Below are 54,812 nucleotides of genomic sequence, written 5' to 3'. Positions count from 1 at the left end.
CGTACCGGAGAGCGTACCGGTAAGCCGGGCGATTTCCCGCTGGTGGTATTGCCGGTCCGCATGCAAGAGCAGAAGCGTCAGCACCTTTCGCCGATATTCGCTGAATAGCAGTGTGGCTAGCGACACAAGAACACCAATACGCTGCTTTAAAGGCAGCAATTGAAGCCTAAAAAGCAGCAAGACGCCAGTCCAACCGCAATCGATGATCGGAACAGTAGGGGCGCACTAGATTTCCCCTCAGAACTACAAGCTGGACGGTAAATAGCCTGAAAACCGCCCAGCGGAATACGCTTCGCGCGTTTTGATCGCCATTTTGTGGAGGGGCAAAACGAAAGGTAAAAGCATCGCGGCCATGGGCCGCTACTACGATAACCGACTAATTCCAGAAACTCGGCCGCCTCCGCTGCCGGGTGAAAAGAATAATTCATCGAATCAGGGCTCTAGCCTTCTTCATCACCTCATCACCGGGCACAGCCTGAACCGAGCCACTATCAAGCTCTTCTGCTCGCCGTCGTGCTTCAAGCAACCAGTCTGATCGAAGCTCTTCTTCTGAGGGGGCTTCCAGACTCAAGACCAAACGCTGGATCAGCTGTGCCCGCTCTTTCTTGGGAAGGTGCAGGGCTTCATCCTCAATTTTCTGCAGATCCATGGCATAACCTCTCGCTTATCTACCGGCAAATCTTGGCACGGATGGCTAGCGGGTGCCATGGCTAGATACTGCGCTTTACAAAGGGCAACCCAACTGGATATCCACATCGCACGGGCAGCACGAAGCCTGCCCAAGCCCCGCAGAGGGGCAGTTATATCAGCCGGCCAACAGCGTACACCGCCCTCCCGGCACCGCCATAACCCAATCCCGCACCGCCTGAATGGTCGGGTCGTTCTTACGGTTTTCCGGATACACCAGAAAGAACGGTTTGCCTTCCAGCTCCGGACCGAAAGGCTGTACCAGCCGCCCTTCCCTCAGCTCATCCTCGATCAGTTGGCGGCTCATCAGCGCCACGCCCTGCACACCGAGGGCAGCCGAGACGGCATGGGTCTCGTCGGAGAAGACCAGCCCAGCGCCGACATCCAGCCCCGGCACCTGGGCCTTCTTCTGCCACACGGCCCAATCGATGGGCGAAGAAACAGCGGCCTGATTGCGGAAGTGGATCAGTGAATGTTTTGCCAGCTCGGCCGCATCGTGCAAACCGAGCAGCGGGCTGCAGACCGGGATAAAGGTGTTGTCGAACAGCTTCTCAGCCACCAGCCCCGGCCAGCGGCCGTCACCATAGCGAATGGCGATATCCGCGGTGACGCCATCCAGCGCGACCGGCTCATGCGAGGCGTGGATGCGCAGGTCAATATCCGGATGGGCATCGCGCAGCAGGCATACCCAGGACAGCAGCCAGCGCACCGCCACGGCAGGCGTGGTGCTAAGCGTAATGGCCTGGCGACAGGGCACCGCGCTGAGACGTACCGCCGTTGCGCTGATGCTGTCGAACGCGGTTTCCAGCACCTGCTGCAGCTCGCGCCCCTGGGCGGTCAATTCGAGCTGGCGCGGCTTGCGCAGAAACAGCGCGACGCCGAGGGACTCTTCCAGTGCACGAATCTGGTGACTGATCGCCGTAGCGGTAACCGAGAGTTCTTCTGCGGCCTGCTTGGCGCTCTCGTGGCGAGCGGCCGCCTCAAAGGCCCGCAGGGCAGAAAGCGAAGGTAACCAGCGCTGCGCCATACATGAGCTTCTCTCATTCGTATCGGAAAATAATCGTCGGTTGTCGCCCTTGAGGGCTGAATCTAGCCTGAGTCTGCTGCGAATAACAGATGAATTCAACTTCGAAAAGGAGACTCGACATGCCACACATCCTGCACCTGGATACCAGCGCCCGCCCCGGCCTCGCTGGCAAGGACCAACACGGCTCGCACAGTCGCAACCTCAGTCACCGGTTTGTCAGCCAATGGCTGGCCCGCCGTGCGCAGGACAGCCTCACCTACCGCGACATCGGCCAGAACCCGCCGTCCTTCATCAGCCATGACTGGATCGCGTCCTCCTTTACCCCGGAGGAACAGCGTGAGCCATGGATGCAGGAAACGCTGGCAGAGAGCGACCAACTGGTCGATGAATTGATTGCGGCGGACGTGCTGGTGCTTGGCACGCCGCTCTACAACTTCGGCATGCCGGCCGCGCTCAAGGCGTGGATCGACCAGATTGTGCGCCCTGGCAGAACCGTGGACATCGATGAAAGCAACCCGCTCGACCCTTACGTGGCGAAGCTGGCCGACCGGCCACGGCATGCCGTCATCCTCACGGCCAGAGGCGGTATCGGCTTTGGCGTCGGTGGCGAGATGGCCCATATGAACCATCTGGAACCGAACCTGATCACCGCCCTCGGCTTTATCGGCATTACCCAGGTGCACCAGATTGCGATCGAGGGTCAGGAAATGGGGGGTGAGCTGCTTGCCGAGTCGGTGGCTCAGGGCCTGAACAAGGTCGATGCATTGGTGGCGGAGCTGCAGCGGGCGCTGCAGGTAAATCGGACGCCAGAGCCGGCCTGAAAACCGGCGGCCTGCGCCGTGCGGTTTCCACCCTGCAAGGCGCAGCAAGCGAATAGCCCGAACATCCCCGGTGGAAAACGCTTCGCGGTTTTCCACCCTACCCTTACGCGCTAAATCTTTACACAGGCGAATAGAGCATTCCCGGAAGCACCGTTCCACGGGATGATCTTTTCGTAATCATGCTCAAGTATATGAACCTCGAAGTACGGCTGCAGCAGCGCCTGTAACTCGGCGAAGCTCACCGCCACCATGGGATGTTCGTCGTGCCACAGCTGGCGGTCACCTGCTGTCGTTCTTTCAATACGAAGCTTCAGCGATTGCTGCTCACCACTACCGCAGTAGCTCCAGCCTGAGCTGAAGCTGAACAGGCCGTCATCGTGCCTGGCGGTGTGCGACACGAATAAATCGTTGTCGATCTTGTTCTTATCGACGGAGTTAAAGCAGAACACCCCATTGGCAGCCAGCGCAGCATGCACACTGGCGATGCACGCTTTCAGCCGCTCAATTGCGCCGCTGTAATGAATGGAATAGAGGAAGCAGGTAATCAGGTCCTGCGGCTCACTCACCGTGAAATTGCACATATCCTGCAACGAGAAGCGCGCTTGCGGACAGCGAATAGCGGCCTTGTCCAACATGGGCTGATTAATATCGAGCCCACTGCTTGTGTAGCCAAAATCGATGAAATAGCGCACATGTGGCCCAGTCCCACAGGCCAAATCGAGGTGCCGGGTGCCAGCGTTACCAAAAAGCTTCTGCAGCCTGTGGATACAGTGGCTTTGTGCCTGATAGTCGATATCAGCACACATCAGATCGTAATAATCGGACAGGTCGGTATAGAGGGCATTAACGGACATAGTGACCTGATGATTTTCAATCGGTTTTTGGGGGTGGCGCATCATATCCGAACCCATCCTACGCAACTGCCCTGCTCGATGCGGCCGCTGATTAATCCCACCCGAGGCACTTCACCCAACCAAAAGCCCACGCGATCAACGGCGGCAGCCTGCATCATCCCCAGAGTGGTCGACTGCTAGACTGTTGCGGGCAATGCGGATCATCCAGAGTCTTTACGGAGTTCTTGCCATGCCTAAATATGTGATCGAACGCAACATCCCCGGCGCAGGAAAACTCAGTGCCGCCGAACTGCACGCCATCTCCCAGAAGTCCTGCTCGGTGTTGAGCACTATGGCTCCGAAGGTGCAGTGGCAACACAGCTATGTCACGGACGACAAGGTGTACTGCGTCTACATCGCCGACAATGAACAGCTGGTGCGCGAGCACGCTGAGCGCGGCGGTTTCCCGGTAGACCGGGTATCGGCGGTCAAAGCCATCATTGACCCGACGACCGCCGAGTAACGCGACAGCTGCATCGCCCCGGTGGAACGCAACGACTATTGCCGCCGGGGGCGATGCACACACCCTTCGACCAGCCTGCCCCGCCGACGCAGCTCGTAGCCTTGTAGCGCGCGCCGTAAAGGCGCAACCCATAGATCAGGCAAGCCAATTGCCAGGCTGGAAATCGCACTCAAGCACAAGCCTTGCGGCCCGCCTCAGTGCGGCCGCGGGTTGATCAGGTACGTCAGCAACTCCGGCTCGTCGGCATCCGCCAACTGCTGCACCGAGCGAAACGGCAACTCGCTCAACATCGCCTGCCAGAACGGCGCGGCCAGCGGGTCCTGCGGGTACAGGCTAACCACCCAGGGCTGCTGGCTGGCGAGGATCACCTGCTCGACCAGCGCCCGACCGATACCCTGCCGGCGGTACTTCTTGAGAATAAACAGATCGGCGAACTCCAGCGCATCCACCCCTGGGATTTCGCTGCGCTCGATCAACAGGAAACCCGCGATAAAGCCCTCCACCAGAATCAGCTGCGCACTCCAGTCCGGGCGCTGCCAGTACAACGCCAGATACGGCTCGTGCACATAGAAACGCCCGTCGAGCTCGACATCTTCCTGCTCCCAGTCCGACGACTCGTAGGCATAGAACTGATAAAGGTTGCGAATCAGCGGCAACTGCTCGGGGGTGGCGGAAACTAACTGGATTGGCATGGCGCGCTCAGCAGCATAGAGACAGGCTTGCAGTTTAAAGCCCGAGGGCAACCTCGTCGCCCTGCACAAACCACTGGGCTGGATAACGGCGCAAGCCCGCCGTGGCAAACGCCGCATCAGGAGGCCGAATGGAATCCTTGACCAATAGGCCAGAAAGCCGTTTTTTCAGTTAACGTCCGCTAGCAAGCGGCGTATCGTAGAAATTACATCCCCCTGTGGAGGAGTCGTTATGTTCCAAGTAATGCGAAACGGCGAGAACCGCGTCGACGTAGAATTTGCCGGAAAACTCGACAGCAATGGCATGAAAATCGCGATTGATGAGCTGCGCCTAAAATCCGAAGGCATCGAGCATGGCCGAATGCTTTATCGAGTCGGCGATTTCTCGCTCCCTACGCTGGGCGCAATAGCCGTCGAGTTGTCGCACATCCCGCAACTGTTCAGGGTTGCTCGCCACTTCGACCGCATGGCAGTCGTTGCCGGCAAAGGATGGGTGAGAAAAACCAGCGAGGTCGAGGGCGCGCTGATTCCGGGTCTGCAGATCAAGTCATTCGATCTGAGCCAGGAAGCGGAAGCCGAAGCCTGGTTGCAACATTAGTCACTTGCAAAAATGGTGAGGGATTTATCTTCAGCCACCCATAAGATCTGCTCATTTATCACTGGGCTGTCGCGCTTGATTGGTTCCACCTACGCGGCAGAGGGGCTTTTTGTGTCCAGCCCGCATAAAGCCGCTTAAGGCGCGCCGAACACGGCCGTCCAGTAAATCCCCGCATCGCTCTTGGGGTCCGTCGCATAGGCCGCGCCCAGCTCACTGAACTGCGGGTTCATCAGGTTGGCGCAATGGCCAGGGCTGGCCAGCCAGCCGTCGAGCACCTTACTTGCCGTATCCAGCCCGGCGGCGATGTTTTCGCCGATCCGCTGGCCGCTGTAGCCGGCCAGTTCCGCCCGGTCGCCGGGGGTGCGGCCGTCACGGTCCTGGTGGGCAAAGAAGTTGCCGTTGGCCATGGCCCGGCTGTGGGTTTCGGCGGTCGTGCCCAGCGTGACATTCCACGCCAGTGGCGCTGCCGCGGCGAAAGATTGAGTGCCGCACTGGCGCGCTTGCCCACGCATGGCATTGACCTGTTCCAGCAGCTTCTGCCCTTCCGCCTGCCAGTCGCCCAGGCGGCCGGCCAGCAACGGCCGCGCCAGCACGATGCGCCACTCACGGTCCTGCCGATTCACGCCAATATCGACGAACTGCGGGTCCAGCACGACCTTGCAGAAACTCTCCCGCAGCACCTTCAGCGCCGCCAAGGCATCGCGCGGACCGGACAGGCTGATCGCCTGCACATTGACCATGGGATAGCCCACCGCACTCAGCGCCTGCTGCAAATCCCCCGCCCTACCGACCGGCAGCACCAGCCGCGGGTCAGCCGCGAGCGGCGGCAACTCCTCGGAGGTCTGTCCCTCACAACTGGCCGGGGCCAGGCGATAGTCGTTGATCAGGCTGGTCAGCGCGCTGCTGTCGTCGGCTTGCGCCGTACCGGCAACGGCCATGCCAGCCAGCAGCAACGTCCATGCAGCCAGACGGCTGCGGCCTTGTGGCTGGGTGGGTTTAACCAAGGCAACGCGGGCTGCTTTCATGCTTTCTCTTATCCATTTCACGAGCCGGGATATCCTTCAGGCGGACGGTAGACAACGGCACTCGCGAAAATGCCTCAATGCCCATTCTAGCCCGCAGAATACTAGCCACTGTTTCACCCGGATATAAGCCGTGGCCCGCCCACTGTTGCGCGCCACACTGGCCTCGCTATCACCGACTGGTTGAGCCCTTATCTCGTTGCGCCCGGCATGGAGCCCAGACCGGTTGAACGCCGGTGCGGCGGGCAAGCCCTTATAGCCAAACGCCAGCACCCGTTCGTCTTGCCGCCTGGTTTGTCGGATGGACGGCACGCTCTATGCGAAATTGCGCTCCATACTCTTTTTCCTCATGCGCAGCTCGCTGTGCGCATGAGCTTAACCACATGGATAACAATCCAAGGGCGACGTACCGCAGCAGTGCAGTAGCTCGCGCAGTGAGAAGTTTTACGGGCAGGGTGCGCCCCTTGTTGAATAGGAGTGTTCAGCAATGTCTCACCTGCCTGAAAGTTCGAAAATCCCCCCCATGCCCGACCTGCTCCCGCCCGCTGTGGAAGATGGACCCGGCATCGGTAGCGCCACCCTCAACAGCGCCAACGCGACATTCAACCCCGACCTGCAGTTGCAGCCCGGGAGGTTTGTCTTCCCGCAGCTGCGCAGCTTGCGCGCCGGTTGTTGGCTGCTCAACTACAAGCCCAGTGGCGCGCCGTTGGTGTCTTATGACGGCACGCTACGGGTCGAGTCGCACAGCGAAGGGCGCACGGCCAGTGGTGACCTCTACCAGCGCCCGGTGATTTTCCTACCCATACCCGTCGTTTCGCCCTTCCCGCTGCTGCAGAGCAAACTCGGCGCCAGCCGCAACCTGGCGTTGAAGCCCATCCTGCTGGCGGGACCGAGCCCGGCGGCGGGCATCCCGATCCTGTCGCGTTCGCGCTATCGCTACTACGTGCGGGTCACCTCGTTGCCGGAGTATTTCTACCTGGGCAGCAGTTTCAGTCTGGGCTTTCAGCTGTACCGCTTCACGGCGCTCAACAGCTGGGTGCTGGACAACACGCTGACCGCGCAGATGGTGCGCATGGCCGGGCCGGCGGGCTATCCGTCGCCATCGAACTATGCCGAAGGCGATGTGAAAAACGCCGCCAATGTGGTGGTCGGGCGCCTGAGCATGGGCTGGCTATCCACCTACCTGCGCCGCTGCACGGTGGAGATCGACACGGTCAACGGCTCCGAGCGGCCCACCAACAGTGGTGTCGGCCATACCTGGACCAGCCTGATGGATGCGGTGGGCTGGCAAACCACGGTGCACCTCAGCGACACCAATGTCGCCGAACCGAGCGGCAACTCCTGGTCCAACGCGGAAATGCACGCGGCCATGCTGGCCCGGCGCGCGGTGGTCAACCTCGACAGCGAGTGGCGTTATCACATACTGGCGGTGAAGAATATCGACTCGACGCCGCGCGGGATCATGTACGACAACGGTGGCACGGACTCCAACAACGTGCCGCGCGAGGGCGTCGGCATCTCCTCGCACTGGATCATCGACCCCGGCTGGGGCACGGTCAGCGGACAGCGCTTCGGCACGGCGGCGGCGCCGTATTTCCGCACCGCGGTGCACGAGCTGGGGCATGCCCTGGGCCTGTACCACAACTCGGCGGACTTCGGCTTTATGTGCACCAGCGACGTGATCGCCGCCGGCGCCACGCCAGCCACGCCGTTCCCGAGCAATATCCAGTGGTCCTTCCACCCGGATAACCTCAAGCAGCTGCGCCACTATCCAGACCCCTTCGTACGTCCGGGTTCGGTGGCCTTCGGCGGTGCCTCCAACGCCGTCCCGAACATCGCCCCGACCGACCTGGAAGCGGAAGTGCTCGGCCTGGCTCTGGAGGTCACCCCGCTGCTCGGCGAACTGCCGTTGGGCGCACCGGTGCGGATCGGCGTCACCCTGCGCAACAACGGTGAACAGCCGTTGCTGGTGCCGGCCAGCCTGAGCCTGAAGAGCGAATGTGTCAGCGGCAGCGTGAGCGACCCGGCGGGCACCGTGCGCAGCTTCCGCACCATCATCCACTGCATCGAAGACTCGCCGTTCAAGGTGCTCGAACCGGGCGCGCAGATCGAGGAGTCGATGACCCTGATGCGCGGTGCCGAAGGTGCGCTGTTCGGCGTATCGGGCATCCACGAGGTGCGGGTCGAGGTGCATTGGGAAATTGAGGGCATGGTCGCCCATCTCGATGGTCGCACCAGCGTGATGGTCACCGCCGCCGTCGATGCCAGCCACGCGGAAGCCGCGCACAGGGTGCTCTCCACTCCGGATGCGCACCTGGTGCTGGCCATCGGCGGGGATCACCTGACCGATGGCATAGCCGCGATCCAGGCTGCGCTGGACTCACCGGTGCTCAAACCGCACTTCGCCGCGATCGAGACCAAGCGCCTGGCCAGCCGCTTTATGAAGCGCAAGCCAGACGCCAAGGCGGCTACGGCACTGCTCGATTACGACACTGTGATGAGCAGCAGTGAGCACAGCAAGCTCGAGCGGTTGATCGGCGATGCCGGCGGTAGCCTGCCTAAGGTGAACAAGGCCAAGGCCAAGCCCTCTCGCCTGACCAGCGCCAAGTAGGCAGTAGCTGTAACGGAATGCGCGGGGCAGATAGCCCCGCGCGCTCCGCAGCCACTCTGCCAAGGAGAGTCAGGATGACACTGCATGATGCGCAACTGCCGGGCAATTGGCACAAGAACGGTCAGGAACAATGCGCGGCGGGCTATGCCGCGCACCTGCGTTTCGAAACCCATGGCCTGTACGTCGGCGGCACCGAGCCGCCCGGCGCTTTCACCTGGTGGGACCAAGGCACCTGGGCGCTGCAAGCACCCGGGCAGCTGGCCCTGTCCACCGCCAATGACGAAGTCGTCACCTATGCCTACAGCCTCAGCGGCGACACCCTGACGTTCACCGACCCCGCGGGATGTCGCTTCAGCTATCGCCGTGATGCCTGAGCGACCTCGCTGACCACCTTTACCGTTGCACAGCACTGCGGGCTCCGCGCTATGCCTGTGGCCTAGACATTGCCCACTAGGCGGCCCGCCGAGCGTCGTCCGCAGTGTTTTTAACCTTATGTCCTGGCTGGCTACTAGCGCGCCAGACGCGGATTGCAGCTCTCGCTCCCGCAGGCTTACCCGAGCGAGCCGTGCACGCGCGCGACAGCTGGCGGGGTCTGGCCTTTTCGGCGCCTGCAAGGAGGCAACATGCCTGGCTCAATTGTTCCCACCACGGTCTTCTTCGATCTGGGCGACACCCTGATTTTTACCGGCCCGGGTGGCGTGCGCTTGCGCTACGCCGACTGCCTGGACTGCCTGCAGGTGCTCAAGGCCCGCGGTTATCGCCTGGGCCTGCTGTCCAACCAGACGGCCGCCACGACCCTGGCCGATGTGCTGGCGCTACTCGCGCCGCTGCACCTGGCGCGCTATATCGAGCCGGCGTTGATCTGCCTGTCCAGCGAGGTGCCGGGCAATCTCGGCAAGCCGGCGCAACCGATCTTCGACCTGGCGCTGAGCAAGGCGCAGCACGGCGCCGCCAGCGAACGGGCGATCTTCGTCACTGAAACCCTGGCCCATGTGCAGGCGGCGCGCGGCTATGACTGGCGCGCCATTCTCAAGCGCAATGCCGGCGCCTGCCTGGCAAGCGACGGCGAATGCGTGAGCGGCCTGGCTGGGCTGCTGGCGAGCCTGCCGCCATTGGCCACGCCGAATGGCAGCCTGGCGCTGGCGCCGCCGCCCAAGCTGGTCGATGGCCTGTGGGCGGTGCCCATGGATATAGTGCGGATCGACGCCAGCCTGCTGTTCGACGCCGCCACGCAGCAGATCAGCGGCGACGCCAGCCTGGAATTTCGCCTCGGCCAACATGCCGGCTGCCCGATCTTCGACCTGCGCCAGACGGTGACCGGCGTCTGGCTGGATGGCGCGGCGCTGACCGTGGCCGATGTCGCCAGCCACGACTTCGGTGGCGGCGCCAACGCCAACCTGCGGGTGCTCAACCGGGTGCTGGACGCCGGCAGCAGCCACAGCCTGCGCCTGACCTACTCGGTCGGCGTGCCGCAGGCCTCCATGGCCGGCTCCTACCTGCCGCAGATCGTCTGGAGCGCGGGGCCGCGGCTGGCCTTCAATTTCGGCTTCACCGACCTGGGTGCCGGGCGCTACCTGGAGGCTTTCGTACCGGCCAACCTGATCTTTGATCAGTTCGAGCTGAGCCTGCAGCTGCAACTGACGGGCACCGCCGTGGCGCATACGCCGATCAGCAATGGCAGCATCAGCGTGCTGGGTAGCAACCACTGGCGCATTGATTTTCCGGCGCGCTTCAGCGCGCTGTCGCCGCTGCTGGAACTGCGCGCCACGGACAGTTTGCAGAGCACGACGGTCAACAGCGTGCTGCCGGTGTCCGGCAGCAATGTGGCGATCACCACCTGGAAGCTGACCAGCAACGCCGCCAATCTGGTCAACCAGGCCAATGCCATCGCCGGTTTCCTCGCCGACAACGAAAACAGTTCCGGCCGCTATATCCACGGCAACCGCTTCACCGCCTTTATCCACCAGGGCGGCATGGAGTACGAGGGCGGCACCACCAGCGGCACCGGGCCGCTGCGCCACGAGACCTTCCACAGCTGGTGGGCGCGTGGGCTGAAGCCGGCCAGTCAGGCGGACGCCTGGTTCGACGAGGCCTGGACCACCTACCACGACAACGGCGCGGCGGGCGTGCTGCCGTTCAACTTCACCGAGGCGGCCCTGGCGCTGTGCCCGCGCAATCCCTGGGTGCGGGTCACCCACGGTTCCTCCTACGGCGCCGGCGAACGTTTCTGGAAGGGCATGGCCGCGCTGCTCGGCGCCGCGCCATTGGGCGATCTGATGCGCAGCTTCTACCTGGCGCGCACCCCGCGCCCGATCAAGACCGAGGAGCTGGAGTGCTTTCTGCTGGCCCGTGGCGGCAACCCGACCTGTGTGGACGCCTTCCACCGCTTCGTCTACGGCCTGGCCGACCCGGCGCCGTTGCCCGACGTGTGGCTGCGCGACGATGCCGCGGACCCCGGCGCCAACGACTGGGCCGGGCGCTTCTGGGATTCACCGGACCTGTGGATTCGCAACCGCGACGACGATGGCCTGGAGCACCAGAACCTCGAATTCGGCCAGGACAACTGGATCCACGCCCGCGTGCGCAACCGCAGCGCCACGGCCACCGCACGGCATCTGCTGGTCAGCTTCAACGTCAAGCAGTACGCCGGCAGCCAGTTCATCTACCCGGCCGACTTCCTCCCGGCGGTCACGGCGGCGGCGGACTTCGACCTGGGCCCGGGCGAGACGCGTATCGTCAAGGCGCGCCTGCCGCGTAGCGCGATACCGCCAGTGGGCAGCCATCCCTGCCTGTTGGCGGCCGTATTCAGCCGCTTCGACCACCCGCAGGCCGGGCGCCATGTGTGGCAGCAGAACAACCTGGCGCAGAAGAACCTCAGCGTGGTCGATCTGGCGCCGAATCGGTGGATAGTGCTGCCATTTCTGGCGGTCAACCTGCGGGCGCGGCTGTCGCGCACAATGCAGTTCGAGTTGCTGCGCCCTGCTGGCTGGGAGGCTGTTCAGGCCAGCCTGCTGCTGGATAAACGCGCTGTGCCGAGCAAGCTCAAGGCCAATGCTCTGGTGTTGCCGGAATTGACAGACGCCACAGCGGCCGTGGCGCAGCCAGTGACGGCTGAGCAACTGGACTGCGCCTGCCATGCCCAGGCGGCCCTGCCGCCGACCGATCAGCTGCTGACCAGCACGGCGCCGGAGCGGCTCAACGCCGCTTTTCCCGGCGCTCTGGAGCTGGCCTTCGCCCAGGGTAAACAGGCGCAGCTGCCGATCCGCTTGCAGCCGCTGGAGTCGCAGCGGCTGGGGTTGCGCGTGACGGTGCCGGCGCAGGCCAAACCCGGCAGCAGCTTTACCCTCGATCTGGTGCAACGGGAGAACGGCAAGATAGTCGGCGGGGTGGCGCTGCGCATCAATGTGCGCTAAGCGCGGCAGCAGCGCCGCGCGTCCTCGGGTCTAAACAGCCTGAACCAACTTGGCACCCTAGGGCGTCAAGCTGGCTCAGGGGACAGACGCTGCGCGCTAACCCAGCTGGTCGACCATCACCGCGTTGGTGTAGATCAAACTGCCGTCGCTGGCCCGGTGCCCGACCAGATGGAATTGGCCGCGCTGGTCCTGGTTCAAATAGACGCGGTAGCGGCAATCGGCCAAGGGTCCGCACTCCTGCGGCGTGATCAACTCCATCTCGCTCATATCGAGCTCGACCATCAGTTCGGGCGCATGGGTCTTCTGCAGCTGCTCCTCGGCCTGTTCCAGGCGCAGATGGTCGCTCTCACTGACGTGGAAATGGATATTCCCCAGGGGAGTGGATTTTTTCTCGGCGCCGGCTTTGCACCAACCGCCTATGGTCAAGGTGTTCATGGCAGACCTCCTGAAGTGGGCTTCTGGATAGCGTCATTCCCTCATAGCCAATTTTAGACAATGCCCCAAGGGAAGGTTAATCCGTTGCCCCCGCGCGGGGACAGGTCGGCCCTTGCTAGCCGTGTCGGCCACGCCTGAGCATTGCGCGAGGGGGGCGTGCGCCAGTACTGCTCTCTCGTGCGGCGACAAGCTCGCTTAATATAGGTCCACCGTCCTAGGAGGCTGTCCGAGAATGCGGATTTTTGTAGGTTGGGCTGAGCTCCGCGAAGCCCAACATGCTGACCTTGTTGGGCTTCGTTCCTCAGCGCCAACCTACAATTTGCAGCCAATTGCTATTCTCGGACAGTCTCCTAGACCATGGCCCGCACAAGGATCATCGCCAATATGCCCTCTCCCGCCGCTCCGACCCTCGACGACCTGATCAGCCGTGCCGGCCCGATTACCGCCGAACGCGGCCTCCAGTACTTTGCCGAGGGCTTGGTCAGCAACCTGGACATCCGTGCAGACAGCGCCCGGGCGCAAGTACGGGGCAGCACCCGCTATCAGGTCGAGTTGCGCGGCCTGGGGGAGCAGTTCGACTTCAGCTGCACCTGCCCCCATGCCATTCAGGGCAACCTCTGCAAGCATGTGGTAGCCGTCGGTCTGGCCTGGCTCGATGCGCTGGAGCCGGAGCGAGCAGAGGCCGCGATAGATCCCGACCAGGAACTTCGTACCTGGCTGAACCAGCAACCCCAGTCCGTATTGGCGGACCTGCTGTTCGACATCGCGATGCGCGACGACGCGCTCCAGCGCAGCCTACGGCTCAAGCTCGACCTCGGTAAACGCAGCGACGACCCAACCGACAACGCCGAGGCCTGGTACCAGGCCATCGACGAGGCGACCGAGGTCGAGGACTTTCTCGATTGGCGACAAGCTTCAAGCTTCGCCGCCGACCTGGGTGAACTGGCCGATGCCCTCGAACAGTTGCTGACCCCCGAGCGCGCGGCGCTGCTTATCGAGCTGAGCGAATATGCCATCCCCCGCGTCGAGTACGCGTTACAACAGATCGACGACTCCAGCGGGGAGCTGGGGGAAGTGCTGGATCGCCTGAATCAGCTTCATCTGCAGGCCTGCGCCCTGGCCAAACCCGACCCTATAGCGCTCGCCGAACGCTTGTTTGACCTGGAAATGAACGCAAGCTTCGACAGCTTTTACGATTCTGCCCTGCACTACCGGAACGTGCTCGGCAACACCGGCCTGCAGCATTTCCAGACCTTGGCCCTGGCCGAATGGAGCCAGCTGCCGAGGCTAACCGCTAAAGATCAGCGCTCGAATCTCGACAGTAAACGCTCATGCATCACCCGCATCATGGCCACCCTGGCCAAGCTCAGCGGCGATCTAGAAGCCCTGGTCGCCATCAAGGCCCGCGACCTGTCGGCGGCCTACCGCTATTTGAACATCGCCGAACTCTACCAAGAGGCCGGCGCTACAGACATGGCGCTGCACTGGGCCGAGCAAGGTCTGGCGGCCTTCCCCCATAGAACCGACAACCGCTTGCGCGACTTCCTGGCGCAGCAATACCTGCACTGCGGTCGTACTGAACAGGCCTTGCAGCTGACCTGGCTGCAGTTCGACGAAGCCCCCTCGCTGAGCAGCTACCAGAAGCTACTAGGCCTGGCGCAACGCCTGCACTGCGCGCCCGAACAACGCCTGCGAGCACTGGCGCGGCTGGCTAGCGTGCCCGGCGACCGCTCGCTGTTACTGGCCAACGCGCGCTCGTTGCGCCTGGAGATTGCCCTCTGGGAGGAGGATTTCGAGGCGGCCTGGCTGGTCAGCCAACAGGGGGACTGCCCAGAGGCGTTGCTGCAGCAATTGGCTCTCAGGCTGGAAAGTCCACGCCCGATCGACGCCATCGGCCTGTACCGGCGAATGCTGGAGCCGATTATCCAACAGACCAACAATCAGGCCTATCAAAGAGCCATCAACCTGATCCGGCGAATGGGTGAACTGATGCGCGCTCAGCAGCTCGACAGTGCCTTCGCCGCCGAACTGCTCAGGTTGCATCAGCGCTACAAAGCCAAACGCAACTTTATCAAGCTGCTCGATAACCTACTGCGCGGCTGAAGTCCTGCCCGCATCGGGTGCCGGTCTGGCCAAGATTTCACCTCGCGGTCAGGGCGCCCACAGGCAAAGCCTAAGCTCAGAACGTTAGGGAGAATACGACTGCGCCCCCACAGGCAGGCTGAAGGGGCGCAAAGAATGGAGGTGATGGGCAAGCAAGACAGGGCCTGCTGCCGAGGGGTATGGGTTTATACCGCGCGCAGTTGTTGCTCGGCGAGGAAGTCGGCGTGCAGCAAGGCATCCTGCCCTGGCATGTCCATGGCCTCGTTAGCCGGCAACGGCGTGGCGCGTTTGCTACGCAGTTTGCCGAACTGGTGACTCAGGGCGTGGCTGAGTTTCTCGATGGCGCCTTCGATGGCCTGCTCCAGCGACTCGGCCTTGTGGGTTACGGAAATAGGTTGCAGCCCTTTGGGCCGCGCTTCGATCTGGCAGCGCTTGTCCTGGGCGCCGGCCTTCTGGCCATTTTCGTCATTGAGGTGGACGACGATCCGGGTCACCTCCTCGTCGAAGCGTTCCAGCTTGCTGGCAACACTGGCACTCACCCATTCAGCCAGGCGTGCACTGCCTTCGATGTGGTTATCGCTGTGAACTTGGATTTGCATAAAGCTTTCCTTCTTCAACTGTTCGCGAATAGCGTCGCCTCCCACGGCGACGACACCAGCCTACGCCACCTATCCCCCCCTTAGGCAAGCCCTAAAACGCTGGTCTCAGGCAGAAATGCTGGACGCCCTGAAGCACCTGGCGTACAGCGCCATAGGCCGAGCGCCAGCCTGCAGACCATGGCTGCGCGGCCCTCAAGCCCTGCTGCACCAGGCGCAGAGCCGCGGCTTACTGGCCGAGGTAGGTGGCTTTCAGCCGACGAAATTCGGCGGTGCGTTTGAAGGCGCGCAAGGCCGCGTCGAATGCCGCCACCTTGTCGGTCGCCTTGCCCGCATGGGGAAAGGTGACATAGGCCGGGGTCACGTTGAGCGCCGGGCGCAGCAGCTGCGCCTCCTGCAACCGGCCCAGGCCGCGCAGGGTGTAAACGGCGGTGAGGTCATTTTCGATGGCCGCATCGAAGCGCCCGGCGAGCAGCTTCTCGATGTTCTGCACCGGGGTGTTGGCCAGGTCGACCCGCGCCCAAGCGGCGCGGCGCAGGCGTTCGAAGTCGTTATCCACCGCCTTGTCGCGGTACAGGCCAATCGAGTGTTGGCGCATAAAGGCTTCCAGGTCGCCGTTATAGGCGATGCCCTGGTCACGCCGCACCACCAGCACATTGGTCTGATCGAGGATCGGCGTCTGCGGGAAGACCATATAGCTTTCATAGTCGTCGCGACGCAGCACGGTGAGCATCAGGTCGCACTTGCCCTGCTGGGCGTCGGCGACCACGCGCATCCAGGGCATATAGTCGATGCGCAGCCGCCAGTGCAGACGCGTCGCCACCGCCTGGAGGATCTTCACCGCGTAGCCATCGGGCCTGCCCTGCACATCCTGCATGGTTTGCGGGGGCAATGGCAGGCTGCAGGCACGCAAGGCTGGCCCCTCGGCCTGGGCAACGCTGCTCAGTGCCAGGCCCAGCAAGAGGCTAAGCATTGTGCGCAGCGCGCCTGGGGGCCAGCGGCAGCTGTGGGCAGCAATTCGCAGTAGCGGTCGCAAGTGACGCACGGGCATGTAGCGGGCTCCTGTTGCAAATGCTCAAGGTAAGGGCGGCGGCATCGCGCTGGTGGCGCTGGCTCGCGAAATGGGTTGAACGAAGCGCTGGGCATACGGCTGCAGATCGGTGCGGCGTTCGGCCGCAGACCTTAACCTGCCGCCCGCGTATTTGCATGCCCTGCTGAAGTCGTCCTGTGACGCAGCCCGACTCCGCGCGGTAACAACCGCCGGCTGAGGGGCGCGCCAGGCAGGTGCGCCGCGCCGAACGCCCTGGCCATTCTCGGCGACAATCTGGCCGGATCAACCTTGTACTGACGTGCCAATTTAACGCTAGGATGGCGCTCCCTACGAAATGGGAGTCCATTGCCATGCGCCTCGCCCTGCTTGCCCTGTGCACCGTGCTGCTGACGGCCTGTCAGTCGCCCGAGCTGCACTATGAGTTCGCCAACGCCGCCCCACAGCCCGCTGCCGAGCAGAGCGCTGCGTTGCTCGGCGCCGCGGTGGAGGTGGATATCACCCCGCCGCCGGGCTTGCCCAAGGACGGGTTTGCCATCTGGTCGGCCTATGGCGATGGCTTTCGCACACGGCTGAAAGCGCGGGTGTTCTACCTGCGCCCCAAGGGCGGCGAACCCTTGGTGCTGGTGCAGAGCGACTTGCTGGCCGGCTCGGAGATTCTCCATGCGGCCCTCAGCCAGCGGCTGGCGGCAGTCAGCGAGATAGCGCCGCAGAACCTGGTGCTGGCCGCCAACCACACCCATGCCGCGCCGGGGCAGTACTTCGGCAACGACTTCTACAACCAGCGCGCCAGCAATGCTGCCGGCTTCGATCAGCGTTGGTTCAACTTTCTCGCCCAGCGCATCGAAGGCGCGATTCTGCAAGCCCGCGGCCAGCTGCGCCCGGCCAAGCTGGCGGTGGGACAGAGCGATATCTGGGGACAGACACGCAACCGCGCGCTGGAACCCTACCTGAACAACCCCGAAGTGACCGACAAGGACGCCAGCCCGGCGCGGGTGTTCCAGGCCATCAACCCGACCCTGACCCTGGTGCGCATCGATCTGCAGGATGACGATGGCCAGTACCGGCCGCGGGGGGTGTTTTCCAGCTTCTCCATCCACGGCACCGGCATCGGCTCGGACACCGCCTTCTACCACGCCGATGTCTGGGCCTATATCGCCAATGAGCTGGCCTGGCGCGTGCAGCAGCAATACGGCTTGCACGAAAAACCCATCCACGGCGCCTTCGAGGCGACCCACGGCGATGTGGCGCCCAACGTCAAGTTCGAGCACCTCAGTTATGTCCAGGCCCGGCGCGTCGGCAGCAATATCGGCGCCCAGGCCTTTGCCCTGTTCCGCCAGCTGGATGGCCAATTGCATGAACGGGTCGAGCTGCACAGCGCCCTGCGCGAGGTGGATGTGCTGCAGCAGCCGAGCATCGGCAGCGCCAGCCTGTGTCAGCCGGGCATAGGTGCCGCACTGGCCGCAGGCCCCATAGAGCACCATTCCCCGCTGATCTGGCGGCTGCCCTTTATCCATCCGGGGCAGCCGAAAATCTGGTTCGCCGATGACTGCCAGGGCGCCAAGCACTGGCTCGGCACCCACTGGCTGCAGCCGCTGATTGCGCCGACTGAGGAGTTTCCCCATCGCCTGCTGATCCAGACCCTGCAGATAGACAACAGCTACTGGGCCATGCTGCCGTTTGAAGTGACGGTGATGAGCGGCCAGCTGATCGCCGAGCAGATGCAGCAACGCCTCGCCCAAGCCGGGCGGCCAGCGGCGCCGGTGGTGGTCAGCAGCGTGGCCAACGGCTACACCGGCTGCGTCACCACGCCGGGCGAATACGCGCTGCAGTATTACGAAGGTGGGCATACCCTCTATGGCCCGCAGACCGCGCCGTTTCTGGCGCAGCACAGCGGCCGGCTGCTCGGCGAGATGCTCGAGCGCGGCAACTTCGCCGAGTTACCCGCCAGCCGTGATTTCGACCTCGACAGCGGCAACTTCTGGCCCGCGTCGGCGCCACAGGAGCCAACACGCCAGCTGTTGCAGCAGCCCCAACTGATCAATACGGAAGAAGAGCCCTACTGGCGTGTGCGCTGGCAAGACCAGCCCAGCGCCGCCATGGCCTTCGACCAGCCGCTGTTGCAGGTTGAAACCCTCCAGCACGGCGCCTGGCAGCCGCTCGTTCGCGAGGGGCGCCGTGAGGACGACCAGGGCTTCGATCTGGCCGTGCGTTGGCTGGGCGGCAACCACTATGAAGCGCGCTGGTACAACCCGGCTGCCGCGAGCCAGCCCTACCGCCTGCGCATCGCGCCCCGGGCCGGGCAGGCGGCGCTGTTGGTCGAGTTGAAGACCAGTGCCGAGTAAGCCGTGCAACCCCGCCATAGCCAGCCGGCGTTTGACTCGCCGGTCGATTACGGTAGGCTTTAGCGCTTCTTTGAAAGGAGTAATCCCCATGGCCCGCGCCACTGCCCGTCACCTCCTGGTTGCCACTGAAGCCAAGTGCAACGAACTGAAAGCCGCTATCGAAGGCGGCGCCGACTTCGCCCAAGTCGCCAAAGACAACTCCACCTGCCCATCCAGCCGCAGCGGTGGCGACCTCGGCTCCTTCGGCCCGGGCCAGATGGTCAAGGAATTCGACAGCGTGGTGTTCAGCGCCCCGCTCAACGTGGTGCAAGGCCCGGTGAAAACCCAGTTCGGTTACCACCTGCTGGAAGTCACCAGCCGCCAGGACTGATTCTGTCCAAAGCTGCATGAACGCTTTAACGAAAAAGGCGGGCTGATTGCGATCGGCCCGCCTTTTTACTGTTTATCCGCCGGCCCCTTGGCTTTGTCCACCGGGGTTTTCGACACCTCCTTCCAGCCCACGTCCCAGGGGCTGTTGAGCCAGGTCTTAAGCCGGCCGATAAAACCGGGTGCAGCGGCGGGCGGCGTATCCGCATGCGCTACCGCCAACGGGCTGGCGCTGGCGGGCAAGACGGATGCCGGCGCCCGCGGAGCCGCTTCGCTGGCGGCTGCAGGTTCGGCTGCGGCGGGTGCAGCTGTAGCCGGTGCAGCAGTGGCGCCCGGCTGATCCCCGGCGACCTCGATAGACTCGATCGGCATGGGCAAGTCGCTCAGGCTCCGCCCCGCCTCGATGTGCGCCAGATCGGCGGCCAGGGCCTGGTCCATTTCGCGATAAAACTGCCGCTGGCTCTCGACACAGGCGGGATTGCCGAGTATCAGCGCCAGGTCGTTGCGCATGCCGCCGATATGCCGCACCAGGGCCTGGCTGATGCTCTGCTCCTTCTGCTCGACCCCGGCCAGGCGCTGCTCGATTTCGTTGCGCGGTAACTCGAACTGCAGCGGCGGCAAACTACGGCCGCGGCGCGCCAGCAGTACCCGCATGGCAATCGAGGTACGGGCGAGGCGATTGAATTCGTGAAGATGAGGATTGATCTGCTCAAGATCGAGCAAAGAGGCATGGGCATCGTCCACCAGCTGCAAGGCCAGCTGGCTGATTTCCGCCAGGCCATGGTGCACCCGCTGGTCGAGGTGCTGGATACCGTTTTGCATCTCGGCAACGCTGAGGCCGGCTACCCGTTTACGAATTTTCTCGAACGAGCGCATATCGGCCAACGACAGCTGGATATGGCCGCCGGTGCCCAACTGCAGTACGCCTTGCAGCGCGATACGCAGCTGATCCAAGGCCTCGGTCAGGCGAATCAGGCCGAGCAGCACCGCACGTTTTTTCTCCAGCAGGGCCACCTGCTGGTTGAATGTGAGGGAATTATCCACGCCGTGCCCTTGCCTCCACACCCGCCAAGCGAAGCTATAGGGGTCTTGGCAGCCCAGAGCTACAGGCAACCTTGGCCCCTCCTATTGCCCATTCTGCAGCAAAGCCGCCGGCCTCGAAACCGGCATGGATGCGGGGCGCCAGCAAACGCCTCAGGGCAACGTACCACAGCGCAGCAGAGCCACGGGGCTAAGGCATAGCCGGCGCCGTATCGGCATTCGACTCATCCCAGGCGCGGCGGATCAGGCCCTGGGCAGCGAGCTCGCGCAGGGCCTGGTCGACCTTGGGCAGCAGGGCGGCATGCTTGTGATGCAGGAAGGTATGCAGCGGCACCTGATCGATCAGCCCGAGGGCATGCAATCCAGCCGGCAGTGCGCCGCGCGCGGCCAGTTCGCGCAGCGCCAGGCGCGCCGAATTCTTCTCCAGAATCGCCACCTCGATACGCCCGGCCTCGAGCATCAGAAACAGTTGCTCGGCCTTGGCGGTAAAGCTGATCTGCATGCCCCGGGTGTGGTACTCGACGTGTTTGACGCCCATTTCCCCGCCCAGGCGGTAGGGCGCCAAAGACGACCAGCCAGCCAACGGCAGCGGCTGCTGGGCAAAAGCATAAAACTCCACCGCACCGACCGGGGTGGGCACCGGTTCGAGGTTGGGGAACTCCGCGGCGACGGCCATCACGCGAAACAGCTCGCCGTCATAGGCGCCAGCATTGGCCTGGGCCAAACCACGACGCCATGGCAGGCGCACCACCTGCAGGCGATAGCCAAGCCGCGCATAGGCCTGGGTCATGATGTGGTCGACCACCAGGGTGGTCTGGTCGTGGGTCTCGCCCGTGGTCAGGGTGATGATGGGTCGCTCAGCGGCCAGGGCAGGCAGCAGCACGGCGGCCAGCAGCCACACATAGCAGCGGCTGCGCATTACTCGCCAGCCGCGGCCCTGTTCAACGCCCATAGCGATAAACCTTGCGGATAAAGTTAGCGCTAAGCGTGGTCGCAACTACGCCAAAGCGCCACTTGCCGCGACAAGCGCCGGAGTACGATCAACGGAGGTGGCGCGGCCCAATATCCCGCTATACTCGCGCCCCACTTTATTCTCTCGGCCGCCGCGGACCCACCATGACCAGCACGCAATCGCCTGACACCTCCCCCACCGCTCAGGCTGCCGACCTTGAACCCGGCAACGCTGTCGCCAGCGAGCCGACCGCGGCCAAAAAGGCGGGCTTTGCCTCGCTGTTTTCCGCGGCCAAGACGGCCTCAGGCCAGCAGGACGACCAACCCTGGCACCAGAAGGGCAATAAATCCGCCCACGAGAAGAAGATCGGTCCGGCGCCCAATGGCACCCGACGCTCCATGGGCAAGCGCTAAGAACCTGTCCACGATCTGCTGCGCGTCGGCCGGACTGCGTTAAAACTGGCCTCGGGATGCTCATTTACAGCTCGTAAACTCCGCTCCCTCAACCACTTTTGCCTTGCCCGGCTCTAGCTCGCGAGACCGTGAACAGATTCTAAGTTCTAGCCTATCGGACCAGGCGCAAGCGCAGGAGGCCGTATAACCAGCCGCCACCGACATTCAGCAACAAGCCCAGCATTACCAGCAGCGCACCGAGCAGTTGCCAGCGACTCAGCTGCTCGTCCAGCAGCAGTGCCGCAGAGCTCAGCCCCACCACCGGCACCAGCAACGAGAAGGGTGCCACCTGGCTGGCCGGGTAGCGCGACAGCAGCCGACTCCACAGGCCATAGCCCAGCAGAGTGGCGCCGAACGCCAGGTAGAGCAGCACCAGTATCGAATCCAGGTTAATGCCACGCAGCGCGCTGGCCATCACCTGCGGCCCGTCCAGCAGCCAGGACAAGCCGAGAAAGGGCAACGGCGGGATCAGGCTGCCCCATACCACCAGGCCAACCAGGTTAACCTTGCCGAGCTTGCGCGTGACTATATTGCCCTGCGCCCACATGGCCGCCGCGCAGAGGGTCAGGACGAAACCACCCAGGGTCATGCTGTGCCCGCCCTGCAGGCCGATCAGCGACAAGCCCGCCGCCGCCACCAACAAGCCGAACAGGTTGGCCAACTGCAGGCGCTCACCGAGCAACAGCACGGCGAAGCCCAGGGTGAAGAACGCCTGGGCTTGCAGCACCAGCGAGGCCAGGCCAGCCGGCATGCCCAGCGCCATGGCGGAGAAGAGAAAGGCGAACTGCCCCAGCGAGATGCTCAGCCCGTAGGCCAGCAACCAGCGCAGCGGTATCTGTGGGCGCCGGATAAACAGAACCGCCGGAAAGGCCGCCAGGATAAAGCGCAGCGCTCCCAGCAGCATCGGCGGCATGTCGTGCAGGCCGACCTTGATCACCACGAAGTTCAGGCCCCAGACGATGATCACCACCAGGGCCAGCACTAAATCCTTGGGCGACATGGCGGCCCCCTCAGCGACAGACGTGCCTAGATTAAAGCCGTCCACGGCGCTTAGCGGCCTATACAGTGGCCGGACAAATCGGCCATACAGCGGGCCTTGCTCCGGAAATTCCCACTCAATTAGCCGCCTGCTCGGCGCTGCAGGTGCCGCAGGCGCCTCGAAGGGCTAGAATCGCAACCTTGATCACCCATCTATTAACCTGCAACGACGAGATGACCCATGGGCGCCCAGTGGAAAGCCAAACCTAAAGAAGCCGCCGCCAACGCCAGAGGCAAGATTTTCGGCCGGCTGGTCAAGGAAATCATGATCGCCGCCCGTAACGGCGCCGATCCGGACATGAACCCCAAGTTGCGTTTGGCCGTGCACCAGGCGAAGAAAGCCTCGATGCCCAAGGAAACCCTGGAGCGCGCGATCAAGAAGGGCGCGGGCCTGACCGGCGAAACCGTGCACTTCGAGCGCACCACCTATGAAGGCTTCGCGCCCCATCAGGTGCCGGTGATAGTCGAGTGCCTGACCGATAACATCAACCGCACCGTGGCCGAAATCCGCGTGCTGTTCCGCAAGGGTCAACTGGGCGCATCCGGCTCGGTGACCTGGGACTTCGACCATGTCGGCCTGATCGAAGCCTCCTCGGACAGCGGCGCCGACCCGGAACTGGCGGCGATCGAAGCCGGCGCCCAGGACTTCGAGCCGGCCGATGAAGGCAACACCCTGTTTATCAGCGAACTCACCGACCTCGACGCCGTCTGCCGCGCCCTGCCCGAACAAGGCTTTACCGTGAACTCGGCGCAGTTGGGCTATCGGCCGAAGAACCCGGTGACCAACCTGAGCGCCGCGCAACTGGAAGAAGTCGAAGCCTTCCTCGAAGCCATAGACGCCCACGATGACGTGCAGAACGTCTACGTCGGGCTCTCCGGCTAACAGGCGGCGCCCGCAGCCCCCAGGCCAACGCCCGGGGGCCCTTTAATGGTTATGGGTTGCGCGCAAAGGACATTGATCACAGCCTGCAGTCAGCAAAACGAGTAGAATCGCCGCCCGCCGCGCCTCCAGCGCCCAGCGTGGACACAAGGACGTTGTCACACAGGAGTTTTACCGTGCACAAATTTCTCACCCTGGCTGCCTGCTGCTTGCTCGCAGCCTGCGCCAGCGATCCGCAGGCGCTTTACCAGGAGTCGGTCAAGGCCGGCAACAGCCCGATGGCCAAGAGCACCCTGGAGGCCATCCATAACACCCAGGCCATCCCCCTGCCGCTGAGCCCGGGGCTGCTGGCAGAGCAATGGCCGATCGGCGCCGACGAACCGCGCCTGGACTTCGGCAGCTCGATTTCCAATTACCGGGTGTTTTCCCTGGAACTGAAAAAGGGCGAACGCTACACCCTCAACGTCGACTCGCTATGCAATAAACCCTGCATAAGCTTCAACAAGCTGGCGCTCAAGCCCCGCGCGCTGCTGCTCGATGCCTACGGCACGGTGATCGCCCACAAGCCCTCGCGCGCCTCAGCCGTGGTCGGCCAGATCAGCCTGAGCTGGGATGGCGAAGCCCCGGAAGATGGCACCTACTACCTGCTGGTGGCGGCGGACAACGACAACCTCGGCGAAACCATAGTGATAGACGACGTGTGGGTGAACAACTCGCCGCTGATGGCGGTGCCAGTCGGCATGCAGAGCTCGCCCTTCGGCAAGATCAGCGCCTTCGCCACGCCGAAGAAGGACTGATCCCGGACAACCCGCACGGCAATAGCCTCACAGCCGCGCAGCCCCAGCTGACCGCCCGCTGCGCCCCCCTGCGCGGCAGCCAAGCGCCTGGCGGCGATCACGGCCAACGCCAAGCATGGCCCCACCGTCAACTAACCTTTAACCCCAGCATCTCCCTACATACCCTGTGGCCACGAAGATATCTGCGTGAAAACCCATTCCGTCCGCTACCTGCTCTGCGCGCTGCTGATGGTGCTGACTCAGGATGGCGCGGCGCAGGAGCCGCTGACCATCAAGATTGCCTTCGAAGACTGGCCCCCCTGGATGATCGCCACGCCAGAGGGAGGGCTGCCCGGCGGTGCGGCCGTGGACTTGCTCAACGAAGCCATGCAGCAGATGGGTATCCAAGGGCATTACATCAACCTGCCCTTTGTTCGCGCACTCAAGGAGCTGGATAAGGGCTCAATCGACTTGCTGATGCTGGTCGCCCGCAGCCCCGATCGGGATAGCTATATGGTGTTTTCCGATGCGGTACTGAACCAGCGCACCCTCTTCTGCTACTCCAACCAGCGCAGTGCCGGCTTTAGCTGGAGCCGCCTGGAGGATCTGGCGCGATACAAGGTCGGCATCACCCGTGGCTACACCTATAGCGGGCGGCGCGCGGCCATTTTCCGCCACGCCAAGAGCGTCGAGGACAGCGTATCGGACGAACAGAGCCTGATCAGGCTGATGGCTGGGCGAGTGGATGTCGCGGTGTTCTTCGAGAGCACGCTGCCCGCCTTTCTAACCAAGTACCCGCAGGCCAAGCAGGAGCTGCGCTGCCACGCCAAAGCCTTGATGGAAACCCAACTGCACTTCGGCATTTCCAAGAAATCCGCGCTGCTCGCCAAGCTGCCCAGGTTCAATCGAGTGATTGAGCAGATCAACGCACGCCACTCACTGCTCGAACGCATCAGCCCCAAGCACTGAGCAGCCGCCGAGCGCCTGCCGCAGGTCAGCTAAGCCGCTAACGGGTAAGCTACCCAGGCACCTATAACAAGAATTCGGATCACCCATGCTGCCTAAGCTGCTTACCGGCCTGCTCGTCGCCACCCTCTACTGTACTCAGGTGCCGCTGCTGCAGGCCGCTCCAGCCGCCCAGCAGGCGCCTATCCGCGTGGGCTATATCGAGTTTCCGCCCTACTCCTACACCGATGCGCAGGGCCAGCCGGCCGGGCACTTGCTCGAGTTCTTCCGCCTGGCGGCGCAACGAGCCGGCTATCAGACGCAATTTACCGCCTACCCCAGCTATCGCCTGTTCAAGTCGATGGAAACCGGCCTGATCGAGATGAGCCCTTCGCTGGTCCGCCATCCGGTGATGTCGCAGTACACGGTGCGCAGCCGCTATTTGGTCGCCCGGGTGCTGCTCAATCTGTACTACAAGGATCGGCCGCCACCGGCGCAGTTGGAGCAGTTGCGCAATATCCGCCTGCTGCACATCCAGGGCCTGGTCTACCCCGGCTCGCCGCTGGCGGCCCTGGCCCAGGACCCGGGCAACGGCATAGTGCAGATAACCGCCCCCACCCACCTGGCGGCGGTGCAAATGATGCAGTTGCAGCGCGCCGACTACCTGCTCGATTACCAGGACCCGGCCGAAACTGCATTCAAGGCCAGCCATCTGCCACCGCTGCCGCATGTCACCCTGCTGCAGCAGGACTTCACCATCGCCTACTCCCTGGAATCGCCGCGCGCCCAGCAGCTGCGCGACGAGCTGGACCGGGCCATCGAGGCGCTACAGGCGCAGGACGGATTGCCGCCGCAGTACCGCCAGATATTTCCCTACGCCAGCGAGACCGCCAACCCGCTGTAACTGCCCACCGATTGATTGATCCTGAGCAAGATGCCCCGCGCGCCGGGCCTTAGCCTGTGACGACCAGTTCCACGGGCTCAGCCCCCGTCGTCATCCATGAGGTCTCTATGAGCATTACCTCCGCCAGCATCTGCGCGGCCGCCGACCGGCTGCAGGGTTTCGTCGGTTACAACCGCAAGACCTCGCAATATATTCTGCGTTTTTCCGAAGACGCCTTTGGCCTCGACGTGCCGCAGCAGAGCATCATCCCCAGCTGCGAGTTCGTCTGGCAGGCCTTCGATGGCGACTTGATGCGGCTTGAGCGTAGCCGCCTGCAACTGCTGTTCGCGCAGAATATCGATGAGCGCCTGAATATCAGTGAACCCTTGCGCCTGTATATGCGCCGCCAGGACCTGCCGGAGATTACCGCCCAGCGCAGCCTGCTCAAGGGCCGAGAGCAGGCCGAGACCTTGTAGCAATAGACGCTGAGGACGCTTAACTAGCCTGCGCAGCCCGCTGCAGGCGCGCTGAGGGCAAGCCCGAGAGTCAAGCAGCCAACCCGGCCAGCAGCTGACGGCTGCGCTCGAACCAGGCCAGGAGGAAATCCGCCAGTACCTGGGTGCGCTTGGGCAGCCCGCCTTGGTAGGGGTGCACCAGAAACACCGGGGTGCTGCGTGTCTGGTAGTCGCGCAACAGCCAGCGCAAACGACCGTCGCCCAACTCCTCATGCAGCATATAGGACGGCAGCCGGGCGATGCCGGCTCCCGCCAACGCCGCCTTTTTCAGCAGGCCGTACTGGTTGCAGGCCAAGGGCCCGGCGACCCTGACCCGGCTGAGCGCATGCTGACGGTGGTACAGCCACTCCTCGGGATCGCTGTAGTGGCTGTTGATCAAGCAGCTGTGCGCAGCCAACTCGGCCGGCAGCCCGGGCTCGCCATGCTGCGCCAGGTAAGCCGGGCTGGCGCAGGTCAGCTCCTGCATGGCGAATAGCGGTTTGGCCACCAGGCGCTCATCGCTCTCGACGGTGGAGCGGATCGCCAGGTCGAAGCCATCGCGCACCAGATCGCGCCGGCCGTTATTCAACTCCAGCTCCAGGCGCACCTGCGGGTAGCGGCGGGCGAACTCCAGCAGCAAGGGCTCGAAAAAGGTTTCCCCCAGGGAGACCGGCACCGTCAGGCGCACCAAACCGGCCGCCGTCTCCTGCAGGCGCAGCACGCTCTGCCGCGCGCGCTCGGCCTGCGCTTGCAGCGCCTGGGCCTCAGGCAGCAACACCGCGCCGGCGGCGGTCAAGCTCAGGCGGCGCGTGGTGCGGTGCAGCAGGCTGATGCCCAGGCGCTCTTCGAGCAGGCGAATGCGCTTGGATAACTGGCCCTTGCTGCAGCCCAGACGATCCGCTGCCAGGGTGAAGCTGCCGGCCTCGATCAGGATGGCGAAGGCCGACAGGTCATCCATCTCGCTCATTATTGTTTCCCCATGAAAACCAAAGCTTTCCAATTAGCACGCTTATCAACTTGAATCATCGCTTTAGACTGGCCCCACAACAACCCACCCCAGAGGAACCAACAGATGAAAATTCTCTTAGTAGGCGCCAGCGGCACCATAGGCAGGGCCATCGACCAGGAACTCAGCCAGCGCCATGAGGTTGTGCGCATCGGCCGCAGCAGCGGCGATTTGCACGTGGATATCCGCGACAGCGCCTCGATCCGCGCCTTGTTCAAGCAAACCGGCGCCTTCGATGCGCTGGTCAGCGCCGCCGGCAACCTGCACTTCGGCGCCCTGGCCGAGATGAGCGCGGAGCACTACGCGATTGGCCTGAACGATAAGCTGATGGGCCAGGTCAACCTGCTGTTGATCGGGCGCGAGTACGCCAATGACGGAGCCTCCTTCACCCTGACCTCGGGCGTGCTCAGCGACGACCCGATCCGCTACGGCAGTTCGGCCAGCATGGTCAACGCCGCCCTCGACGGCTTCGTGCGGGGCGCGGCCATCGAGATGCCGCGCGGCATGCGCGTCAATGCGATCAGCCCGACCCTGCTGGAGGAATCCGTGGCGAGCTTCGGCCCCTACTTCCGCGGCTTCAAGCCGGTGCCGGCGGCCAGCGTGGCGCTGGCCTACGCCAAGAGTGTGGAGGGCGCGCAGAACGGCCAGGTCTATCGAGTGCTGTAAGACGAAGCGCCGCCAGCCAGGTGCAAAACGGGCTGACGGCGCATAGTCAGAACAGCGTGGCCACCGCCACGGCTGTGGCGGTCAACAGCAACAGCACAGCCAAGCCCAGCAGCAGCCACTTGCTCGGCCGCGCTGGCGGCGCGGCGCCAGGCGCGGGAGTGAGCAGCGGGTTGGCCTTGGCGGCGCTGCGCAGCGGATTGGCCGTACTGGCCGCCGAGCTGCTCACGGCCGCTGGCTTGAGCGGCTTGGGCAGGTCGATGGCGCGCATAAACAGCGTGGCGTCTTCGTCCTCAGTTTGCGCGACTTCGACCTTGGGCCCGATCACCAGCAGGGTCACCGAGCCCATCTTCAATTGATCGCCCGGTTGCAGCACGGCCGTGGCGACTTTCTGCTGGTTGACCAAAATACCGTTGGCCGAGGCCAGGTCTTTGACTTCCAGCACATCGTCCTTGAGGAAAAACTCGCAGTGGCGGCGCGACAGTTCCTGGTCGCTGAAACACAGCTCGCACTTGACCGAGCGACCGAAGGTCATGGAGCCGTTGATATGGAATTTCTTGCCCTCATGCTCGCCCTGGATCACCTGGAGGAACCAGCGCGCGGCATTCTCGACCTTGACCTGGCTCTTGGCCGGATCGACGAACAGCAACTCGACCGCGCCCAGGCGCACGCGGTCGCCGGCGCGGATCTGGAAGCGCGCGCCGATGCGTTCATCGTTGACGAAGGTGCCGGCCGTGCCGGAGAAATCGGTGAGGTAGTAGAAGCCGTGGTCCTGGCGGATTTCCGCATGAAAGGGACCGATGCCGGCGTCCGTCAGCACCAGGCTGTTGCGGCTGTCCTGGCCGATGGTGAAGCGTTCGTCGACCAGCCAGATCGGCGCCTGACGATTGTCGCTGAAGTGAATCCTGAGCATATTCGACTCGTACCTCGAAGCAGTGGCGCAAAGACTAGCAGCCGACCAGGCAGGTTGTGTGAAAACTACTGCGCTCGGTTATGCGGCGTTAAAAACAGGCTCAAAATGCTCATTTACAGCTCGTAAACTGCGCTTTTTCGCCTGTTTTTGCCTTGCCTAACCTTCGCTCGCTACGTTTTTACACAGCCTGCAGGGCGCGGCTTAATTATTGAAAATATTGTTCCACAGACGCTTGATCGGGTTCTGCGTCGCCGGCTTCTGCTGTGCCGACGGCGCACTGCGCGGCGTGGCGCTACGGGGCTTGGCGACGCTTCTCGGGGTCTGCGCCGCGCGCACCCGCCGCGCGTGATCGGCGGCCATTTTCAACAGCTGCGCATTGCCCGGTTCGACTTCCAGGCCCTGCTGGATCGCCTCCAGCGCCCGGGTAAACTCGCGGCGCTTGTAGGCCTGCTCGCTGTGCTCGATAAAGCGCTGGGCGATGTGCTTGAGCCCGGCCAAAGCCAGTAGATTCTCCGGTTCCCAGGCCAGCACCTGGCGGAAATAGAAGGTCGCGCTGTCGTCCTCGGGCAACAGCAGTTTCTCCTCCTGCAGACGCTGCTCGGCCTGCGCCAGGTAGCGGCCGATGCGCGCCTGCAATACCCGGCTCAGGCCGTCCAGGGCCTGGGCGTTGTCCGGGTCGAGCAACAGCGCCTGGCGGAACAGGTAGTCGGCGTTGTCCTGCACCGGCTCGAGCAACTGGCCCTCGCCCAGGCGCTGCTCGGCCTGGGCCAGCAGGTTGTTGATCTGCAGCTGCTGGTAAGCGTAATAGCCCCCGCCTGCGACGCCGCCGAGCAGCAGCATGCCAAGCACGAGCCATAACCAGAGCGGCCTGGGCTTGGCCGCCCGGGGTTTGCCCAGCTGCAACGCCGGGGCGATGCGGGTGTTGTCCAGGTCCTGCGCATTGAGTTCATCCAGGCTGGCCAGCAGCACCTTGCAGTCGGCAAAACGCTCGTCAGGGTCCTTGGCCAGCATGCGTTCGAGCAGCCACTGATAGTTCTGCAAATGCGCCGGCAGAATCGGCACGTCCATCTGCACATGGTTCATCACGGTTTGCGGGTAGCTGGCGCCGCGGAAGGGATTCGCGCCGCTGAGCATCTCCAGCAGGATCACCCCCAGGCTGTATATGTCGGTGCGCGCATCCAGGGGCTGGCACTGCGCCTGCTCCGGGCTGCTGTAGGCCGGGCTGCCGACGGCGATGCCGAACTGGGTGAGGTCGTGGTCCAGCTCCATTGCCTTGGCCACGCCAAAGTCGGTGATCACCGCGGTGCCGTCCGCGCGAAAGAGGATATTCGCCGGCTTGATATCGCGGTGCACCAGGCCCTTGTCATGCACCACCGCTAGGCCGCTGGCGATCTGCCGGACGATGCGCAGGGCGCGCTGCGGCTCGAACACCTCGCCCTTGCGCTGCGCCAGGTCACCGCCGGGCACGAATTCCATGGCCAGGTAATAACGGCCATCGGCCAGCTGGTCGATGTCATAAATGGTGATGATCGAGGGATGATGCAGGGAGGCGACTATATGGCCTTCCTTGATAAAGCGCTGGCTGAAGGCCTGGTCGTCGGCGCTCAGCAGCACCTTGACCGCCACCTTGCGGTGCAGCGATTCCTGGGTGGCCAGGTACACCTCGGCCATACCGCCTTTGCCCAGGCGGCCGTGCACCTGGTAGCCGGGTATCTCGATCAAGGATTCAGTCATGGCAGTCAGCGCACATCTAGTGATTAGGGTTTGCGGGGGTTGAACAGGCGGCTGAGAAAGCCGCGCGGCCTGGGTTCGACGCTGGGCGGGGCGACGCCACGGCCGAGCACGATACAGGAGATATTGTCCTTGCCGCCCATTCGGTTGGCCTGGGCAATCAGCTCGGCCACCAGTTCATCGAGAGTATGGGCGTTGCTACACAGTTGCTGGATCTGCTCATCCCGAAGCTCGCCCGTCAGGCCATCGCTGCACAACAGCAGCAACTCATGGGCGCCCAGGCTACCGTGCAACACCCCCACGTCCAGCTGCTGATCGTCGCGGCCCAGGCACTGCAGTATGACGTTGCGCTGCGGATGGCTGCGCGCGGCTTCCGCACTCAGCTGGCCGGCATCGATCATGGCTTGCACCCAACTGTGGTCGCGGGTCAGGCGCTCGATATGCTCGGCACTGATGCGATAGGCGCGACTGTCGCCGACCCAGGCGATGACAAAATCGGCCGCGTTGAACTGCGCCGCCACCAAGGTGGTGCCCATGCCACGGCCCTCGCCTGGGCTCGCTGCGACGGCCAGCACCGCGCGGTTGGCGACATGCACCGCCTCGACCAGTTCGACACCGGCGGCGCAGGCCTCATGCAGGCTTTGCAGGGCCAGCGCGCTGGCCACTTCGCCGCACTGATGCCCGCCCATGCCGTCGGCTATGGCCCACAGATTCAATTCGGGGCAACACAACAACGCATCTTCGTTATGCCCACGCACTTGGCCGGTGACGCTTTGCCCGGCATATATCAGTGGTTCGTCGTTCAAACTCATCTAGGGCGCGTTCTCAATGGGTTCCCTGATTGCGTTGCCGCTGGGCAATAGCGGCCATGATGCGACCAGCGCCGCGCGCTGTCACCGGCCGCGTCTGAGATTGCCGAGGAACTGTTAACCAGTCGAACAGTCCGCAACCAGCGTCTGGGCCTCTGACTGAAGCGCCCCTGCTATTCTCAAGCCATGGGCGTAGACTGCACATGAGCCCGACTCATGCCACGGCGGAGGTGACGATGCAAAAAAACGCAACTATCACCGCATCACTCAAGCGCTAACTAGACCGAGGTGAAGATCATGAGCAAAGGTATGGATTCCAAGAAGCAAGACAAGAAAAAGCCGCTGAAAAGCGCCCAAGAAAAGCGTTCGGCGAAAAAAGCTAAGCATGTCGACAAAGGCCTGCTTGGCAGCCACAGCTGATCCGATCCAGGTCTACGCAGGCTAACGGCCTGCGCAGACCTGGACCACGCACCCGTCCAACGCCCATGCCCGAACTACAACTGCGCGCCCTGCCCGCCCCTCTCAAACCCCTCGCGGACAGGTTCTACCGAGCCCAACGCAGCCCCATGCGCGCCAGTCAGGCAGACCAACTGTGGGTCGCCCAGCGAGGCGAGATAGTCGCCGCCCTGTGCTTGCGCCCGGTTGCCGAAGGACACTGGTTGACCAGCCTATTGGTGGCCCCGGCCCAGCGCCGCCAGGGTGTGGCGCGGCAACTGATCGAGCGGGCGTTGACCGGCGCCAATGCACCAACCTGGCTATTCTGTCATCCACAGTTGAGTGATTTTTATCAACGCCTGGGCTTTAGCCCCTGCACTAGCTTGCCGGCACAACTGGCCGAGCGCCTGGCGCGCTACCAACGCACTAAGAGCCTGCTGGCGCTGGTGCGCCCAGCCGAGGATATGCCTGAAAAACCGCCCAGCGCTCGGCAGATAGCCGCAGATACTGGCACATTGCTCGATTTTACTGTTGCCATACCCGGGTAAAGCTCTGCATGCTTGCCCCATAACAACCACAAGAATGGCCCTAGACATGCGTATATCGCGGCTGCTCAGGCGTCTGCGTAACGACTTCCAGCTTTCCATCATTACCCTGATGGGCCTGTTCGGCGTCCTGGGGATCTCCCCCTATGCCGTCTACCGCCTGGCCACGGGCAACTATCTGGTGGGCGCAGCCGATACCACCATAGTCCTGTCGACCCTGTTTGCCGTGCTCTATGCCTGGCGTACCGGCGATACGGTCAAACCCGGCGTCTACCTGGCCGCCGTCTTCTCGGTCGGCTCCACCCTGATCGCCATCAATCTCGGGGTGAATGGACTGTTCTGGATCTACCCGCTGATCCTCTTCAACTTCTTTATGGTGCCACCCGGCAAAGCCCTGCTGGCCACCACCCTGGTCCTGGCCACGCTGGTCGGCTACGCACGGCTGGTGCCTGGCACCGTGTTTGAAAGCAACTACCAGATGCTGTCCTTCCTGGTCACCGGCATGATGGCCAGCACCCTGACCTTTATCTTCGCCTACCGCACCCGCAGCCAGCGCGAGCGCCTGCAGCAACTGGCCATCCAGGACCCGCTGACCGGCGCGCGCAACCGCCGGGCGATGAACGAGGAACTGCGCATCGCCGCCTCCATTCGCCGCCGTCACGGCAACAGCTATGGCGTGCTGGTGATGGACCTGGATCACTTCAAGCAGATCAACGACAGCTATGGTCATCAGGCCGGCGACCAGGTGCTGGTGGACTTCGTCGAGCTGATCAAGCGCGCCTCACGCCAGGAAGATCGGCTGTTCCGCTTCGGCGGCGAGGAGTTTCTCCTGCTCCTGCCCAACACCGAAAAAGCCGGCCTGCAGGCTGCCGCGCAACATTTGCAGAAGCAGATCGCCGAGCACCTGCACGGCCCCGGCGGCGCCGTGACCATGTCGATAGGCGGGGCCATACTGCGCAACGCGGAACACTGGGAGGCCATGCTGAAACGCGCCGACCAGCGCCTGTACCGCGCCAAAAGCGCCGGGCGCAATTGCATCATCATCGATGATGACGATGCGCAGAAGGCGCAAAACCCACTGTCGGTCGGCTAAACCGCGCACGCTCTCGCAACTGAAAAGGCCACTGATCCTCGGCAGGCTTGTAACAACGCGGGCGCGCCTCAGTCTATTGAGCAGATCACCGCGAAGAGAACTGCCATGAACAGACGTTCCTTACTCAAGGGGCTGGCCCTGCTGCCCACCCTGCCCTGGCTCGGCCATGCACCGCGTGGCCTGGCGGACTCCAGCGCCAGCACCGTGCAAGCCCTGGACAAACCCCACAGCGCCTGGCGCGAACTGCTCTCGCCGCAAGCCTATGCGGTGCTGTTCGAGGAAGACACCGAACGCCCCGGCAGCAGCCCACTGAATACAGAAAAACGCACCGGCACCTATGTCTGCGCCGCCTGCTACCTGCCGCTGTTCGACAGCCAGCACAAATACGACAGTGGCACCGGCTGGCCGAGCTTTACCCAGCCGATTGCCGGCCATATGGGGCAGCGGCGCGACTTCAGCCTGTTCTTCCCACGCATCGAATACCACTGCGCACGCTGCGGCGGGCATCAGGGCCATGTCTTCGATGACGGCCCCAAACCCCGGGGCGAGCGCTGGTGCAATAACGGCGTGGCCTTGCGCTTTATCCCCACGGGCGAAGCCTTGCCCGAACTGCGGAGCTAAACGGCATGAACACTCTCACCTCAGCCTGGCGTCAGCCTTTGTTGAATGCCACCACCCTGCTGCTGACCAGCCTGCTGGCGGCCTGCGGACCCAGCGGCGCCGCGCCAGCACCACCGCCCGCCAGCCAAACCAGCAGCACTGGCACGCCAGCCAATGTCGGCGTTGCCGTGTTTGCCGGAGGCTGCTTCTGGTGCACCGAGTCCGATTTCGACAAGATGCCGGGCGTGCTGGAAACCACCTCCGGCTATATCGCCGGACATCTCGACAACCCCAGCTACGAGCAGGTGTCGGCGGGCAACAGCGGCCATGTCGAAGCGGTGCAGGTGCGTTTCGATCCCAGCAAGACCAGCTACGCCAAGCTGCTGGAAGCCTTCTGGCCGACCATCGACCCGGTAACGCCCAACGCCCAGTTCTGCGATCACGGCTCGCAATACCGCAGTGCGATCTTCTACGCCAATGCCGAGGAGCAAGCCCTGGCCGAAGCCTCCAAGGCCGCCCTGCAAGCCTCCGGCAAGCTGCCTGCGCCAGTGGTCACGGAAATCCTCCCCGCCACCCGCTTTTACCCGGCCGAGGATTACCACCAGAACTACCACCAGCGTAACCCGCTGCGTTACGCCTACTACCGCAACGGCTGCGGCCGCGACAATCGCCTGGAACAGTTGTGGGGCAAAAAGAACGGATAACAGGCCGTTGAAAAACGTAGGCGAGGCAGGCAAGACAAGGCAAAAACGGCCGAAAAAGCGGAGTTTACATGTTGTAAATGAGCATTTTGAGGCCGGTTTTAACGCAGTATTGCCAACGCAGGTAGTTTTTCAACGGCCTGATAAGGCGCGAGGTTTGCCGGCCTGCTGCCAGGACCATGGGACCTGCTGAAATAGCGATTCTGGCGCCGCTAGCGCCGGGGTAGGCGCTTAGAGCCTGTTTACGATCTCGCGAGCTAGAGCCATGCAAGGCAAAAACAGGCGAGGAAGCGGAGTTTACGAGTTGTAAATGAGCATTCCGAGCCTGTTTTTAACGCAGCAGGGCCGACGCGCAGCAGATCGTAAACAGGCTCTTAAGGCCTGCGCTCATAGGACTCAGTGCCCTGCCATTGCTCCACCCTGAGGCCGCCTGGGTATTCGATGCTCTGCCGAATAGCCCCGCGGCTCTCCACCGACTGGCTGCCGTAGTGGCTTTGATCCTGGCGCAGGCCATCTCCCGGCAGTCGCTGGCCGCCATACAGGTCGTAACGCTCGACCTGCTGCGAACTGCCGATACTGCCGCTGGCACCTGGGCTGATATAGCTCTTGGGGATCACCCGAATGCTTTGCGGTGCCAGGGGATCGGCATGCAGCGCAGTCGCCAGCAGCAGCCCCAGCAGGGATACAGCACATCTGAGTCCAGGCATGGCAACCTCTGCGCGACGTGAAAAGCTGGTGCCGTTGAGAGGAATCGAACCCCCGACCCCATCATTACGAATGACGTGCTCTACCAACTGAGCTACAACGGCGCCTTGGCATTATTCAATGGAGTCCGCGGACGCTCAAGCGGGTTTTGCCCCGAGGACCGTCGCGCCCGCGCAGGAACCGACGGCGCCCAGGTGCCGGCCTACTTGCCGACCAACTCGATGCGGTCGTCGTGGATCAGGATGCGACCCTGCTTGTACAGGCCGCCGATGGCCTTCTTGAAGTTGCCCTTGCTGACGCGAAACAGCGCGGTGATGGCCTCGGGCGAACTCTTGTCGTTGAGCATCAGTACGCCATCGTGTTCGCGCAACTTGGCCAGAATCTGTTCGGCAAGACCCGTCACGGCCTCCTGGCCGACTGGCTGCAGACTCAGGCTGATCTTGCCGTCGGCTCGCACTTCCTTGATAAAGCCTTTTTCCTGCATACCGCTGCGCAGGAACTTGAACATCTCGTTCTTGTGGATCAGGCCCCAATGCTGGCCATTGATGATCGCCTTGAAACCCATATCGGTGGACTCGACCACCAGCAAATCGACTTCCTGGCCGGCCTTGTAGTTCACCGGCAGATTGTCCAGGTAGCGATCCAGACGGGCTGTGGCCGTGATGCGCCTGCTGCGTTTGTCGAGGAAGACATGCACCACGCAATAATCGCCCACTTGTAACGGTCGCTTTTCTTCGGAGTGCGGCAATAACAGATCTTTCGGCAAACCCCAATTCAGAAATAAACCGACGCGGTTGATATCCACCACTTTCAGGCTGGCAAATTCACCCACCTGAACTTTGGGTTTTTCCGTGGTGGCAATCAACTTGTCTTCACTGTCCAAATAAACGAAGACATTCAACCAGTCTTCTACTTCACTCGGCGTGTCGTTCGGTATATAGCGCTTGGGCAACAATATTTCGCCATCTGCGCCGCCATCCAGATACAGGCCGAAGTCGGTGTGCTTCACGACCTGCAAAGAATTCATTCGTCCAATTACCGCCATGATGCCCTACCCTCGTTGCCAGGCCGGCAGTCTACCCGAGTTGCGCCCGGCTTTCTCCGCCCGCGAGCGCGGAGGCGGCGAGCAGGGCGACGGCCGGGGCCAGCCGAGCGAGGCAGAATCGGCGCGTGCAGGACTCGTTCCCGGCAATTTAATTCGACGGGAATATTTCTTATAAAACAATAACCTACTCAGCTTTACCGGAAGCTATCAGCGCATTGTGCGAAATACTTCAGCCGGCCCAACTACTCTTCCCGGCTTTATTTATCAAGCAATTGTCAAGCGCTTCTGGTACCATGCTCGGCCAAATTAATTTTTAAATAGGTTAATGGCCGCCATGCGCGTAAAAGCATCCAATAGCAAACCCAAGGCGGCTCCCGCCGTTGAAACCAGCGCTTCGATCGACGCGCAAATCGCGGCCTTCCTCAAGGCCGGCGGCGAAATCCAGCAAATCGCCAAAGGCGTCAGCGGTCAGGTGTACGGCACCACCAAGCAGATCACCATCGGCAAGAAATAGCCCGCAGCTTTCTGGCCATGCAGCGCTTTGCTCGCAACGACAAGGCGCCGGCCAGTGCATAGCCATCTGCCATTCGCGGCACTCCCGTCGGTTATTCCAAGCATTTGTGCGTCACCCTCTGGCGCTTAGCACAACCTTGTTTCAGAATCATGTCAGCCCGCATTCTGCGGCTGACCTGGCATTGCCGTTGATGACCGCTGGCAGTCGCCTCAGGAGTATCCGTGCGCTTTTCCCTCAGTTGGCTGCGGCACCCCTCTAGTTCCTTACTTTCCCTGGGTTTGTTGCTGATTGCTGTGCCGCTGGCCAGCCGTTACGCGCTGGGTTGGTCCCATCTTTATGGCTATCTGTCGGACCTGGCGATTGGCAGCCTGCTGCTGATCGCCCTGCATCGACGCTCCTGGCTGCTGGGTGTGCCCCTGCTGCTGGTCTGGTGCCTGTTCACCCTGGGCAGCGCCGAGCTGGTCAATGCGGTGGGCCGCATGCCGGAACCGGCCGACCTGCACTACCTAAGCGATGCGCAATTCGTCAGCCGTTCGACCCAGGGCGGCGGGCTCAGCCACCCCATCCTGGCCTTGGCCCTGGGCCTCAATCTGGCCCTCTACCTCGGCCTGATCGGCTGGCAAGCCAAATCCCGCGCGCCTGCACTCGCGCGCAAATGGCTGCTGCTGCCGCTGGCGTTGTTCGCCGCCCACGCGACCTACCAGCAACTCAGCCCCAGCGAGGCCGATCAGTGGCTGCAGTTCAACCTGCCGCACAAGCTGCTCGCCGAAGGCCTCAATACTGGCCAACAACGGCTGGCTGACTGGCTGGACGGCGATGAGCCGAGCAGCCCGCCCGATATCCGCGGCCTGGCCCAACTCGATCTCAACGGCACCCCCTTGCTCAAGCAGGCCGGCAGCGCGCGCAACGTGCTGATCATCACCCTCGAAGGGGTGACCGGCGCCTATATCGAGGCCAGCCGCAAAGCCATCCACAGCAGCTATCACGAAAACCCCATGCCGCGCCTGAGCCAATGGGCCGAGCGCGGCATGCTCACCTACGATTACGTGCTGCATGGCCACCAGACCATTCGCGGCCTCTACGCCATGCTCTGTGGCGACTACAACAAACTCGACTCCGGCACGCCCAAGGGTGTCGAACTGCTCAGCAACCCGGCGCGCAGCGAACAGTGCCTGCCGGCGCAACTGCGCGAGCGCGGCCTCAGCACCCATTACCTGCAAGGCGCCGGGCTGCGCTTTATGGCCAAAGACCAGATCATGCCGCGGATGGGCTTCGACAAGACCCTGGGCCGCAACTGGTTCAAGAACAAGCCTTACCTGGAATTCCCCTGGGGCATGGACGACAAGGCCTACTTCGAAGGCGCCTTGAGCTACGTGAAGCAACTGCGCAAGCAGCGCCAGCCCTGGATGCTGACCCTGTTGACGGTAGGCACCCACCAACCCTATTCGGCTCCCCCGGAGTATCTGGCGCGTTATGCCACCCCCAAACTCGCCGCCATCGCCTACCTCGATGACGCCGTCGCCGACTTTCTCGATGGGCTGGAAAAACAGGGCGTGCTCAAGGACACCCTGGTGATAGTCACCTCGGATGAGTCCCATGGTCTGGAGAATGTTCGCCTGGCCTCGGCCTGGGGTTTCAACCTGTTGTTGGCGCCTGAGCAGGCGCAACTGCCCGCGCTGAAACAGGGGGTCTATGGCCACGTGGACTTGACCGCCTCGGTGCTCGACTACTTTGCCTTCCCCGTGCCGAGCAACATCTCCGGCCGTTCGCTGCTGCGCGACTATGCCCACGGTCGAGAAATCATGTCCTACACCAACGGCCTGCTGCGCCAGCATGACGGCAAAGACACCCTGAGCGAATGCGACTTCCAGGGCGTTTGCCGGCGCTACGCCAGCCCGGGCTTTATCCGCGACAGCGCCAACTACCTGGGCCGCTTTAGCGGCAAGCCGGCCCGCCTGATCAGCCAACGCGCCCGTCTGCTGGATCAATCCCTGCGCAGCAGCCAGGCCGAACAGCACTACCAGTTTGCCAACAGCGAGCGGATCAAGCTGAAACCCACGAAAAGCGATGACTGGGCGGACAACCTGGTCGGCGCCCAGTACCTGGAGCTGGCCAAAGGCACGCAGACCACTGTCACCCTGAAGATTCGCGCGGTGCGCATGGACAAGCAGGGCGCCCGACTGCAACTGAAGACCAAGGAATACGACCGCGACGTGGCCCTGCCGATACCCGAACTGCCGCTGCTCACGAACGACAAACCGGTCGAGGTCAGCTTTGCCTTCGACAACCCGGCGACGCGCAAGGCCTTCTCCTTCCACCTGTTGGGTCAGGGCACAGGTGCCATCGAGATCCTCGATTTCAGCGTGACTAGCAAACCCTTGGCAGCCAAGTTGCTGGCCGCCCGGCACAACCGCGACAACGCCTTGCCCCACTAGACCAGCCCGCTTGCTGCGCCTGCACATCCAGGCGCAGCAACTGGCCATCGGCCGCATCCGTCAGCATATAGAGATAGCCATCCGTGCCCCTGCCACAGGTGTGGACAGCTCGCCTGTGGGGTTCAGCCCGCGCAGCCGCCCCGGCCGCTCGGTAAGCAGCAGGCCCTGCTGATCCGGCAGAAAGGCCCGGCTCCAGCCCAGAACACTCCGAGCACCGCCAGGCCTTCGGCCCCGTGTCCGCCTGCAGCTGGCAGCTCGAGCGCAGGCGTCGTTATTCAATGCATGGCGTAACGGCGCTCGATGGTCTTGTACTCACCGCTGGCACGAATGGCCGCCAGGCCCTGATTGAAAGCAGCGCAGTGACTTTGCTGGGTACAGCCCAGCTTGTAGCCCGTGGCGGCGAAAATCGGATAGATCGCCAGCGGTTGGCTGACGTCCACCTGGGTATACACCTCGCGGTTGAAGTAACGCAGGATGCGCATATCGGAAACCACCACATCCACCCGCCGGCTATAGAGCAGGCGATTGCGCGCAATCTGGTAAGGCTCCTCGCGATAATGCGGATTGGCCTCGGCCATTTGCTGGAACTCCTGGCCGAGCAAGAAACGCGCGTGCTGGAAGGCGCTGACCGAATAGCGAGCGAGATCGCTGACCCGCTGGATGTCCAACTGCCGTGCACTCAGGGCCACCGCGACATTCTGGTAGTAGATATAGGCATCCGAGTAGAAGGCGCTGACGCCACTCAGCTCATTGGTGGTGGCGATGGCATCGACCTGGCCATGGCGCAACATCAGGTGCAGGCGCTCCATCGGTGCGTACTGCACCTGTACCTGCAAGCCGCCACGCTGCGCGGCTGCCACCACTATGTCGTACTCGAGCCCGCGAGCCTCGTCTTCGAACACATAGGGCGGCTTGTGCGTACCGAAGCCCAGACGCAGCGTTTGCGCCGATACCGGCAGGCTCAACGACAACCAGCAGAGGGCCCACAGCAGCTTCATGGCGATACCTTGTGCGGATCAGCGCACAGCATAGCTGGCTATGCCCTCCTAGGCTAAAGCTCCACCGCATGGGCATCACCGAAATCGATTGGGTCGAATTAGTCGCCACGGTGCCGCTGCGGTCTAGACTTGCCCCACCTGCGTCAGGCGTTCCTCAACTGGAGAATCTTTATGCTTAAAGCCGAATACCCAAGCCGCGGCCCGGTGCCGCAAGAGGTCATCAGTGCCGTCGCCTTGCATCTGCCGGCCCCAGCCACAGGCCAGGTGCGGATCAAGGTGCTGGCGGCGCCGATCAACCCCTCCGATGTCCTCACCCTGACCGGTGAATACGGCATGCTGCCGCCGCTGCCGGCGATTGGCGGCAATGAAGGGGTCGGCCGGGTGGAGGAACTCGGACCGGAGGTGAGCAACCTGAAAGTCGGCCAGATGGTGTTGCTGCCGGTCGGTTGCGGCACCTGGGTCAGCCACCTGAATGCCGCGGCGAATAAGCTGATCCCGCTGCCCGAGGCCGACCCGCAGCAACTGGCGATGCTGACGGTCAACCCGCCGACCGCATCCTTGATGCTCAGCGAGTTCGTCGAGCTCAAGCCGGGCGACTGGGTGATTCAGAACGCGGCCAACTCGGGCGTCGGCAGTTACCTGATACAGCTGGCCAAGCTGCGCGGTTTCAAGACCATCAACGTGGTGCGCCGCGAGTCGGCGGTGGCCGGCGTGCAGGCCGAGGGCGGTGATCTGGTGCTGGTCGACGGCCCCGATCTGCCCAAGCGCGTACGCGAAGCCACGGGCGGCGCGGCGGTGCGCCTGGGCATAGACGCGGTGGGCGGTGAGGCCACCGATCACCTGGCGGCCAGCCTCAGCGAAGGCGGCGTGCTGGTCAACTACGGCATGATGAGCCGCCAGCCCTGCCAAGTCTCGCCGGCCTCCTTCGTCTTTCGTGACGTCAGCCTGCGCGGCTTCTGGCTGGCCAAGTGGTTCCAGACCGCCAGCCAGGCCGAGCAGATGAAGGTATTCGGGGAGCTGGTGCAACTGATCGCCAGCGGCAAACTGCACACCCGCGTCGCCGCCACCTATGACGTCAGCCAGATCAAGCAAGCCGTGGCCGCAGCCGCCGGCGGCGAGCGCGACGGCAAGATACTGATAGTGCCGAAATAGGTCCCAAGTAAACAAAACGCCCGCCTGCACAGGGCTGTGCAGGCGGGCGTTTTGCATCTAGCCGCTATAGAGCCAAGAACCTGTTTACGGTCTCGCGAGCTAGAGCCAGACAAGGCAAAAACAGCCGAGGAAGCGCAGTTTACTGGCTGTAAATGAGCATTCCGAGGCTGTTTTTAACGCCGCATGGCCGACGCGCAGCAGATCGTAAACAGGTTCTAAGCGCTTACTCAGCCGCCGGCGCACGCCGCTTAAGCGGCGCCAAACCGTCCTGACTGACCAGCACAGGCGCATCGACCTTGGGCTTGTTGATGGTATTGCGCTTGCTCGGCGCCTTGGCTGTCGGCTTTTTCGCGGCGAGCTTCTTGCCGGTCTTCGGATCGATCTTTTTCTTCTTCGGCCCTACCGCCTTACCCGACGCCTTGAGGTTTTTCGGGCCCTGGTAGATACCCTTGAGGTCCTTGATATTGCGCCGTTCGAAACGCTGCTTGAGGTAGCGTTCGATGCTCGACATCAGCGCCCAGTCGTTGTGGCAGATCAGCGAGATCGCCAGGCCTTCGGCGCCGGCACGACCGGTACGGCCGATGCGGTGTACGTACTCATCGCCAGAACGCGGCATGTCGAAGTTGATCACCAGATCCAGGCCGTCGACGTCCAGGCCGCGGGCGGCCACGTCGGTGGCTACCAGTATCTTCACCGCGCCCTGCTTGAGGCGGTCGATGGCCAGCTTGCGATCCTTCTGGTCTTTCTCGCCATGCAGGACGAAGACTTTGTACTCTTTGGCCACCAGCTTGCCGTACAGGCGATCGGCCTGCACCCGGGTGTTGGTGAAGATGATCGCCTTATCAAAGGTTTCGTTGGCCAGCAGCCAGTCGACCAGACGCTCTTTGTGATGGTTATGGTCGGCGGTGATGATCTGCTGGCGGGTGCCTTCGTTAAGCTGGCTGACGCGGTTGAGCTGCAAGTGCTCGGGGTCTTTCAGCACCTTGCCGACTATCTCGCGCAAGCCCGCGCCGCCACTGGTGGCGGAGAACAGCAGGGTCTGGCGCTCGGCATTGCACAGTTCAGACAGACGCTGCACGTCCTCGGCAAAGCCCATGTCGAGCATGCGGTCGGCTTCGTCGAGCACCAGCACCTCGACCTCATCGAGCAGCAGATTGCCGGCGTTGGCGTGTTCGATCAGACGGCCTGGGGTGCCGATCAGGATATCCACCTTGCGCAGCATGGCGGCCTGCACCTTGAAGTCTTCACCGCCGGTGATCAACCCGGCCTTGAGGAAGGTGAACTGGGCGAAACGCTCGACTTCCTTGAGGGTTTGCTGGGCCAGTTCGCGGGTCGGCAGCAGGATCATCGCGCGCACGCTCATGCGCGGCGAGGAGGCGCCATCGCCCAGCAGGCGGTTAAGCATCGGCAGGACGAAGGCCGCGGTCTTGCCGCTGCCGGTCTGCGCGGTTACCCGCAGGTCTCTTCCTTGCAGCGCCAGCGGAATGGCCGCTAGCTGCACCGGGGTGGGCTCGACAAAGTTCAGCGCAGCCACGGCTTTAAGCAGGCGTTCATGCAGGGCGAATTGGGAAAACACGGGAGTAACCTCGACGAAAAACAAAAAATCAGCCGCATAGCCTAACGCTTTCCGGCGTTGCGGCCGAGTTTCTTTGCACTTGCCGGCCAACAAAGCGACGGCCGCCCTTGAATAAAGCCTCGTACAGGCGTTCAAATTGGGCAAATCACTCGCCATTGATGGCTCTGGAGAATGCTATGCGCAGCCCTACTCACTCCCTCCTGCTCTGCTCGGGCCTGGCGCTGACACTGGCCGCGCAGAGCGTCCTGGCAGCCCCCAAATACGACCACCCGGGCAAGCAGGGCGGCGGACAACACAGCGACCTCAGCGTCAGCATCCAGGGCCCCTCTATTGATATTGGCCGGGTGCGCCTAGTGCTGGGCGAGAACCGCGACCTGATTGGCCCCACCAGCGCCCTGCCGCCGGGCATCGCCAAGAACCTGGCCCGCGGCAAACCGCTGCCACCGGGCATCGCGAAGAACTTCGACAGCCGGGTGACCGGCCAACTGCCGCGCTATGAGGGCTATGAGTGGAAGCAGATAGGCACCGACGTGGTGCTGGTGACCATCGCCACCGGCATAGTCTACGAGGTGCTAAGAAACGTGCTGGACTGATCCGCCCACGGGGCCTGGCCTTTATAGACCATGTCCCAATTACGTGTTGCACGCAGCTTTCGTAGGGTGGGTTAGTGGCGCAAAGGCGGGTCGGCAAAGTAACTGCGGAATGGGTGCGCCACGTAACCCACCAAACGCGACGAAGCCCAACAAGACATGCCCCTGCCTGTTGGGCTTCGCTGCGCTCAGCACCAACCTACCTGCTGGCATTGCGCTGCTGCTTGATCAGCACCCGCGCGCTGTCCCAGCCGACCAGCAGCACCGCCGACCAGATCGGCAGATAAGTCAGCCACTGCGCGGCGTTGAAACGCTCGCCGAGAAACAGCAGCGCCACCAGAAACAGCAGCACCGGCTCGACATAACTCAGAATGCCGAACAGGCCCATCGGCAATAGGCGGCTGGAGGCCATCATCGCGGCAAACGCCAACGCGCTGAGCAAGCCCAGCCCCGGCAGCAGCCACCAGAGTTGCGGCGCCTGGGTAAACAGCTGCGGCGGGCCCCAGGCCACAATCATCCAGATCGCCACCGGGGCCATAAACAGCATTTCCAGGACGAAACCGGACAAGGCATCCAGGCGCATCCAGCGGCGCAACATAAAGTAAGGCGGGTAACCCAGCACCGTGACCATCACCACCCAGGAGAACGCCTGGGTCAGCCATAACTCATGGGCCACCCCGAGCAGCGCGCAGATCACCGCCAGGCGCTGCAGCGGGCGCAAGCGCTCGCCGTAGAACACCCGCCCGGCCAGCACCATGGCCAGCGGCAAGAGAAAGTAGCCGAGCGACACCTCGAGCATGCGCCCGGCCAGCGGCGCCCAGACGAACAGCGCCCACTGGATGCCCATCAACAGCGCCGCCAAGGGCAAGGTGGCCAACAGCCAAGGCTCGCGGCGCAAACGGGCGCAGGCCAGCCCCAGCACCGGCCATTGCCGCGACAGGGTAACCAGCAATAACACCGCGGGAATCGACCAGATGACCCGCTGGGCAAACACCTGGCCGCCATCCAGGGGCGCGAGCTGCCGCACATAGCCGGGCACCATGGCAAACAGCATCGAGGCGATAACCGACAGCGCCACGCCACGTCCAGACAATTGCATCACGCCACCTTGGTTGTATGCGCCCTGGGCGCGTCGGTAATAGAAAGCCCTACCACAGCCTGGCGCAGCAACCGCCTGCCCAGCGCGCGGCGGCACCAGCGGTGCCTTATCTCACCAGTAAAGACCAAGAGCAGACGCCGCTGGGCCGAGCCAGGCCAATAGACGCCATGGGGACGCAGATAAGTGACTGGGCGACGCGGCAGGGCGGCGACCTTAGCCTGCCGCACTCCGGCAAACAATCGTCAATTCGGCCTGGCGCGGTCGCATGCCGTGCATAAAAAAGCCCGACCCACTACTCGCGTAGTCGGTCGGGCAGCGGCGTCCAGGAGCGAAGGACGCCAGGAGACGGGTTTAAGTAGACAACTCAGGCGACCAGGGCGAGTTGCGCCTTGGCTTGGTTGAGGCCTTTTTCCAGGGCAGCGTCGCCCAGGTTGAGGCCTTCTGCATGGATAAAGCTGACATCCTGGATCCCGATAAAGGCCAGCGCCTGGCGCAGGTAGGGTTCCTGATGGTCCATGCCACTGCCGGCATAAATGCCGCCACGGGCGGTCAACACGAAGGCACGCTTGCCGCTGAGCAGGCCTTGCGGGCCGGTTTCAGTGTATTTGAAGGTCACCCCGGCGCGTAGCACATGGTCCAGCCAGGCTTTCAGGGTGCTGGGGATGGTGAAGTTGTACATGGGCGCGGCCAGCACCAGCACATCGGCGGCCAACAGTTCATCGGTCAAGGTATTGGACAGCGCCAGCGCGGCTTGCTCGGCTTCGCTCTGCTGCTCGGCCGGGGTCATCCAGCCGCCCAACAGGTTGGCGTCCAGGTGCGGCACCTGGTCTACCGCCAGGTCACGCACCTTGATCCGATCGGCCGGATTGGCCGCTTGCCAGTTGGCGATAAATTGCTCGGTGAGCTGACGCGATACCGAACCTTGCTGGCGGGCGCTGCTTTCAATGACCAGAATCTGCGACATAATTTTTGCTCCATCGAGGGGTTGTTGAGCGTCGATGGGGCAAGAATAGGCGCACAAAGATCGATAAAAAAGCGCAAAAAATCGCATCTACCTATCGATAAAGTTGATTTATACACATCTCAGGATTAGGCTCTCAAGCACAGCCTGCTGGCTATTCGAGGCCGCAGGTCAGCTGCACGCGAAGCCTGATGATGCTGCGGGTGAACTTCACCGTCATATTGCTGTTTTCCCCCGCCGCCAGTTTGACCTTGCGGGTGCGTGGGGCTTCCGGACCATTACGGAACACCGCCGTGCACCGCGCCGCACTGCGGCCATAGTTGTAGAGCAGCACGGCGCCCATATTGTGATCGACTTCCTGGGTGCTGGCCGAGACTTCGGCCCCATTGAGCTGTTTATCCACCTCGATCGGGTAGGCGAAAGCGCTTAACGGCAAGCAGGCCAGTAATGCGCAGCAGAGTTTTTGCATCAGGGCAGTCTCCAGCCAAAGGAGGCCAGTTTAGGTTGAGTCGGTCAGTATTTGCACCTTAGAGGCTGTTTACGATCTCGCGAGCTAGAGCCAGACAAGGCGCTACGTAGTAACAGCCAGAGGCTGGTCAAACGGCCGAGGGAGCGGAGTTTACGAGTTATAAATGAGCAGCCGAAGCCAGTTTTAACGCGGTATGGCCGACGCGCAGCAGATCGTAGACAGGTTCTTACACTGCGCTTGAGTACAGGATCTAAAGATGAGAGCTCCCCGCGTAACCCTGGATCAGTGGCGTACCCTGCAAGCCGTGGTCGATCAGGGCGGCTTTGCCCAGGCCGCCGAAGTGCTGCACCGTTCGCAGTCATCGGTCAGCTACACGGTGGCGCGCATGCAGGAGCAGCTCGGCGTGCCGCTGCTGCGCATCGACGGACGCAAGGCGGTGCTCACCGAAGCCGGTGACGTGCTGCTGCGCCGCTCGCGGCAGCTGGTCAAACAGGCCAGCCAGCTGGAAGACCTGGCCTACAACATGGATCAGGGCTGGGAAGCCGAGGTGCGCCTGGTGGTCGATGCGGCCTACCCCACCGAACGCCTGATCAATGCGCTGGCCGCCTTTATCCCGCAAAGCCGCGGCTGCCGGGTGCGCTTGCGCGAGGAGGTGCTGTCCGGGGTCGAGGAAGTGCTGCTAGAGGGCACCGCCGACCTGGCCATCAGCAGCCTGGATCTGGTCGGCTATCTGGGCCATGAACTGCATGCCGTGGAATTTGTCGCGGTCGCCCATCCCCAGCACAGCCTGCACCAGATGCAGCGCCAACTGACCTTCGAAGACCTGCAACAGCAACTGCAGGTGGTGATTCGCGATTCCGGCCGCAGCAAGCCGCGGGACGTCGGCTGGCTCGGCGCGGAACAGCGCTGGACCGTCAGCAGCCTGTCCACCGCGGCCCGATTCGTCAGCAGTGGCCTGGGCTTCGCCTGGCTGCCACGGCACCTGATCGGCCGCGAGCTGGCCGAAGGCAGCCTGCTGCCCCTGCCGCTGGAAAAGGGCGGCAACAAGCACCCGCGCTTTACCCTGTACAGTCACAAGGATAAAACCCTGGGACCGGCCAGCCAGATTCTGGTCGAGCTGCTGAGAAAATTCGATGCGCTGCCAGCCACCGCTGCCGGCACAGCCCCGCCCACCGAGCACTGACAGGACGCGCCCATGTCTTACTTCGATCACGCTGGTTGTCGCTTGCACTATGAGGACGTCGGTCGCGGCGCTCCCGTGCTGCTGGTCCATGGCCTGGGCTCCAGCACCCTCGACTGGGAATACCAGATCCCCGACCTGGCCGCGCACTACCGGGTGATAGCCCTGGATATCCGCGGCCATGGCCGTTCCGACAAACCCCGCGAGCGCTACAGCATGGCCGGCTTTGCCGCGGACGTGGCCGCCCTGATCGCGCACCTGCAGCTGCCGCAGGTGCACCTGGTGGGCATCTCCATGGGCGGCATGATCGGCTTTCAACTGGGCGTGGATCGCCCCGAGCTGCTGAAAAGCCTGTGCATAGTCAACAGCGGCCCGGAAGTGAAGGCGAAAAGCCCGCGCGACTATCTGGAAATCGCCAAGCGCTGGAGTCTGTCGCGTCTGCTCAGCCTGGATACCATCGCCAAGGGCCTGGGCCGGCTGCTGTTTCCCAAGCCCGAACAAGGCGAGTTACGCCGCAAGATCGAAGAACGCTGGCCACAGAATGACAAACGCGCCTACCTCGCCAGCCTGGATGCCATCATCGGCTGGGGCGTGCGCGAGCAGCTGGCGCGTATCAGCTGCCCGACCCTGGTGGTCAGCGCCGACCGCGACTACACCCCGGTGGCGCAGAAGGCGGCCTACGTCAAGGAGCTAGCCAATGCCCGCCTGCTGGTGATAGAAAATTCGCGCCACGCTACCCCGCTGGATCAACCCGAACTGTTCAACAGCAGCCTGCTGGCCTTCCTCGGCGAAGTCGAGCGGTCTGCCCCTACTGCCCCATAAGGACCCCTACGCATGTTGAAGAACCTGACCCTCGCCGCCTGCTCCCTGTTGTTCGCCACCGGCCTGATGGCCGCGGACAACCCGAAAGTGCTGCTGACCACCAGCCTCGGCGAAATCGAGCTCGAACTGGAGGGCGAAAACGCCCCGATCAGCACCGCCAACTTCCTCAGCTATGTGGACAGCGGCTACTACGCCGGCACCCAGTTCCACCGGGTGATTCCGGGCTTTATGGTGCAAGGCGGTGGCTTCGATGCCGAGCTGCAACAGAAGGACACCCAGGCGCCGATCAAGAACGAAGCCGACAACGGCCTGCATAACCTGCGCGGCACCCTGGCCATGGCCCGCACCCAGGTGCGCGACTCGGCCACCAGCCAGTTCTTTATCAACCACAAGGACAACGACTTCCTCGACCACGGTTCCCGCGACTTCGGTTACGCGGTATTCGGCAAGGTGGTGCGCGGCATGGAGGTGGTCGACAAGATCGCCCAGGTGCCGACCGGCAACCGTGGCGGCCAGCAGAATGTGCCCAACGAGCCGGTGCTGATTCTCGAAGCCAAACGCCTGTAAAGCAGCCCGTCTGGCTGGAACCAGCCGATATCCAGCCAGTTGCTAGCGCCTGTGTTTATGCACAAGGCCTGGAATCCTAGGGCGGACATGCCGCAAGGCTGGTCCTCCATCCGGGCCGCAAGGGGTGGACAAGGCTCCGCCATGTCCACCCTACAAAAGCGCAACTCCCTAGCCCCTGTCTCAGTTGCGCGCGTGGGCCATCTGGAACTTCACCACCCCTTCCAGTTGCGCCAGCTCATCGGCCATATCGCTGATCCGCGCACTCTTCTGCCCATCCACAGCCACGGCGACAAAGCGCCACTCCAACTGGCCCTGATCGAAGCTCACGGCAAAAGAACCACCGGCGATCACATAGCCGCGCTCGCGGGCGATCTGGCGCAACTTTGCCTCATGGGGACGGACAAAACCGGGGGCGAAGCGCAGCACTATGGCGATCGCCGGGCGTGACGGCAGGCGCGACTCCAGCCTGGCCCCCCACATCATCAAGCCGGCGGAGATCAGGCTGAGCAACACGGCCGCGCCATAGAAACCCACCCCCACCAATACGCCTATAGCCGAGGACGCCCAGATCGACGCCGCCGTGGTCAGGCCGCTGATGCTCATGCCGTCCTTCATGATCAGCCCGGCGCCGAGAAAGCCAATGCCGGTGACTATGCCCTGGATCACCCGGGTCGGGTCGACGCCGGCCGGCGTGTGCTCGCCCAGCCAATACTGCGGATAGATGCACAACACCGTCAGCGCGCAGGACGCCATACAGACCATGCCATAGGTGCGCATGCCGGCGGCGCGGCCGTGGTAGGAGCGCTCATAGCCAACCAGCAGACCCAGCAGCAGGGCGCCGAGCATATTGAGCACCAGGGTGATATTGACCGCCACCCCCGGCAGGTGCCAGACCTCATCGACAATAGAAAATGCACTCAAGGCGAACCTCATCGCAGCTGGTGGAACAGCCGGCACAGTGCAATCAGCGTAGTTGGCCGCGCCGCGCTGCGCCGCCTGCTTACTGCCGATAGGGCAAGAGCGCGCTGGCCTGTTCGGCATAAGTGCGCACGCCCCCGCGCTCCTGCTCGAGAAAGTCCGCCACGGCCGCACGCAGGCCGGGGTGGCAGAGGTAATGCCAGGAATGGGTCAGCACCGGCTCGAAGCCACGGATCAGCTTGTGCTCGCCCTGGGCACCGGCGTCGAAACGCTGCAGACCCTGGGCGATCGCATAGTCCATGCCCTGGTAGAAACAGGTCTCGAAATGCAGGCGGTCGAACTCCGCCAGACAACCCCAGTAACGCCCATACAGGCTGTCGCCACCGACCAGGCTGAAGGCCATGGCCACCGGCCTACCGGCCTGATGCGCCAGCACCACGCGGATCATCTGCGGCAGGCGTTCGGCCAGCAGGCTGAAAAACAGCCGGGTCAGATAAGGCATCTGGCCGCGCACCCGGTAGGTGTTGGCGTAGCACAGGTAGACGAAATCCCACTCGGCCTCGCTCAGCTGCTGGCCTTCGCGCCAGTCGAACTTGATGCCCTGCCCCGCTACCTGCTCGCGTTCCTTGCGCATCTGCTTGCGCTTGCGCGAGCTTAAGGCCTCGAGGAAATCCTGGAAATCCCGGTAGCCGCGGTTGCGCCAGTGATACTGGCAACCCAGGCGCTGCAGCCAGCCCTCGCGGCCCTGCAGCAGGGCATCGTCGGCCGGGCTGGTGAAGTTGATATGCAGGCTGGACAGCCCTTGCTCGGCCAGGCTTGCCGTCAGCAGATCGAGCAGCTGCGCGGCGGCAGCGGGGTCGCCCAGCAGGCGCTGGCCGGTCACAGGCGAAAAAGGAATGGCGCCGAGCAGCTTGGGGTAATAGTCGATACCGGCGCGCTGGCAGGCATCGGCCCAGCCATGGTCGAACACATACTCGCCATAGGAATGACTCTTCACATAGGCCGGCAACGCGGCCAGGGGCTGGCCCTGGGCATCTCGCCACAGCTGGTGGGCGGCCTGCCAACCGCTGCGTCCGCCAACGCTGCCGCTGTCTTCCAGAGCAGATAGGAAGGCGTGCTGCAAGAAGGGTTGCGCCTCGCTCAGCAGGGCATTCCATTGACTCGCGGCAATGCCGTCCAGGGAAGTCAGGCGGGTCAGGGACATCGGCGGCTCGGGTGATGGGGCGAAGCTGCACTATAGCCGCAAGCGCAACGCCAGCTAAATGGCCAAAGCGGCTCCGGGACTGGCCTGGACGCGCACCCATCCGCTCAGGCCAGGGTTGGCGAACCGACATCTAACGGTCATCAAGTTGTCACCAAGCCCAGCGAAACTCGCTTGCCAACTTCCTTGGGAGGGAATTCGATGTCCGTAAAGAAACTGTTCAAACCTGCATCCATAGCCTTGTTGGCTGCTTGCGTGACGGCCTGCAGCAACTATTCCACAGCACCCTCTGCCGCCACGGCCGAAGCCAGCCTGAATAACGAAGACTGGTACCAGGTGCGCACCGAAGAAAAACTCTTTCTGTTCGATGACTACCAGGTCTACCGCGACTTTCTGCACAGCGGCAACGCGCCCCACCTGAAAGACCTGGGTGAGAAGGACAAGTATGGCCAAGCCATAGTCCTGGGCCTGCGCGCCGAGGATCAAGGCAAGGCGCTCGACGGGATTGCCGCCTACCGCTTTCTGCGGCAGAGCCAGGCACCTGCCGGCAAGTTCTATGGCGAGATCCGCCAGGACGGGATCATCTTCGTCGCCCAGCGTTACGGCGATATGGTCGATGTGAACAAACTCGGCGAACCCATCTTCCGCCACACGGAAGTGGCCAGCGGCCCCAACGGCGAACGCGTGGTCTATCTGCTGCAAAAGGAAGAGAAGAAGCCGGTCGCGCTGATCAAGCAGTTCCAAACCAACTACGGCATCACGCCGGCCAGCTGATGCTGACTGAGCTGGCAGCGGGCAATCCGCTGCCAGACTTCAGCCCCCCTGCTTGCCCCCCAAGCCTTAGCCTGTGGCTAAGCAGCTGATCGATATACCCCCGCCTACTCCCTAGCCATACGCCAAAGACTCCGCGAGCGCCTTGGGCACCCCTGAGCGGCTAACGTCAATCGTGCGTCAACACCGGCGCGAAGCCCCGACTCCGCTATCCTTCGAGTGCCACACCGGCAAGCAGTCGCTGAATCCCACTGAGCCAGCCTGGGTGCTGCCTGCATGTGGCAGAGTGCGCAATGCCAACGGCCAAACTCAGTCCGATCTCCTCGCCAAGCCGGCTAAACACCAAGCTATGGGCCAATTACATGGGGCGGTAGGCTGGGCTGAGCTGCGCGAAGCCCAACAGGGCGCAAAGCGACAAGGGTTGCGCATAAACCATCGCCAGCGGGCCTAGTCACCGCGCTGCACCACGCCTATGACTGCGGCCTGAACGGCAAGCAGCACCGCAAACCAACCCGCTGGATATAGGAAGTAGCCCTAACAGGCCGTTGAAAAATGTAGGCGAGGCAGCCGAGACAAGGCAAAAACAGGCGAGGAAGAGGAGTTTACGAGCTGTAAATGAGCATTCCGAGCCTGTTTTTAACGCCGTATCGGCAACGCAGGTAGTTTTTCAACGGCCTGCTAAGCAGTCGCGATAAGCCGGCACAGATCACAGGGGTTGGATGCTCCAAAGGAAAGGCAGCAGTAAACACCGCCGCCCTCCCGGCAAAGTCGCAAGGCCTGCAGGCGCAGGATTACCCCGCACCGGGCAATCCTTTAGCACTACACGCCATCGGCCGCAGTCGCTCGACAGATAAAAAAAGCCCCGCACAAGGCGGGGCTAGTAAGGGAGCAGTTAGAGCGGTATTGCGACCAATTAGAAGACGTACTGGGCGCGCATGGTGATGGCCTGGCCATCGTCATCGTCGTTGCCGGCAGCGAAGCGACCGTTCTGCAGGCGGACGGTCTCGTCGTCGGTATTGGTCATCAGGTAGTTGAGCGACAGCTTGACGGCTTCGTTGGCATACCAGTTCACACCCAGGGTGTGCACCTTGGCTTCGCTTTCGTCGATGGCCAGGCCACCGACGGTCGCCATGGTGGCGTCGTCTTCCACGCTCAGGTGGTCATAGCGGTAGAAGACTTCCCAGGCACCGTACTGCTTGTCCACCGGTTTGATGGCGTCGAACTTGGCGCCGTCCAGCTTGTAGATGCGCGACTCGCCGGTGAGGGTATAGGCCAGCATCGCGTTGTAGCCGGTGGCTTCGCGATCAGCGTTGCTAGCGTAACCGCTCAGGTCGCGCTTGAGGTACTCACTCTGTACGGAGAACGGGCCTTGCATATAGGCGAACTCCAGACCCACGACTTCGTCATCCTCGAAGCCACCGGTGGCGCCAGCATCAGCCGGAGCCAGGACCAGCTGAGCCGAGTTGGTCTGGTTTTCGGAAACGCCACGTACGCCCAGACGGGAGTTGATAGCACCGCCGAACTTGGTGCCGTCACGCTCGTTGCCGTAGCTGCGAGTGGCGTAGTCCAGACCGAAGTGCAGCACCTGGGTTTCGCTGACGATCGGCGCGATCACGCCACGGGCGAAGAAGCTGTTGACGTCCTTGCCGTCTTCGTCTTCCAGATAAACACCGGAATCCTGCTGCTGGATGCTGGCGGAGCCGTAGAACATGCCGGCGGTGGTGCCGTTGACCTGGATGCCCATGCCGTTTTCATGGTCGGTGGTCCAGGACGCCAGGTCCAGAATGGCCGAACGCTCTTTGGTGGTGACCCACTTGGAGCTGGTGGCTTTTTCCAGGCTGTAGTCGGGGTCGAAGCGACCGACCTTGATGTTGATCGGCGAGAAACCGGTATAGGTGATGGTGGCTTCGTCGAACTTGTTTTCGTTACTGCGGTTGTCGCCGAAGTCGTAGTTGATCTGGTAACGCCAGTCTTTGTAGTTGCCGCCGAACTCCAGCTGGGCGCGACGGAAGAAGGCTTCGTTGGCGGCTTCGTTGTTGGTGGTGTAGAAGCCGTCGAAGTGATCGAAGTCGGCCTGGATACGACCGCCCAGCTTGAAGCTGTACTGCTTGTCGGAGGTAGCGACTTCCAGACCGCTCTTGGTCTTGATAATGATGTCAGTACCGTCGGTGGTGACGGTACCAGCGAAAGCCTGGGCGGAAACGGCCAGAGCCAGGGCGCTGGCGGCGAAACCGGCGAAGTGCTTACGGATCATCGAAGATTCCTCTAATGGACTTTAAGTGTTGGAAAACACCCGAGCACTGGGGGCTCGTTCGTGCTGGAGGGAATCTTGGCGGCGAGATATTTCAGCGCGGTTGCTGATATATAAACATTTGATGACAAAGGAACTTTTTCCCTTCGATGGTCTATAAGCAGCGCCGGCTGAGCCCATAGGCGCAGCCGCTTGAGGTTTTGCGGGCGAAAAAAAGCCCCGATGTGCCGGGGCTGGAAGAGTGACGCGCCGTTTTGCGGCGCACACGGAAAAGCGGGGGATCAGACCAGCGAGGTCAGAGCATCGCGGCTGAACGGCAGGATGTCCTGCTCGCGACCGTCACGCACCTTCAACGCCCAATCCGGGTCGACCAGCAGGGCGCGGCCCACGGCCACCAGATCGAACTCCTGGTTGTTCAGGCGCTCCAGCAGGTTTTCCAGGCTGGCCGGCTCGGCCACCTTGTCGGTGTTGACCATAAACTGCA

The 54,812-nt window shown here is 62.8% G+C and carries 55 protein-coding genes, 1 tRNA gene and 1 pseudogene (1 of these 57 running past the window's edge); 29 read left to right on the top strand and 28 right to left on the bottom strand.

Translation table 11 applies throughout. The features are described 5' to 3' along the window. The 3 genes from Q8Q83_RS17400 to Q8Q83_RS17390 form a co-directional block, all read right to left on the bottom strand. Nucleotides 1-180, bottom strand: partial view of a nucleotidyltransferase domain-containing protein gene (locus Q8Q83_RS17400; protein WP_305625383.1) — the 5' portion only. The gene continues 471 nt to the left of window position 1, outside the view; 180 of the gene's 651 nt are visible here — the first part of the coding sequence; it begins with the start codon at nt 178-180; the stop codon falls past the left edge of the window. Nucleotides 181-424: 244 nt separating this feature from the next. Continuing rightward, nucleotides 425-649, bottom strand: a complete 225-nt coding sequence (locus Q8Q83_RS17395; protein WP_305625382.1) for an addiction module protein — start codon at nt 647-649, stop codon at nt 425-427. Between the two features lie 156 nt (nt 650-805). Next, nucleotides 806-1,714, bottom strand: coding sequence for a LysR substrate-binding domain-containing protein (locus Q8Q83_RS17390; RefSeq protein ID WP_305625381.1), 909 nt, complete (start codon nt 1,712-1,714; stop codon nt 806-808). Nucleotides 1,715-1,833: 119 nt separating this feature from the next. On the opposite strand from Q8Q83_RS17390, the gene Q8Q83_RS17385 reads away from it, so the two are divergent. Further along, nucleotides 1,834-2,535, top strand: coding sequence for an FMN-dependent NADH-azoreductase (locus Q8Q83_RS17385; protein WP_305625380.1), 702 nt, complete (start codon nt 1,834-1,836; stop codon nt 2,533-2,535). Between the two features lie 110 nt (nt 2,536-2,645). On the opposite strand, the gene Q8Q83_RS17380 is transcribed toward Q8Q83_RS17385, so the two are convergent. Further along, nucleotides 2,646-3,389 carry a class I SAM-dependent methyltransferase gene (locus Q8Q83_RS17380; RefSeq protein WP_305625386.1) on the bottom strand — a complete coding sequence of 248 codons (744 nt, stop codon included), beginning with the start codon at nt 3,387-3,389 and terminating at the stop codon, nt 2,646-2,648. Between the two features lie 229 nt (nt 3,390-3,618). Between Q8Q83_RS17380 and Q8Q83_RS17375 the strand changes: the two genes are divergently transcribed. Beyond that, nucleotides 3,619-3,891 (top strand): DUF4242 domain-containing protein, encoded by a 273-nt coding sequence (locus tag Q8Q83_RS17375; protein WP_305625379.1) that lies wholly within the window; start codon nt 3,619-3,621, stop codon nt 3,889-3,891. Nucleotides 3,892-4,085: 194 nt separating this feature from the next. Here the strand turns inward: Q8Q83_RS17375 and Q8Q83_RS17370 are convergent, their stop codons facing one another. Next, on the bottom strand, nt 4,086-4,583 hold the full coding sequence (locus tag Q8Q83_RS17370; RefSeq protein ID WP_305625378.1) for a GNAT family N-acetyltransferase: 498 nt from the start codon (nt 4,581-4,583) through the stop codon (nt 4,086-4,088). A 229-nt stretch (nt 4,584-4,812) separates the two neighbouring features. Between Q8Q83_RS17370 and Q8Q83_RS17365 the strand changes: the two genes are divergently transcribed. After that, entirely contained in the window at nt 4,813-5,178 is a 366-nt protein-coding gene (locus Q8Q83_RS17365; RefSeq protein ID WP_305625377.1) for an STAS/SEC14 domain-containing protein, read from the top strand. 134 nt (nt 5,179-5,312) lie between these two features. Here the strand turns inward: Q8Q83_RS17365 and Q8Q83_RS17360 are convergent, their stop codons facing one another. Then, nucleotides 5,313-6,116 (bottom strand): CAP domain-containing protein, encoded by an 804-nt coding sequence (locus Q8Q83_RS17360; RefSeq protein ID WP_305625385.1) that lies wholly within the window; start codon nt 6,114-6,116, stop codon nt 5,313-5,315. Between the two features lie 607 nt (nt 6,117-6,723). Here Q8Q83_RS17360 and Q8Q83_RS17355 point away from each other — a divergent pair. The 3 genes from Q8Q83_RS17355 (at nt 6,724) to Q8Q83_RS17345 (ending at nt 12,224) form a co-directional block, all read left to right on the top strand. Further along, nucleotides 6,724-8,811, top strand: a complete 2,088-nt coding sequence (locus tag Q8Q83_RS17355) for a hypothetical protein (protein ID WP_305625376.1) — start codon at nt 6,724-6,726, stop codon at nt 8,809-8,811. A gap of 74 nt (nt 8,812-8,885) precedes the next feature. Then, entirely contained in the window at nt 8,886-9,185 is a 300-nt protein-coding gene (locus Q8Q83_RS17350) for a hypothetical protein (protein WP_305625375.1), read from the top strand. 249 nt (nt 9,186-9,434) lie between these two features. Continuing rightward, complete coding sequence (locus tag Q8Q83_RS17345; RefSeq protein WP_305625374.1) at nt 9,435-12,224, top strand: hypothetical protein; 2,790 nt, start codon at nt 9,435-9,437, stop codon at nt 12,222-12,224. Between the two features lie 96 nt (nt 12,225-12,320). On the opposite strand, the gene Q8Q83_RS17340 is transcribed toward Q8Q83_RS17345, so the two are convergent. Beyond that, nucleotides 12,321-12,659, bottom strand: a complete 339-nt coding sequence (locus Q8Q83_RS17340) for a hypothetical protein (RefSeq protein WP_305625373.1) — start codon at nt 12,657-12,659, stop codon at nt 12,321-12,323. Between the two features lie 384 nt (nt 12,660-13,043). On the opposite strand from Q8Q83_RS17340, the gene Q8Q83_RS17335 reads away from it, so the two are divergent. After that, nucleotides 13,044-14,762 carry an SWIM zinc finger domain-containing protein gene (locus Q8Q83_RS17335; RefSeq protein WP_305625372.1) on the top strand — a complete coding sequence of 573 codons (1,719 nt, stop codon included), beginning with the start codon at nt 13,044-13,046 and terminating at the stop codon, nt 14,760-14,762. 185 nt (nt 14,763-14,947) lie between these two features. Here the strand turns inward: Q8Q83_RS17335 and Q8Q83_RS17330 are convergent, their stop codons facing one another. Together Q8Q83_RS17330 and Q8Q83_RS17325 are read right to left on the bottom strand one after the other, a co-directional pair. Beyond that, nucleotides 14,948-15,361, bottom strand: a complete 414-nt coding sequence (locus tag Q8Q83_RS17330; protein ID WP_305625371.1) for an HPF/RaiA family ribosome-associated protein — start codon at nt 15,359-15,361, stop codon at nt 14,948-14,950. Nucleotides 15,362-15,587: 226 nt separating this feature from the next. After that, nucleotides 15,588-16,331, bottom strand: coding sequence for an ABC transporter substrate-binding protein (locus Q8Q83_RS17325; protein ID WP_305625370.1), 744 nt, complete (start codon nt 16,329-16,331; stop codon nt 15,588-15,590). Nucleotides 16,332-16,759: 428 nt separating this feature from the next. Here Q8Q83_RS17325 and Q8Q83_RS17320 point away from each other — a divergent pair, with 428 nt between their 5' ends. Both Q8Q83_RS17320 and Q8Q83_RS17315 read left to right on the top strand, forming a co-directional pair. Continuing rightward, on the top strand, nt 16,760-18,751 hold the full coding sequence (locus Q8Q83_RS17320; protein ID WP_305625369.1) for a neutral/alkaline non-lysosomal ceramidase N-terminal domain-containing protein: 1,992 nt from the start codon (nt 16,760-16,762) through the stop codon (nt 18,749-18,751). Between the two features lie 88 nt (nt 18,752-18,839). Further along, nucleotides 18,840-19,121 carry a peptidylprolyl isomerase gene (locus tag Q8Q83_RS17315; RefSeq protein WP_305625368.1) on the top strand — a complete coding sequence of 94 codons (282 nt, stop codon included), beginning with the start codon at nt 18,840-18,842 and terminating at the stop codon, nt 19,119-19,121. Between the two features lie 65 nt (nt 19,122-19,186). On the opposite strand, the gene Q8Q83_RS17310 is transcribed toward Q8Q83_RS17315, so the two are convergent. Together Q8Q83_RS17310 and Q8Q83_RS17305 are read right to left on the bottom strand one after the other, a co-directional pair. Continuing rightward, on the bottom strand, nt 19,187-20,161 hold the full coding sequence (locus Q8Q83_RS17310; RefSeq protein WP_305625367.1) for a hypothetical protein: 975 nt from the start codon (nt 20,159-20,161) through the stop codon (nt 19,187-19,189). 187 nt (nt 20,162-20,348) lie between these two features. Beyond that, on the bottom strand, nt 20,349-21,110 hold the full coding sequence (locus tag Q8Q83_RS17305) for an ABC transporter substrate-binding protein (protein WP_305625366.1): 762 nt from the start codon (nt 21,108-21,110) through the stop codon (nt 20,349-20,351). A gap of 164 nt (nt 21,111-21,274) precedes the next feature. Here Q8Q83_RS17305 and Q8Q83_RS17300 point away from each other — a divergent pair, with 164 nt between their 5' ends. Next, nucleotides 21,275-21,523, top strand: a complete 249-nt coding sequence (locus tag Q8Q83_RS17300) for a hypothetical protein (RefSeq protein ID WP_305625365.1) — start codon at nt 21,275-21,277, stop codon at nt 21,521-21,523. Between the two features lie 151 nt (nt 21,524-21,674). Here the strand turns inward: Q8Q83_RS17300 and Q8Q83_RS17295 are convergent, their stop codons facing one another. Continuing rightward, entirely contained in the window at nt 21,675-22,562 is an 888-nt protein-coding gene (locus Q8Q83_RS17295) for an EamA family transporter (protein WP_305625364.1), read from the bottom strand. 219 nt (nt 22,563-22,781) lie between these two features. Between Q8Q83_RS17295 and Q8Q83_RS17290 the strand changes: the two genes are divergently transcribed. The 5 genes from Q8Q83_RS17290 (at nt 22,782) to Q8Q83_RS17270 (ending at nt 26,560) form a co-directional block, all read left to right on the top strand. Then, on the top strand, nt 22,782-23,483 hold the full coding sequence (locus Q8Q83_RS17290; protein ID WP_305625363.1) for a YebC/PmpR family DNA-binding transcriptional regulator: 702 nt from the start codon (nt 22,782-22,784) through the stop codon (nt 23,481-23,483). A gap of 173 nt (nt 23,484-23,656) precedes the next feature. Further along, entirely contained in the window at nt 23,657-24,277 is a 621-nt protein-coding gene (locus Q8Q83_RS17285; RefSeq protein ID WP_305625362.1) for a hypothetical protein, read from the top strand. Nucleotides 24,278-24,463: 186 nt separating this feature from the next. Continuing rightward, nucleotides 24,464-25,225, top strand: a complete 762-nt coding sequence (locus Q8Q83_RS17280) for an ABC transporter substrate-binding protein (protein WP_305625361.1) — start codon at nt 24,464-24,466, stop codon at nt 25,223-25,225. An 85-nt stretch (nt 25,226-25,310) separates the two neighbouring features. Beyond that, a complete protein-coding gene (locus tag Q8Q83_RS17275) occupies nt 25,311-26,105 on the top strand; it encodes an ABC transporter substrate-binding protein (RefSeq protein WP_305625360.1) in 795 nt (264 codons plus the stop codon). Nucleotides 26,106-26,212: 107 nt separating this feature from the next. Beyond that, a complete protein-coding gene (locus Q8Q83_RS17270) occupies nt 26,213-26,560 on the top strand; it encodes a DUF2025 family protein (RefSeq protein ID WP_305625359.1) in 348 nt (115 codons plus the stop codon). Between the two features lie 70 nt (nt 26,561-26,630). Here the strand turns inward: Q8Q83_RS17270 and Q8Q83_RS17265 are convergent, their stop codons facing one another. After that, nucleotides 26,631-27,545: a LysR family transcriptional regulator gene (locus Q8Q83_RS17265; RefSeq protein ID WP_305625358.1), complete on the bottom strand. Its 915-nt coding sequence runs from the start codon at nt 27,543-27,545 to the stop codon at nt 26,631-26,633. 105 nt (nt 27,546-27,650) lie between these two features. Here Q8Q83_RS17265 and Q8Q83_RS17260 point away from each other — a divergent pair, with 105 nt between their 5' ends. Next, nucleotides 27,651-28,250, top strand: a complete 600-nt coding sequence (locus tag Q8Q83_RS17260) for a short chain dehydrogenase (protein WP_305625357.1) — start codon at nt 27,651-27,653, stop codon at nt 28,248-28,250. Nucleotides 28,251-28,296: 46 nt separating this feature from the next. On the opposite strand, the gene Q8Q83_RS17255 is transcribed toward Q8Q83_RS17260, so the two are convergent. The 3 genes from Q8Q83_RS17255 to Q8Q83_RS17245 all read right to left on the bottom strand — a co-directional run bounded on the left by Q8Q83_RS17255 (nt 28,297) and on the right by Q8Q83_RS17245 (nt 31,703). Beyond that, nucleotides 28,297-29,160 (bottom strand): FHA domain-containing protein, encoded by an 864-nt coding sequence (locus Q8Q83_RS17255; RefSeq protein ID WP_305625356.1) that lies wholly within the window; start codon nt 29,158-29,160, stop codon nt 28,297-28,299. 201 nt (nt 29,161-29,361) lie between these two features. Further along, nucleotides 29,362-30,894 carry a serine/threonine-protein kinase gene (locus Q8Q83_RS17250; protein ID WP_305625355.1) on the bottom strand — a complete coding sequence of 511 codons (1,533 nt, stop codon included), beginning with the start codon at nt 30,892-30,894 and terminating at the stop codon, nt 29,362-29,364. Between the two features lie 23 nt (nt 30,895-30,917). After that, a complete protein-coding gene (locus Q8Q83_RS17245) occupies nt 30,918-31,703 on the bottom strand; it encodes a PP2C family serine/threonine-protein phosphatase (protein ID WP_305625354.1) in 786 nt (261 codons plus the stop codon). 294 nt (nt 31,704-31,997) lie between these two features. On the opposite strand from Q8Q83_RS17245, the gene Q8Q83_RS17240 reads away from it, so the two are divergent. From Q8Q83_RS17240 to msrA, 5 genes are all read left to right on the top strand, one after another. Beyond that, on the top strand, nt 31,998-32,120 hold the full coding sequence (locus Q8Q83_RS17240; RefSeq protein ID WP_305625353.1) for a hypothetical protein: 123 nt from the start codon (nt 31,998-32,000) through the stop codon (nt 32,118-32,120). A 146-nt stretch (nt 32,121-32,266) separates the two neighbouring features. Next, the gene (locus tag Q8Q83_RS17235) at nt 32,267-32,683 is read left to right on the top strand and encodes a GNAT family N-acetyltransferase (RefSeq protein WP_371132430.1); all 417 of its coding nucleotides are present in this window, start codon (nt 32,267-32,269) and stop codon (nt 32,681-32,683) included. Nucleotides 32,684-32,729: 46 nt separating this feature from the next. After that, entirely contained in the window at nt 32,730-33,773 is a 1,044-nt protein-coding gene (locus Q8Q83_RS17230; protein ID WP_305625352.1) for a diguanylate cyclase, read from the top strand. 105 nt (nt 33,774-33,878) lie between these two features. Continuing rightward, nucleotides 33,879-34,394: a peptide-methionine (R)-S-oxide reductase MsrB gene (msrB, locus tag Q8Q83_RS17225; protein WP_305625351.1), complete on the top strand. Its 516-nt coding sequence runs from the start codon at nt 33,879-33,881 to the stop codon at nt 34,392-34,394. A 5-nt stretch (nt 34,395-34,399) separates the two neighbouring features. Next, nucleotides 34,400-35,077, top strand: a complete 678-nt coding sequence (gene msrA / locus Q8Q83_RS17220; protein ID WP_305625350.1) for a peptide-methionine (S)-S-oxide reductase MsrA — start codon at nt 34,400-34,402, stop codon at nt 35,075-35,077. Nucleotides 35,078-35,448: 371 nt separating this feature from the next. Here the strand turns inward: msrA and Q8Q83_RS17215 are convergent, their stop codons facing one another. The 3 genes from Q8Q83_RS17215 to Q8Q83_RS17205 form a co-directional block, all read right to left on the bottom strand. Continuing rightward, on the bottom strand, nt 35,449-35,781 hold the full coding sequence (locus Q8Q83_RS17215) for a hypothetical protein (protein ID WP_305625349.1): 333 nt from the start codon (nt 35,779-35,781) through the stop codon (nt 35,449-35,451). 26 nt (nt 35,782-35,807) lie between these two features. After that, nucleotides 35,808-35,883, bottom strand: a tRNA-Thr gene (locus tag Q8Q83_RS17210). A 98-nt stretch (nt 35,884-35,981) separates the two neighbouring features. Further along, on the bottom strand, nt 35,982-36,824 hold the full coding sequence (locus tag Q8Q83_RS17205; RefSeq protein ID WP_305625348.1) for a S1 RNA-binding domain-containing protein: 843 nt from the start codon (nt 36,822-36,824) through the stop codon (nt 35,982-35,984). 325 nt (nt 36,825-37,149) lie between these two features. On the opposite strand from Q8Q83_RS17205, the gene Q8Q83_RS17200 reads away from it, so the two are divergent. Together Q8Q83_RS17200 and Q8Q83_RS17195 are read left to right on the top strand one after the other, a co-directional pair. Continuing rightward, complete coding sequence (locus Q8Q83_RS17200; RefSeq protein ID WP_305625347.1) at nt 37,150-37,338, top strand: hypothetical protein; 189 nt, start codon at nt 37,150-37,152, stop codon at nt 37,336-37,338. A 221-nt stretch (nt 37,339-37,559) separates the two neighbouring features. Further along, nucleotides 37,560-39,773, top strand: a complete 2,214-nt coding sequence (locus tag Q8Q83_RS17195; protein ID WP_305625346.1) for an LTA synthase family protein — start codon at nt 37,560-37,562, stop codon at nt 39,771-39,773. 275 nt (nt 39,774-40,048) lie between these two features. Here the strand turns inward: Q8Q83_RS17195 and Q8Q83_RS17185 are convergent, their stop codons facing one another. Further along, on the bottom strand, nt 40,049-40,771 hold the full coding sequence (locus tag Q8Q83_RS17185) for an ABC transporter substrate-binding protein (RefSeq protein WP_305625345.1): 723 nt from the start codon (nt 40,769-40,771) through the stop codon (nt 40,049-40,051). Nucleotides 40,772-40,942: 171 nt separating this feature from the next. Here Q8Q83_RS17185 and Q8Q83_RS17180 point away from each other — a divergent pair, with 171 nt between their 5' ends. Then, nucleotides 40,943-41,923 (top strand): zinc-dependent alcohol dehydrogenase family protein, encoded by a 981-nt coding sequence (locus Q8Q83_RS17180; RefSeq protein WP_305625344.1) that lies wholly within the window; start codon nt 40,943-40,945, stop codon nt 41,921-41,923. Between the two features lie 223 nt (nt 41,924-42,146). Here the strand turns inward: Q8Q83_RS17180 and Q8Q83_RS17175 are convergent, their stop codons facing one another. Continuing rightward, the gene (locus Q8Q83_RS17175) at nt 42,147-43,499 is read right to left on the bottom strand and encodes a DEAD/DEAH box helicase (protein ID WP_305625343.1); all 1,353 of its coding nucleotides are present in this window, start codon (nt 43,497-43,499) and stop codon (nt 42,147-42,149) included. A 176-nt stretch (nt 43,500-43,675) separates the two neighbouring features. Here Q8Q83_RS17175 and Q8Q83_RS17170 point away from each other — a divergent pair, with 176 nt between their 5' ends. Continuing rightward, entirely contained in the window at nt 43,676-44,092 is a 417-nt protein-coding gene (locus Q8Q83_RS17170; RefSeq protein WP_305625342.1) for an anti-virulence regulator CigR family protein, read from the top strand. Nucleotides 44,093-44,288: 196 nt separating this feature from the next. Here Q8Q83_RS17170 and rarD read toward each other — a convergent pair whose 3' ends face one another. The 3 genes from rarD to Q8Q83_RS17155 form a co-directional block, all read right to left on the bottom strand. Beyond that, nucleotides 44,289-45,188 (bottom strand): EamA family transporter RarD, encoded by a 900-nt coding sequence (gene rarD, locus Q8Q83_RS17165; protein WP_305625341.1) that lies wholly within the window; start codon nt 45,186-45,188, stop codon nt 44,289-44,291. A gap of 364 nt (nt 45,189-45,552) precedes the next feature. After that, on the bottom strand, nt 45,553-46,152 hold the full coding sequence (locus Q8Q83_RS17160; RefSeq protein ID WP_305625340.1) for an FMN-dependent NADH-azoreductase: 600 nt from the start codon (nt 46,150-46,152) through the stop codon (nt 45,553-45,555). Nucleotides 46,153-46,303: 151 nt separating this feature from the next. Then, nucleotides 46,304-46,618 carry a 3-phosphoglycerate kinase gene (locus Q8Q83_RS17155; protein WP_305625339.1) on the bottom strand — a complete coding sequence of 105 codons (315 nt, stop codon included), beginning with the start codon at nt 46,616-46,618 and terminating at the stop codon, nt 46,304-46,306. A 256-nt stretch (nt 46,619-46,874) separates the two neighbouring features. On the opposite strand from Q8Q83_RS17155, the gene Q8Q83_RS17150 reads away from it, so the two are divergent. Genes Q8Q83_RS17150 through Q8Q83_RS17140 form a run of 3 tightly spaced genes read left to right on the top strand, consistent with a single transcriptional unit; the run spans nt 46,875 to nt 49,187 of the window. Beyond that, nucleotides 46,875-47,801: a LysR family transcriptional regulator gene (locus Q8Q83_RS17150; protein WP_305625338.1), complete on the top strand. Its 927-nt coding sequence runs from the start codon at nt 46,875-46,877 to the stop codon at nt 47,799-47,801. A gap of 12 nt (nt 47,802-47,813) precedes the next feature. Then, nucleotides 47,814-48,620 (top strand): alpha/beta fold hydrolase, encoded by an 807-nt coding sequence (locus Q8Q83_RS17145; protein ID WP_305625337.1) that lies wholly within the window; start codon nt 47,814-47,816, stop codon nt 48,618-48,620. A 12-nt stretch (nt 48,621-48,632) separates the two neighbouring features. Next, nucleotides 48,633-49,187 (top strand): peptidylprolyl isomerase, encoded by a 555-nt coding sequence (locus Q8Q83_RS17140; RefSeq protein ID WP_305625336.1) that lies wholly within the window; start codon nt 48,633-48,635, stop codon nt 49,185-49,187. Between the two features lie 180 nt (nt 49,188-49,367). On the opposite strand, the gene Q8Q83_RS17135 is transcribed toward Q8Q83_RS17140, so the two are convergent. Then, nucleotides 49,368-50,108, bottom strand: a complete 741-nt coding sequence (locus Q8Q83_RS17135) for an MgtC/SapB family protein (protein ID WP_305625335.1) — start codon at nt 50,106-50,108, stop codon at nt 49,368-49,370. A gap of 79 nt (nt 50,109-50,187) precedes the next feature. Then, nucleotides 50,188-51,309, bottom strand: coding sequence for a GNAT family N-acetyltransferase (locus tag Q8Q83_RS17130; RefSeq protein ID WP_305625334.1), 1,122 nt, complete (start codon nt 51,307-51,309; stop codon nt 50,188-50,190). Between the two features lie 198 nt (nt 51,310-51,507). Here Q8Q83_RS17130 and Q8Q83_RS17125 point away from each other — a divergent pair, with 198 nt between their 5' ends. After that, nucleotides 51,508-52,080: a hypothetical protein gene (locus tag Q8Q83_RS17125; RefSeq protein WP_305625333.1), complete on the top strand. Its 573-nt coding sequence runs from the start codon at nt 51,508-51,510 to the stop codon at nt 52,078-52,080. A 910-nt stretch (nt 52,081-52,990) separates the two neighbouring features. On the opposite strand, the gene Q8Q83_RS17120 is transcribed toward Q8Q83_RS17125, so the two are convergent. Together Q8Q83_RS17120 and Q8Q83_RS17115 are read right to left on the bottom strand one after the other, a co-directional pair. After that, entirely contained in the window at nt 52,991-54,331 is a 1,341-nt protein-coding gene (locus tag Q8Q83_RS17120; RefSeq protein ID WP_305625332.1) for an OprO/OprP family phosphate-selective porin, read from the bottom strand. Nucleotides 54,332-54,609: 278 nt separating this feature from the next. Next, a pseudogene (locus Q8Q83_RS17115) lies at nt 54,610-54,812 on the bottom strand (12-oxophytodienoate reductase); the annotation flags it as partial.

This window comes from Pseudomonas sp. (genome assembly GCF_030696055.1).
Lineage (GTDB): Bacteria > Pseudomonadota > Gammaproteobacteria > Pseudomonadales > Pseudomonadaceae > Aquipseudomonas.
This window is presented reverse-complemented; position numbering and strand designations above follow the sequence as displayed.

Excerpts from the sequence above, each read along its gene's own strand:
- Q8Q83_RS17395 (WP_305625382.1), bottom strand. The coding sequence starts at position 649 with ATGGATCTGCAGAAAATTGAGGATGAAGCCCTGCACCTTCCCAAGAAA.
- Q8Q83_RS17390 (WP_305625381.1), bottom strand. The coding sequence starts at position 1,714 with ATGGCGCAGCGCTGGTTACCTTCGCTTTCTGCCCTGCGGGCCTTTGAG.
- Q8Q83_RS17385 (WP_305625380.1), top strand. The coding sequence starts at position 1,834 with ATGCCACACATCCTGCACCTGGATACCAGCGCCCGCCCCGGCCTCGCT.
- Q8Q83_RS17380 (WP_305625386.1), bottom strand. The coding sequence starts at position 3,389 with ATGTCCGTTAATGCCCTCTATACCGACCTGTCCGATTATTACGATCTG.
- Q8Q83_RS17375 (WP_305625379.1), top strand. The coding sequence starts at position 3,619 with ATGCCTAAATATGTGATCGAACGCAACATCCCCGGCGCAGGAAAACTC.
- Q8Q83_RS17370 (WP_305625378.1), bottom strand. The coding sequence starts at position 4,583 with ATGCCAATCCAGTTAGTTTCCGCCACCCCCGAGCAGTTGCCGCTGATT.
- Q8Q83_RS17365 (WP_305625377.1), top strand. The coding sequence starts at position 4,813 with ATGTTCCAAGTAATGCGAAACGGCGAGAACCGCGTCGACGTAGAATTT.
- Q8Q83_RS17360 (WP_305625385.1), bottom strand. The coding sequence starts at position 6,116 with ATGGCCGTTGCCGGTACGGCGCAAGCCGACGACAGCAGCGCGCTGACC.
- Q8Q83_RS17355 (WP_305625376.1), top strand. The coding sequence starts at position 6,724 with ATGCCCGACCTGCTCCCGCCCGCTGTGGAAGATGGACCCGGCATCGGT.
- Q8Q83_RS17350 (WP_305625375.1), top strand. The coding sequence starts at position 8,886 with ATGACACTGCATGATGCGCAACTGCCGGGCAATTGGCACAAGAACGGT.
- Q8Q83_RS17345 (WP_305625374.1), top strand. The coding sequence starts at position 9,435 with ATGCCTGGCTCAATTGTTCCCACCACGGTCTTCTTCGATCTGGGCGAC.
- Q8Q83_RS17340 (WP_305625373.1), bottom strand. The coding sequence starts at position 12,659 with ATGAACACCTTGACCATAGGCGGTTGGTGCAAAGCCGGCGCCGAGAAA.
- Q8Q83_RS17335 (WP_305625372.1), top strand. The coding sequence starts at position 13,044 with ATGCCCTCTCCCGCCGCTCCGACCCTCGACGACCTGATCAGCCGTGCC.
- Q8Q83_RS17330 (WP_305625371.1), bottom strand. The coding sequence starts at position 15,361 with ATGCAAATCCAAGTTCACAGCGATAACCACATCGAAGGCAGTGCACGC.
- Q8Q83_RS17325 (WP_305625370.1), bottom strand. The coding sequence starts at position 16,331 with ATGCTTAGCCTCTTGCTGGGCCTGGCACTGAGCAGCGTTGCCCAGGCC.
- Q8Q83_RS17320 (WP_305625369.1), top strand. The coding sequence starts at position 16,760 with ATGCGCCTCGCCCTGCTTGCCCTGTGCACCGTGCTGCTGACGGCCTGT.
- Q8Q83_RS17315 (WP_305625368.1), top strand. The coding sequence starts at position 18,840 with ATGGCCCGCGCCACTGCCCGTCACCTCCTGGTTGCCACTGAAGCCAAG.
- Q8Q83_RS17305 (WP_305625366.1), bottom strand. The coding sequence starts at position 21,110 with ATGGGCGTTGAACAGGGCCGCGGCTGGCGAGTAATGCGCAGCCGCTGC.
- Q8Q83_RS17300 (WP_305625365.1), top strand. The coding sequence starts at position 21,275 with ATGACCAGCACGCAATCGCCTGACACCTCCCCCACCGCTCAGGCTGCC.
- Q8Q83_RS17295 (WP_305625364.1), bottom strand. The coding sequence starts at position 22,562 with ATGTCGCCCAAGGATTTAGTGCTGGCCCTGGTGGTGATCATCGTCTGG.
- Q8Q83_RS17290 (WP_305625363.1), top strand. The coding sequence starts at position 22,782 with ATGGGCGCCCAGTGGAAAGCCAAACCTAAAGAAGCCGCCGCCAACGCC.
- Q8Q83_RS17275 (WP_305625360.1), top strand. The coding sequence starts at position 25,311 with ATGCTGCCTAAGCTGCTTACCGGCCTGCTCGTCGCCACCCTCTACTGT.
- Q8Q83_RS17270 (WP_305625359.1), top strand. The coding sequence starts at position 26,213 with ATGAGCATTACCTCCGCCAGCATCTGCGCGGCCGCCGACCGGCTGCAG.
- Q8Q83_RS17265 (WP_305625358.1), bottom strand. The coding sequence starts at position 27,545 with ATGAGCGAGATGGATGACCTGTCGGCCTTCGCCATCCTGATCGAGGCC.
- Q8Q83_RS17260 (WP_305625357.1), top strand. The coding sequence starts at position 27,651 with ATGAAAATTCTCTTAGTAGGCGCCAGCGGCACCATAGGCAGGGCCATC.
- Q8Q83_RS17255 (WP_305625356.1), bottom strand. The coding sequence starts at position 29,160 with ATGCTCAGGATTCACTTCAGCGACAATCGTCAGGCGCCGATCTGGCTG.
- Q8Q83_RS17250 (WP_305625355.1), bottom strand. The coding sequence starts at position 30,894 with ATGACTGAATCCTTGATCGAGATACCCGGCTACCAGGTGCACGGCCGC.
- Q8Q83_RS17245 (WP_305625354.1), bottom strand. The coding sequence starts at position 31,703 with ATGAGTTTGAACGACGAACCACTGATATATGCCGGGCAAAGCGTCACC.
- Q8Q83_RS17240 (WP_305625353.1), top strand. The coding sequence starts at position 31,998 with ATGAGCAAAGGTATGGATTCCAAGAAGCAAGACAAGAAAAAGCCGCTG.
- Q8Q83_RS17235 (WP_371132430.1), top strand. The coding sequence starts at position 32,267 with ATGCGCGCCAGTCAGGCAGACCAACTGTGGGTCGCCCAGCGAGGCGAG.
- Q8Q83_RS17230 (WP_305625352.1), top strand. The coding sequence starts at position 32,730 with ATGCGTATATCGCGGCTGCTCAGGCGTCTGCGTAACGACTTCCAGCTT.
- msrB (WP_305625351.1), top strand. The coding sequence starts at position 33,879 with ATGAACAGACGTTCCTTACTCAAGGGGCTGGCCCTGCTGCCCACCCTG.
- msrA (WP_305625350.1), top strand. The coding sequence starts at position 34,400 with ATGAACACTCTCACCTCAGCCTGGCGTCAGCCTTTGTTGAATGCCACC.
- Q8Q83_RS17215 (WP_305625349.1), bottom strand. The coding sequence starts at position 35,781 with ATGCCTGGACTCAGATGTGCTGTATCCCTGCTGGGGCTGCTGCTGGCG.
- Q8Q83_RS17205 (WP_305625348.1), bottom strand. The coding sequence starts at position 36,824 with ATGGCGGTAATTGGACGAATGAATTCTTTGCAGGTCGTGAAGCACACC.
- Q8Q83_RS17200 (WP_305625347.1), top strand. The coding sequence starts at position 37,150 with ATGGCCGCCATGCGCGTAAAAGCATCCAATAGCAAACCCAAGGCGGCT.
- Q8Q83_RS17185 (WP_305625345.1), bottom strand. The coding sequence starts at position 40,771 with ATGAAGCTGCTGTGGGCCCTCTGCTGGTTGTCGTTGAGCCTGCCGGTA.
- Q8Q83_RS17180 (WP_305625344.1), top strand. The coding sequence starts at position 40,943 with ATGCTTAAAGCCGAATACCCAAGCCGCGGCCCGGTGCCGCAAGAGGTC.
- Q8Q83_RS17170 (WP_305625342.1), top strand. The coding sequence starts at position 43,676 with ATGCGCAGCCCTACTCACTCCCTCCTGCTCTGCTCGGGCCTGGCGCTG.
- rarD (WP_305625341.1), bottom strand. The coding sequence starts at position 45,188 with ATGCAATTGTCTGGACGTGGCGTGGCGCTGTCGGTTATCGCCTCGATG.
- Q8Q83_RS17160 (WP_305625340.1), bottom strand. The coding sequence starts at position 46,152 with ATGTCGCAGATTCTGGTCATTGAAAGCAGCGCCCGCCAGCAAGGTTCG.
- Q8Q83_RS17155 (WP_305625339.1), bottom strand. The coding sequence starts at position 46,618 with ATGCAAAAACTCTGCTGCGCATTACTGGCCTGCTTGCCGTTAAGCGCT.
- Q8Q83_RS17150 (WP_305625338.1), top strand. The coding sequence starts at position 46,875 with ATGAGAGCTCCCCGCGTAACCCTGGATCAGTGGCGTACCCTGCAAGCC.
- Q8Q83_RS17145 (WP_305625337.1), top strand. The coding sequence starts at position 47,814 with ATGTCTTACTTCGATCACGCTGGTTGTCGCTTGCACTATGAGGACGTC.
- Q8Q83_RS17140 (WP_305625336.1), top strand. The coding sequence starts at position 48,633 with ATGTTGAAGAACCTGACCCTCGCCGCCTGCTCCCTGTTGTTCGCCACC.
- Q8Q83_RS17130 (WP_305625334.1), bottom strand. The coding sequence starts at position 51,309 with ATGTCCCTGACCCGCCTGACTTCCCTGGACGGCATTGCCGCGAGTCAA.
- Q8Q83_RS17125 (WP_305625333.1), top strand. The coding sequence starts at position 51,508 with ATGTCCGTAAAGAAACTGTTCAAACCTGCATCCATAGCCTTGTTGGCT.
- Q8Q83_RS17120 (WP_305625332.1), bottom strand. The coding sequence starts at position 54,331 with ATGATCCGTAAGCACTTCGCCGGTTTCGCCGCCAGCGCCCTGGCTCTG.